This is a genomic window from Streptomyces sp. NPDC055966 (genome assembly GCF_042269865.1).
Lineage (GTDB): Bacteria > Actinomycetota > Actinomycetes > Streptomycetales > Streptomycetaceae > Streptomyces.
Window position 1 is genome coordinate 56,759 of record NZ_JBHJYK010000004.1, and the last position, 44,910, is coordinate 101,668.

The window sequence follows — 44,910 nt, forward strand, 5'->3', positions numbered from 1 at the left end:
GGAGGCCGAGGACGGGGACGTCGCCGTCGAGGACATCGACAGTGCCGACGGTGTCGAGGATCTTGAGGGGCTCCGGGACGAAAGTCCTCGGCTCGCGTGACCGACGCCGGTCCCAACACCCCACCGTGCGTGGGACGCTGGAACATGACGTTCCAATAGCGCACACATGCCATCGGCAACAACTGCCCGGGCATGTGACGGGAGTCACCGCATGAGTTTTCAAAAGGGCGGTACTTACCCCTGGCCTACAACAGGTCAATTTAATATGTGCAATTGCACCTGTCCCCGAGGTCGTGCACAGCGGTTCCGACAGCCCTCCCCAGACTCCGACAAGGCCGCTCACGGGACCGCCCCCGGAGTTCCGGCCAGCGCACAAAAAAGATCGCGCTGGACCCGGCGGAGTCCAGCGCGATCTACGACGCACCCTGTGTCGCTGCCAACAACGGTCTGTTCGGCTTGGGCGTGGGGTCTGTTGGGGCAGATCCCGCGTCGCTTGGAGCTACTGTTCCGGGCGCCTCGGCATGTTGGGGGACCTGCCGTTCTGCCCGGTTATGCAGTTGTTCAGGCCTCGCTGCGCTGCTGCGGGATGCCCGCGAGCAGAGCGCGGACCTCGGCCTCGCGGTAGCGGCGGTGCCCGCCGAGCGTACGGATCGAAGTGAGCTTGCCGGCCTTCGCCCACCGCGTGACCGTCTTGGGGTCGACACGGAACATGGTGGCGACCTCAGCCGGGGTCAGCAGCGGCTCGGCATCAGGGGTGCGAGCGGTCATGAGCGGCCTCCTCGGGAGAACCGAACCTTCTCGGTTCTTTCCTCTAAATTCTGCACCTTGACCCGCGTTGCCCGAAATGGTGGACGCGAGTCGAGTCGGTTATAGGACGAACGGCTTGTCCTCGGCACTACAACTACACCATCCGTCCAGCCGCGTCGGCCAAACCGATGGAATTGCCCTCCCAGGTGTTCATCAGCGACGGAAGCCGATGGACCATGCCATAGCGGACAGTCACGCCACTGTGACGATCAGTCACAGGACGATCAGGAGTCACCAGACCCCCCAAAGCGTGCAATGCGGAGAATCCACCCATAATGGAGCACAGTTGGGCGGAAGGAACCTTCCCCGGGCTCCTTGTCCTATTTTGGCATGAGGAGGGGCAAGAGACGCAAGGGCCCTGTACGTGCGGTCCATCACGCTTCAGTCATCCTTGACACAAACGCCCGGATCGGGACCAACGTCCCGTCACCTGGTCAAGTGCGGTAGACCGTATGCCGTTCGGGGGTGTTGTGGAGCGTGACGTGCGTCACCCATCCGGCTCCTCAGTTCGCGGAGCGCCGGTCCCGTACCGAGCGCCAGCGTTCCACGAGCCTCGCGTACGCCTCGCCGGCCGCCGTCCCGTCGCCCCGGCGCAGCGCCTCGATGCCGTCGGCCACGTCCGCCGCCGAGTGGTCGCCCTCCAGCTCGCCCGCCGGCAGGACGTGCACGAGGCCGCCGTAGTCCAGCTCCACCACCGAGCGCGGGTGGAACTCCTCCAGCCAGCGGCCGACGTCCACCAGGCCGTCGATCAGCGGGCCCTCCTCGACGGTGTCCTTCAGCGTGCGCAGGGCCCGCGCCACCCGGCGCCGGGACTGCACCATCGGCGTGCGGTAGCGCAGCAGCGGGGGCACGTCGGCGGTGCCCTTCTCGTAGCGCCGCTCCTCGTCGGAGACCAGCACGAACCAGTTCAGCGGCACCTGCCAGGTCGCGGTGCGGATCCACGGCCGGGCGTCGGGGTTGCGGGCGAGCCAGCGCTCGTAGTCCTGGGCGGCCTGGTGGCGCACCAGGGACGGCAGCACCGCGTCCAGCACCGGCGCGGGCAGTTCCTCCGCCAGCTCGCCGAGCGCCTGCCAGCCGCGCAGCCGGGTGCGCCAGGGACACACGCAGACCACCCCGTCGACCTCCAGCACGAAGGCGTCGCTGCTCTCGTGCACCGGCACCGCGACCGGCGGCGTGGGCAGCAAGTCGGCGAGGGAGCGCCGCAGTTCGTCCTGGTACGAGGGGCGGTCGGGGCGGCGGGCGTAGCGGGCCCAGTGGCCGCGCTCCGGCTCCGGGAAGGCGCCCAGCGGCTCGTACACGCGCAGGTACGCGGCATAGGGGACGACCACGGAGGACACCTTCGGCACGCCTGCTCCCTCCCCACCGGGCCCGGCTCGAAAACCGCTGCAAAACCACTGCAAATCGTCCCACGGACATGCGTGCACGAGAGGCCCGCGAGAGTGATCCTGAACACTGCGCAGATGGTGGTCGTGCCGAAGCTCTACGCTCAGGGCACGGCGCCCCGCCACCTGTACGGGGTTCCGCCCCACTCGCCGCTATGTACACAGGAGTCACCACAGTGACCGACGTAACCGGCGCGTCTGCTGATGTCCTGCACACCCTGTTCCACTCGGACCAGGGCGGCCATGAGCAGGTCGTGCTCTGCCAGGACCGCGCCAGCGGCCTCAAGGCCGTGATCGCCATCCACTCCACCGCCCTGGGCCCGGCCCTCGGCGGGACGCGCTTCTACCCCTACGCCACCGAGGCCGAGGCCGTCGCCGACGCCCTCAACCTCGCGCGCGGCATGTCGTACAAGAACGCCATGGCCGGCCTCGACCACGGCGGGGGCAAGGCCGTGATCATCGGCGACCCGGAGCGCGACAAGACCGAGGAGCTGCTCCTCGCCTACGGCCGCATGGTCGCCTCGCTCGGCGGGCGCTACGTCACCGCGTGCGACGTCGGCACGTACGTCGCCGACATGGACGTCGTGGCCCGCGAGTGCGCCTGGACCACCGGCCGCTCCCCCGAGAACGGCGGCGCCGGCGACTCCTCCGTGCTCACCGCCTTCGGCGTGTACCAGGGCATGCGCGCCTCCGCGCAGCACCTGTGGGGCGACCCCTCGCTGCGCGGACGCAAGGTCGGCGTCGCCGGCGTCGGCAAGGTCGGCCACCACCTGGTCCAGCACCTGCGGAACGAGGGCGCCGAGGTCGTGATCACGGACGTGCGCGCGGACGCCGTCCAGCGGATCCTCGACCAGTACCCCGAGGGCGTGTCGGCCGTCGCGGACACCGAGGAGCTGATCCGGGTGGAGGGGCTGGACGTCTACGCCCCCTGCGCCCTCGGCGGCGCCCTGAACGACGCCTCCGTCCCGGTGCTCACCGCGAAGGTGGTGTGCGGCGCGGCCAACAACCAGCTCGCGCACCCGGGTGTGGAGAAGGACCTCGCGGACCGCGGGATCCTCTACGCCCCGGACTACGTGGTGAACGCCGGCGGGGTCATCCAGGTCGCCGACGAGCTGCACGGGTTCGACTTCGACCGGTGCAGGGCGAAGGCGTCGAAGATCTTCGACACCACGCTGGCCATATTCGCACGTGCGAAGGCTGATGGCATTCCGCCGGCCGCGGCGGCCGACCGGATCGCCGAGCAGCGGATGGCCGAGGCCCGCGCGGGACACGTCGCACACTGACCCGTTCGCACACATGAGCGGTACCCGTCGGCGGGAACTTCGAGAGAACTCTCACTTCCCCCGGCGGGTCGTTCCCCGATAAGTGGTTAAAATCGCCACTGACCAGCGAGGACAGGGCGCCTCGAAGGTCCTGTGCACACGCGCGTGGTGCGGGCGACGTACCGTATGGGCGCGGGCTCAGGTACCGTGGAAGCCCTACGGACCGGCCTCTCTACTGAGAGTCCGTTCCAGATCATGAACGCGTGTCAGACTCTGGGGCCGTCGAGCCCCTGTCACCGAGGGGGTCGAGCCATGGGGCGCGGCCGGGCCAAGGCCAAGCAGACAAAGGTCGCCCGCCAGCTGAAGTACAACAGCGGTGGGACTGATCTGTCACGTCTGGCCAGTGAACTGGGCGCATCGACTTCGAGCCAGCCGCCGAACGGCGAGCCGTTCGAGGACGATGAGAACGACGAGGACGATCTCTACTCTCGTTACGCGGACCTCTACGAGGACGACGACGAGGAAGAGGACGACAAGGATCCTCACCAACAGCACCGTCGCGGCGCTTGACCTTGCAGTGACCAGTCCGGTCGGTGGCAGAGCCACCGACCGGTTTCTGTGCTGTCCGCACGGTCACCGCCCGCCGGATCCGGTCAGGATCAGGCGGAGTAGTCCCCGACCAGCTCGGCGCCGGTCGTCCTCGCGCCGCGCTCGGTGATCTCGCCGGCCACCCAGGCGTCGACCCCGCGGTCGGCCAGGGTCGCGAGGGCCACCTCGGTGGACTCCTGCGGGACGATCGCCATCATGCCGACGCCCATGTTGAGGGTCTTCTCCAGCTCCAGGCGCTCGACCTTGCCGGTGCGCCCGACGAGGTCGAAGATCGCGCCCGGGGTCCAGGTGGAGCGGTCGACCGTGGCGTGCAGGTGGTCCGGGATCACGCGGGCCAGGTTGGCCGCGAGACCGCCGCCGGTGATGTGCGAGAACGCGTGCACCTCGGTGGTGCGCAGCAGGGCCAGGCAGTCCAGCGAGTAGATCTTCGTGGGCTCCAGCAGCTCCTCGCCGAGGGTGCGGCCGAGCTCGGCGACCTCCGCCTCCAGGGCGAGACCGGCGCGGTCCAGCAGAACGTGGCGGACCAGGGAGTACCCGTTCGAGTGAAGCCCGGAGGACGCCATGGCGATCACCGCGTCACCCGTGCGGATGCGATCCGCGCCGAGCAGCCGGTCGGCCTCCACCACACCCGTACCGGCGCCGGCGACGTCGAAGTCGTCCTCGCCCAGCAGCCCCGGGTGTTCGGCCGTCTCGCCGCCCACCAGGGCGCACCCGGCGAGCACACAGCCCTCCGCGATGCCCTTCACGATGGCCGCGACGCGCTCGGGGTGGACCTTGCCGACGCAGATGTAGTCCGTCATGAACAGCGGCTCGGCACCGCACACCACGATGTCGTCCATGACCATGGCGACCAGGTCGTGGCCGATGGTGTCGTAGACGCCCAGCCGGCGCGCGATGTCGACCTTCGTGCCGACGCCGTCCGTGGCGGAGGCGAGCAGGGGGCGCTCGTAGCGCTTCAGGGCGGAGGCGTCGAAGAGGCCGGCGAAGCCGCCGAGGCCGCCGAGGACCTCGGGGCGCTGCGTCTTCTTCACCCACTCCTTCATCAGCTCGACGGCGCGGTCGCCCGCCTCGATGTCGACACCGGCAGCCGCGTAGGAAGCACCGGACTGGCTCTCAGACATTGCCTGGGATCTTTCGGGTTGATGACGGGGCTGATGACGGGCTTACGGACGACGGATCGCGTCGGCCGCGGCCGTGGCGGCGGGCCCGGCGGCCAGCTCGGTCTCCAGGAGCTGCTTGCCGAGCAGCTCGGGGTCCGGCAGCTCCATCGGGTACTCGCCGTCGAAGCAGGCGCGGCACAGGTTCGGCTTGGCGATGGTGGTCGCCTCGATCATGCCGTCGATGGAGATGTACGCGAGCGAGTCGGCGCCGAGGCTGGTGCCGATCTCCTCGATGGTCATCCCGTTGGCGATCAGCTCCGCGCGCGTGGCGAAGTCGATGCCGAAGAAGCAGGGCCACTTCACGGGCGGCGAGGAGATCCGGATGTGGACCTCGGCGGCGCCGGCCTCGCGGAGCATGCGGACCAGGGCGCGCTGGGTGTTGCCGCGCACGATCGAGTCGTCGACGACGACCAGTCGCTTGCCCTTGATGACTTCCTTCAGCGGGTTCAGCTTCAGGCGGATGCCCAGCTGGCGGATGGTCTGCGAGGGCTGGATGAAGGTCCGGCCGACGTAGGCGTTCTTCACCAGGCCGTTGCCGAAGGGGATGCCGGAGGCCTCCGCGTAGCCGACGGCGGCCGGGGTGCCGGACTCCGGGGTCGCTATGACGAGGTCGGCCTCGACGGGCGCTTCCTTGGCGAGCCGGCGTCCCATCTCCACGCGGGAGAGGTACACGTTCCGGCCGGCGATGTCCGTGTCCGGGCGGGCCAGGTACACGTACTCGAAGATACAGCCCTTGGGCTTTGCTTCCGCGAACCGTGAGGCGCGCAGACCGTTCTCGTCGATGGCGACGAACTCGCCCGGCTCGATCTCCCGCACGAAGCTCGCGCCGGTGATGTCGAGGGCGGCGGTCTCGGAGGCGACCACCCAGCCGCGCTCCAGCCGGCCGAGGACCAGCGGGCGGATGCCCTGCGGGTCGCGGGCGGCGTAGAGGGTGCCCTCGTCCATGAAGACGAGGGAGAAGGCACCGCGCACCTTCGGGAGCACCGCGTGCGCGGCCTCCTCGATGGTCAGCGGCTTGCCGTCCTCGTCGACCTGGGCGGCGAGCAGCGCCGTCAGCAGGTCGGTGTCGTTGGTGGCCGCGACCCGGGTGGAGCGGCTGTTGTTGTCGTTCGGCAGCTCGGCGACCATCTCGGCGAGCTGCGCCGTGTTGACCAGGTTGCCGTTGTGGCCGAGCGCGATGGAGCCGTGCGCGGTGGCACGGAACGTCGGCTGGGCGTTCTCCCACACGGACGCGCCGGTGGTCGAGTAGCGGGCGTGTCCGACCGCGATATGACCCTGGAGCGAACCGAGCGAGGTTTCGTCGAAGACCTGGGAGACGAGGCCCATGTCCTTGAAGACGAGGATCTGGGAGCCGTTGCTGACCGCGATTCCCGCGGATTCCTGACCCCGGTGCTGGAGGGCGTAGAGCCCGAAGTACGTGAGCTTTGCGACCTCTTCGCCCGGAGCCCAGACGCCGAAGACGCCGCAAGCGTCCTGGGGGCCCTTCTCGCCGGGAAGCAGATCGTGATTGAGTCGACCGTCACCACGTGGCACGGCACCGAGTGTAGGCGAGGTCGACCACTGGTCCGAATTGGGGATACGCGACCGTAACGGGTCACGGTGCACCTATCGCCTTGTCGGTTTTCTGATTTACGCAGGTCAGCGAGGGAACGTCGACCGCTTTTGCCGTATGCGCGAGTGAGGTGTCGCACATCATCCGAGGGCGTGACGGCTGAGGCGGATGAGGTCGCCGTTGCCGTCGGTGAGCGTGAGGCTCCCGTCGTCGGCCCTGGCGACCAGCGTGCCGGTGGTGAGCGCGCCGGCCAGGGCGCGCTCGAACTCCATGCGGTCCGGGGTGCAGGCCATCCGGGTCGTGCGCAGGCCGCCGAGGGTGATCCGGTCGCCCTGCACGGTGGCCCGGGCGCTGAACCGGTTGCAGCCGAGGTTGCCTGCCGCCCGGCCGTCCGCGTCGATGCGCAGGCGGGCGGCGGCGGGCGCGGACCGGGTCCTGCCGCCGACGGTGAGCGAGTCGACCCGCCAGTCGACCCCGGTGACCGGCTGCCGGGACATCGGCTGCCGAGACTGCCGGGACGTCGGCTGCTGGGAGCTCGGCTGCTGAGGGCCCGGCTGCTGGGAACTCACCGCACCACTGTCCGCCTTTCCGGCGCCGCAGGCCACCGTGAGCGGGACGAGCACGGCGGCGGCGGTCAGGATCATGCGCTGCTTGTACCGGTTCATGGCGATTCGACGCCGGACCGGTCGCGTCGGTTCCGCTACGACATCAGCGGCAGCAGACCCCCGATGTCCGCCCGCTCCCCGCTCGCGCTCACCGCGGCCTCCGCCAGGGCGTCCCGCCAGCCCACGCGGCCGGTGGCGAGACGGATCCAGGTCAGCGGGTCGGTCTCGACGACGTTCGGCGGGGTGCCACGGGTGTGCCGCGGACCCTCGACGCACTGCACGACGGCGTACGGCGGCACGCGCACCTCGGTGGAGCCGCCGGGCGCCTTCGCGGCGAGGGCGTCGGCGAGCAGCCGGGTGGCGGCGGCCAGGGCCTGGCGGTCGTACGGCACGTCCAGGCCGGGCACGGCGGCGTTGAGGTCGTCGGTGTGGACGACGAGTTCGACGGTGCGGGTGACGAGGTAGTCGTCCAGGGGCAGCGCGCCCGCGTTGGTCGCGAGCAGCCGGCTGCCGGGGTGTTCGGCGAGCAGCGTGCGCAGGGACGCGTCGACGTCGGCGAGATAGGCGTCGAGGTCGGGGTGTTCGGCGGCGAGGCCCCGGGTGAACGCGTCGATGGCGGGGGCACTGGCCGCGGTGGCGAAGGGCCACTGCACGACCGTCACGTCCTGCCGGGGCGGGGCCGGATGATCGAGGGCGCGGTGCACGGCGGTGACCGCCATGCCGATGTGCGCGATCAGGTCCCGTACGGTCCACCCGTCGAGCCGGGTGGGCAGGGCGAGTTGCCCGGGGTCGAGACCGCGGGCCGCCTCCCGCACGTGTCCGAGCTGGCCGAGGACGGCGGCGCGGGTCCTGGCGGAGTCGTAGGTGCGGGCGCGCTTCTGGGCGGGAGGCATGGCGGTGAGCCTATGCCGTGCCCGCCCACGATTCATTCACAATGTTTCTAGAGCACTTTTCTAGAATGACATTTCAGACGGCTCTAGGCTGGCCGCCATGACACCACGCTTCACCACCACGCCCCGGTTAGCCCGTCGGTCCGTGCTGAAGGCCGGACTGGGCATGGGCATCGCCCTGTCCGGCACGGGACTCGTCACCGCCGCTCCCGCCACGGCCGCTGCCGCCGGGCAGAACGGCACCCCGCTGTGCGACAACCCCGGTGACTCGGCGAGCGGGCAGGGACTCGGCTCCGGTGACCTGTGCATCCCGTACCACCGGGAACACGACGACACCTGGGGCTATGTCTTCGGCGACTCGTGGCGCGGCATCCAGCAGACCGGCGAGTACATCGGCTCCCCGGTGATCCTGAACCAGGACCGCTTCGACGCCTCCGGCGCCGCCCCGATCTCCTTCACCTGGGCCATGCCGACCGGCGGCCGGGCGGGCCAGCTGTTCGACTACACGCACCGCGCGGACAACGGGTACGGCTTCGAGATCAGCCGGATCCCCAACGACTGCATCGAGTTCGGCGGCCGCACCTACCTCCAGTACACCTCGGTCCACACCTGGGGCGGTCCGGACGACCCGCAGTGGGTGGACGGCCACGACGGCTCCCTGATGTCAGGGGTCGCCTACTCCGACGACTACGGCGTGACCTGGACCGACTACGACTACCACTGGGACGGCGACCACCGGGGCGTCAACCAGAACATGTACGGCATGTGGTCGTTCGCGGGCATCGACCCCGACGGCTGGCTGTACATCTACTCCAAGCGCTGGAACGGCACGCACAGGAACTCGGCCGACGGCGGGGCGATCCAGCTGTTCCGGTACCGCCCCGACGACTTCCGCGCGGGCCGCTTCGACCTGCAGCAGAACTGGGCCTACGTGAACGGCTCCTGGACCTGGACCGACGCCTCGACCCCGCCCTCGGTGATCCTCTCCGGCAACAACACCGGTGAGTTCTCGGTCAAGCGGATCGGCGACACGTACTGCATGAGCTACTTCGACGTGGTCCTGGGCACGATCTTCACGCGCAACGCGCCCCGCCCGGACGCCCCGTGGAGCGTGCCGGTCCCGCGGATCACCGGCTTGCAGGTGCCGAACCTCTACGGCGGCTACATCCACCCCGGCAGCGCGGGCGCGAACTCGCTGACGCTGATCGTGTCGCAGTGGAACGGCACGCAGAACGCCCCGCCCTACTGGGTGCGGCAGTTCGACGGCATCCCCGCGTGAGCATGCCCGTCCGGGCCCGGTCGCAGGGGAGCCGGGCCCGGACGGGCGACGCGGGGTCTACGCCAGCAGCGCCGGGATCGTCTCCTCGTGCGCCGTGCGCAGCTCGGCCAGCGACAGCTCGAACTCGCCCTGGATCTCCACCGATTCCCCGTCCACGACACCGATGCGCGTGGCCGGCAGCCCCCGGGCGCCGCACATGTCGTTGAAGCGGACCTCCTCCGAGCGCGGGACGGCCACGACGGCGCGGCCGGCCGACTCGGAGAACAGGAAGGTGAAGGCGTCCAGGCCGTCGGGTACGACCAGTCGCGCGCCCTTGCCGCCCAGCAGGGCGGACTCGACCACGGCCTGGACCAGACCGCCGTCGGACAGGTCGTGCGCGGAGTCGATCATGCCGTCGCGGGAGGCGGAGATCAGGATCTCGCCCAGCAGCCGCTCACGCTCCAGGTCGACCTGCGGGGGCAGACCGCCGAGGTGGTCGTGGACCACCTGGGACCAGGCCGAGCCGCCGAACTCCTCGCGGGTGTCGCCGAGGAGGTAGATCAGCTGGCCCTCCTCCTGGAAGGCGACCGGGGTGCGGCGGGCCACGTCGTCGATCACGCCGAGGACGGCGACGACCGGCGTCGGGTGGATGGCCGCCTCGCCCGTCTGGTTGTAGAGCGAGACGTTGCCGCCGGTCACGGGCGTGCCCAGCTGCTTGCAGCCGTCCGCCAGACCGCGCACGGCCTCCGCGAACTGCCACATCACCGCCGGGTCCTCGGGCGAGCCGAAGTTCAGGCAGTCGGAGACGGCCAGCGGCTTGGCACCCGTGGTGGCGACGTTCCGGTACGCCTCGGCCAGCGCCAGCTGCGCGCCCGTGTACGGGTCGAGCTTGGCGTAGCGGCCGTTGCCGTCGGTGGCGATGGCGACACCGAGGCCGCTCTCCTCGTCCACCCGGATCATGCCCGAGTCCTCGGGCTGGGCCAGCACCGTGTTGCCCTGCACGAAGTGGTCGTACTGCTGGGTGATCCACTTCTTGGAGGCCTGGTTCGGGGACGCGACCAGCTTCAGGACCTGGGCCTTCAGCTCGTCCGACGTGGCGGGCCGGGGCAGCTTGTTCGCGTCGTCGGCCTGGAGGGCGTCCTGCCAGTCCGGGCGGGCGTACGGGCGCTCGTAGACCGGGCCGTCGTGCGCGACCGTGCGCGGGTCGACGTCCACGATCTTGCCGCCGTGCCAGAAGATCTCCAGCCGGTCGCCGTCGGTCACCTCACCGATGACGGTGGCGATGACGTCCCACTTCTCGCAGATCTCCAGGAAGCGGTCGACCTTCTCCGGCTCGACCACCGCACACATGCGTTCCTGCGACTCGCTCATGAGGATCTCCTCGGGCGAGAGCGTCGAGTCGCGCAGCGGTACGTCGTCCAGGGTGACGGTCATGCCGCCGGAGCCGTTGGAGGCCAGCTCGGACGTGGCACAGGACAGGCCCGCCGCGCCGAGGTCCTGGATGCCGACGACCAGCTTCTCCCGGAAGGCCTCCAGGGTGCACTCGATGAGGAGCTTCTCCTGGAAGGGGTCGCCGACCTGGACGGCGGGACGCTTCGACGGCTTGGCGTCGTCGAAGGTCTCCGAGGCCAGGATCGAGGCGCCGCCGATGCCGTCGCCGCCGGTCCGGGCGCCGTACAGGATGACCTTGTTGCCCGCGCCGGAGGCCTTGGCGAGGTGGATGTCCTCGTGCCGCATCACGCCGATGGCACCGGCGTTGACCAGCGGGTTGCCCTGGTAGCAGGCGTCGAAGACGACCTCGCCGCCGATGTTGGGCAGGCCCAGGCAGTTGCCGTAGCCGCCGATGCCGGCGACGACACCCGGCAGGACGCGCTTGGTGTCGGGGTGGTCGGCCGCGCCGAAACGCAGCGGGTCGACCACGGCGACCGGGCGGGCGCCCATCGCGATGATGTCGCGCACGATGCCGCCGACACCCGTGGCCGCGCCCTGGTAGGGCTCGACGTAGGAGGGGTGGTTGTGCGACTCGACCTTGAAGGTGACCGCGTACCCCTGGCCGACGTCCACCACGCCCGCGTTCTCGCCGATGCCGACGAGCAGCGCGTCGCTCTCGGGCGCCTTCTCGCCGAACTGGCGCAGGTGGACCTTGGAGGACTTGTACGAGCAGTGCTCGGACCACATGACCGAGTACATGGCGAGCTCGGCGCCGGTCGGGCGGCGGCCGAGGATCTCCACCACCCGCTCGTACTCGTCCTTCTTCAGGCCGAGTTCGGCCCAGGGCAGCTCGACGTCGGGGGTCGCGGCCGCGTGCTCGACCGTGTCCAGAGGCGTCCGGCTCATGCGTTGACCAGCTTCTTGAGGATCGAGGTGAAGAAGGGGAGGCCGTCGGTGCGGCCCGTGCCGACGAGCGGCTCGACGGCGTGCTCCGGGTGCGGCATCAGGCCCACGACATTGCCGGCCTCGTTGGTGATGCCGGCGATGTCCCGCAGCGACCCGTTCGGGTTGAAGTCCACGTAGCGGAAGACGACCCGGCCCTCCGCCTCCAGCTTGTCGAGCGTGTACGCGTCGGCGACGTACCGGCCGTCCATGTTCTTCAGCGGGATGTGGATCTCCTGGCCCGCGCGGTAGTCGCCGGTCCAGGCGGTCTCCGCGTTCTCCACCCGCAGCTTCTGGTCGCGGCAGATGAAGTGGAGGTGGTCGTTGCCGAGCATCGCGCCCGGAAGGAGGTGGGCCTCGGTGAGGACCTGGAAGCCGTTGCAGATGCCGAGGACCGGCAGGCCGGCCTTCGCCTGTTCGATGACGGACTCCATCACCGGCGAGAACCGGGAGATGGCACCGGCCCGCAGATAGTCGCCGTAGGAGAAGCCGCCGGGCAGCACCACGGCGTCGACCTGGTGCAGGTCCTTGTCCTTGTGCCACAGGGCGACGGGCTCGGCGCCCGCGAGGCGGATCGCGCGCTGGGTGTCCCGGTCGTCCAGGCTGCCGGGGAAAGTGACGACGCCAATACGAGCGGTCACTTCGCCGCCTCCGCGACTTCCGCGGCCTCTTCCACCTTGACGGTGAAGTCCTCGATCACGGTGTTGGCGAGGAAGGATTCCGCAAGATCGTGGATGCGGGCGAGCGCGGCCTCGTCGACCGGCCCGTCAACTTCCAGTTCGAAACGCTTTCCCTGACGTACGTCCGAGATCCCTTCGAAACCCAGGCGCGGCAGCGCACGCTGGACCGCCTGGCCCTGGGGGTCGAGGATCTCCGGCTTGAGCATGACGTCGACGACGACGCGTGCCACTGGCACTCCCGGTGTGTGGTGCTGAGCAGGTTCCTTCAGACTACCCGCACAAAATTTCTACGCGAGTAGAGTTGGAGGAAAGTACGTGAGGCGCATCACGATCGGGTGTCGAAGCCGTGCGGTCGCGAAAAGTTCTGGGAAAGTTCCACAGTCCGCCCGGTCCGCCTATTGCACTGGGACACGCAGACGGATTTAGTCGGGCTTCACTTTGCATTGCCGGGCACTGTACAAATGAATTGGCAATAGCCGATACTCGGCATGTCATCGGCGTTGAGCTGTTATGACGTGCCGCACGAAGGGACCGATATTCGTGGCGCAAAAGGTCGTGGTCACGCTCTTTGACGACATCGACGGCTCGGAAGCGGCGGAAACGATCGCCTTCGGACTCGACGGCAAGTCGTACGAGATCGACCTCAACGCATCCAACGCCAAGAAACTGCGCAAGGCGCTCGCGCCCTACGTCGAGGCCGGCCGCAAGCGGTCACGGTCCGGCAAGGCGTACAAGCAGACGGAGGTCGCCCCCGACCCGGCGGCCGTCCGCGCCTGGGCCCAGGCCAACAAGATGGACGTACCGGCCCGCGGGCGCATCCCCAAGAAGGTGTACGAGGCCTTCAGCGCCGCGCAGTGAGCCCGCGAAGGGGCAGCCCCCAGGGTCCGTCAGCGGGCCCTGGGGGCTGTGCACTTGGGTGGCGGCGGGCCGCCGCGGGGGGCTCTGGGGAGCCGACTTGCGCAACCCCCCCGTTGATCAGCTAATGTCTGGAGCACGCCGAGGGGCGAGACCGAAAGGCCGGAACCCCGAGGATCTTGCGGGTGTAGTTCAGTAGTAGAACATCCCCCTTCCAGGGGGAAGGCGCAGTGTGCGATTCCTGTCACCCGCTCTGGCACCGGTCACGACCACTCTTGTGGATCAGGTAGGCTGGTGCTCGCACCGATCGGTGGGAGCCGGTCGGGGGCAGTGCGGACGTAGCTCAGTTGGTAGAGCGCAACCTTGCCAAGGTTGAGGTCGCGAGTTCGAGCCTCGTCGTCCGCTCGGGAATGAGACCCCGGTCCTTCTGGACCGGGGTCTTTTCGTTGCCCGCCGATCTGCCTTCTGACATTTGTCATGCGGGGTGATGACACCGCGCACTGCCGAACCGCTCCGGCCGCCGGGACGCTGAGGGCATGGACTACGACGAACACGAACACGTGATTGAGGTCGCCGATCTCACACGCGTCTACGGGGGCGGGTTCGAGGCCGTACGCGGAATCTCCTTCTCCGTGGCACGCGGGGAGATCTTCGCCCTGCTGGGGACCAACGGCGCGGGCAAGACCTCGACGGTCGAACTGCTGGAAGGACTCGCGGCACCCGCCGCGGGCCGGATCCGGATCCTCGGCCACGATCCCTACCGCGAACGGGCCGCCGTACGGCCGCGCACCGGGGTGATGCTCCAGGAGGGCGGCTTCCCGGCCGAGCTGACCGTCGCCGAGACCGCCCGCATGTGGGCCGGGTGCACGAGCGGGGCCCGGCCGGAGGCCGAGGTGCTGGCGCTGGTCGGGCTCACCGACAAGCACGCGGTGCGGGTCAAGCAGCTCTCCGGCGGTGAGCGCAGACGGCTGGACCTCGCGCTGGCGCTGCTCAACGACCCCGAGGTGCTCTTCCTCGACGAGCCGACGACCGGGCTCGACGCGGAAGGGCGCCGGGACACCTGGGAGTTGGTGCGCGCACTGCGCGACACGGGCACGACCGTGCTGCTCACCACGCACTACCTGGAGGAGGCCGAGGGCCTCGCCGACCGGCTCGCCATCCTGCACGAGGGCCGGATCGCCGTCTCCGGGACCCCGGCCGAGGTGACCGCCGGCCGGCCCTCCCGGATGTCCTTCGAGCTGCCCCAGGGCTACTTCCTCGGCGACCTGCCGCCGCTCGCCGAACTCGGCGTCAGCGGCCATGAGGTGGAGGGCAGGGTCGTACGGCTGCGGACGGCCGAACTCCAGCTGACGGCGACCCGGGTGCTGACCTGGGCCGAGCGGGCCGGGGTCGAACTGCGCGCCCTGGACGTGCGCTCCGCCTCGCTGGAGGAGGCGTTCCTCGGGATCGCGCGCGAGCAGACACAGGGACGGGCGCAGGCGCAGGCCCAGGGGGTGGCGGCATGAGCACGCTTCAGGTCACGGGCACACCGGCACGCGGGGCGTCCCGGACGACGGCCGTAGGGCGGCTGCGGGCGCTGGGCCGGGCGGAGCTGGCGCTGCTCGCCCGCAACCGGGGTGTCGTGTTCACGGCGCTGTCCGTGCCGCTGCTGCTGCCGTTCAGCGTGCGGCCGGCGCTCGACCACGTCGACCTGAAGAAGCAGGGCCTGACCGTCGGCACGACCATGCTGACGGCCGCGATCGGCTTCTCCTTCCTCTTCGCCGTCTACACCTCCCTGGTCAACGCCTACGTCGCCCGCCGCGAGGAACTCGTCCTCAAGCGGCTGCGCACCGGCGAGCTCTCCGACGCCGAGATCCTCGCCGGCACCGCGCTGCCCGCCGTCGGCATCGGGCTCGCCCAGGCGGTCGTGGTGTCCGCCGCGTGCGCCGCGCTGCTGCACACCGGCGCACCCAAGGCGCCGTACCTGCTGCTGCCGGGCGTGCTGGCCGGGTTCGTGATCAGTGCCGGGCTCGCCGCGCTCACCGCGGGCTTCACCCGGACCGTGGAGAGCGGGCAGGTCACCGCGCTGCCGCTGATGTTCGTGTCGATGCTCGGCTCCGGGATCACGTTCCCGACCGAGGTCATGCCGCAACGGCTCGCCTCCGTCTGCGAGTTGCTCCCGCTGTCCGCACCGATCCGGCTCGTCCGGGGCGGCTGGAGCGGCCAGTTGAGCGGGTACGAGGCCCTCGGCGCCCTGGGGACCGCGCTGGCCTGGGCGATCGTGGCGGTGTTTGCTGGACGCCGGTGGTTCCGCTGGGAGCCGCGGCGGTGAGGTACAAGGCGTGACGGGGGGATCCGGGGATGAGAGGGCCACGCGGCTGGTGGCGGGGCAAGAGCCGACCGCAGCAGGTGGAGACGTACACACGCTGGTCGTTCTACTTCTTCTCCGTCGTGGAGATCACCGGCATGAGCGGGCCCCTGAGCGGGAAGATCCCGCCGTGGCTCGCGGGCTGGCTGCTCGCGATGATCGTCGGGCACGCGGTGGTGACCACGGTGACCTCCGCCAAGGCCCTGGACTGGACCCGCGGCCGTCGGGCCCGGCCGGTGCGGGCCCTGTGGGCGCTGGGCACCGTCACCGTCGTCCTGGCGGTGACCGTCCTCGCGGTGCACCAGTACGGGCCGGTCGGCCGGGGCACCGGACAGGCCGTCGGCACGGTCTACGGCGGTCTGATGTCCTGGGGCGGGGGCCTGCTGACGCTCGGCGTCCGCGGCCGACGGCAGATGCTCGCGATCGTCTCCGGCTTCGCCGTCGGCGCCGGAGTGCTGTCCCTGCCGCTGGGCGTCGCCTGGCCCATCGCGGTGGTCACGGCGTTCCTGGTGTTCCTGTCCGCCGGATTCCTCGCCGTCACCTGCCTCTTCTCCGTGTGGCTGCTCGACTCCGTGTACGAGCTGGACGAGGCCCGCGAGACCCGGGCCCGGCTCGCCGTCGCCGAGGAGCGGCTGCGGTTCGGGCGGGACCTGCACGACGTCCTCGGGCGGAATCTGTCCGTGATCTCGCTGAAGAGCGAGCTGGCCGTCCAGCTCGCCCGGCGCGGACGGCCGGAGGCGGTGGAGCAGATGATCGAGGTGCAGCGCGTCGCGCAGGAGTCCCAGCGCGAGGTGCGGGCCGTCGTCCGCGGCTATCGCGAGGCCGACCTCGGCGCCGAACTGGTGGGCGCACAGGGCGTGTTGGCGGCCGCCGGGATCGACTGCGAGGTCGGCGACCGGACCGCGGGGCTGCCCGCCGAGGTGCAGTCGGTGCTCGGCTGGGTGGTGCGCGAGGCGACCACCAACGTGCTGCGGCACGGCGATGCGCGCCGGTGCGAGGTGGGGCTGCGGGTGCGGGAGCGGCGTGTGGTGCTGACGGTGGAGAACGACGGAGTGGCCGGAACCCCTCACGGGGGTGGGGGTTCCGGTCTCGCCGGGCTGCGCGAGCGGCTGGCCGCCGTCGGCGGCACGCTCCGGGCCGGGCGCGTCGGCGAGGACCGGTTCCGGCTGGCGGCCGAGGTGCCGCTGACACAGGAGACGAGAGAAGTGAGCGGAGTCACGTTGTGAGCAGTCCGGTACGGCTGTTGCTCGCCGACGACGAGCATCTGATCCGGGGCGCCCTGGCCGCGCTGCTGTCGCTGGAGGACGATCTCCTCGTCGTCGCGGAGGCGGCGACCGGACCCGAGGCCCTCGCCATGGCCCGGGCCCACACGCCCGACGTGGCCGTACTGGATCTCCAGATGCCGGGCGCCGACGGTGTGAGGGTCGCCACATCCCTGCGCGCCGAACTGCCCGGCTGCCAGGTGCTGATCGTCACCGGCCACGGCCGCCCCGGCCATCTGAAACGGGCGCTCGCGGCCGGTGTGCGCGGGTTCGTCCCGAAGACCGTCAGCGCCCAGCGGCTCGCCGAGATCATCCGCACCGTGCACGCCGGAAACCGCTACGTGGACCCGGAGTTGGCCGCCGACGCGATCTCCGCCGGGGACTCCCCGCTGACCGCGCGGGAGGCCGAGGTGCTGGAGCTGGCGGCCGACGGGGCGCCGGTCGCGGAGATCGCCGAGCGGGCCGCGCTGTCCCCCGGGACCGTGCGGAACTACCTCTCCTCGGCCGTCACCAAGCTCGGCGCCGAGAACCGTCATGCGGCAGTGCGTCTCGCACGCGAGCGAGGTTGGGTATAGTTGCTCTCGCGCCACGACGCACTGCGGACGTAGCTCAGTTGGTAGAGCGCAACCTTGCCAAGGTTGAGGTCGCGAGTTCGAGCCTCGTCGTCCGCTCCATGAAGAAGGCCCCCGGTTCTCCGGGGGCCTTTTCGCGTGACGGCCGTTACGACCAGGTGTGACCCGTCAGCCGCTCGTACGCCTCCACGTACTTCTGCCGGGTCCGCTCGACGACCTCGGCCGGCAGCGGCGGCGGGGGCTGCTCGCTCCTGCGGTCCCAGCCGGACTCCGCCGAGGTCAGCCAGTCGCGCACGAACTGCTTGTCGTACGACGGCTGGGCACGGCCCGGCTGCCAGGTGTCGGCCGGCCAGAAGCGGGAGGAGTCCGGGGTGAGGACCTCGTCGGCGAGGACCAGGGTGTCGCCGTCGAAGCCGAACTCGAACTTGGTGTCGGCCAGGATGATCCCGCGGTCGCGGGCGATATCCCGGGCGCGGGAGTACACGGCGAGGGTGGCCTGGCGCAGCTGGGCCGCGGTCTCGGCGCCGACCTGACGGGCGACCTCCTCGTAGGAGACGTTCTCGTCGTGCTCGCCGACCTCGGCCTTGGCGGCCGGGGTGAAGATCGGGGCCGGCAGTTCCGAGCCGTCGACAAGGCCCTCGGGCAGGGCGAGGCCGCAGACCGTACGGGACTCGTCGTACTCCAGCAGGCCCGAGCCGGTGAGGTAGCCGCGCGCCACGCACTCGACCGGGACCATCTTCAGCTGCTTGCAGACCAGCGTGCGGCCCGCCCAGTCGGCCGGGGCGCCCGCGGGCAGCTCGGTGCTGAGGACGTGGTGGGGGGCGAGGTCGCGGAGCTGGTCGAACCACCACAGGGAGAGCTGGGTGAGGACGCGGCCCTTGTCGGGGATCTCGGTGGGCAGCACCCAGTCGTAGGCGGACATGCGGTCACTGGCGACCATCACGAGGTCGCCCGCCTCGTTCTGGTACAGCTCGCGCACCTTGCCGGTGTGCAGGTGCACCAGGCCCGGAACCTGAATCGGCTCGGGCTTTTCTACGAATCCGGACACGGTTCCTCCCCGTGGTTCTGTCCAAGTGCCTCGATTCTCCCGTATGGGGTGGTCCACCGCGTTCGGGGGGTCGGTCGCGGGGTCGGCATGCCGGTCGGCCGGGTCAGTCGCGTTTGCAGATGCGGTCCAGAAGGTTCGCCGTGGCGCGCTGGATGCGGGGGTCCACATGGCCGGGGCGGTCCAGGGCCGGGGACCAGGCGAAGGTGCCGGAGGCGAAGACCCAGGCGCCGGAGGGGGCGCGGTACAGGGAGGTCTCCTGGTGGCGCAGGGCGCCGTCGTTGTCGGTGTAGGGGGAGTGGGCGAGCAGGATGCGCTCGTCGCACTCGGGCAGCGGGGTGCGCGGGAAGTACCGGTCGGCCTCGCCGGCGACCAGGCCGTCGATCTCGTCCCCCTCGTGCGCGCCGGTCGCCTCCCACAGCCAGTGCCCGGCGTTGCGGACGACCAGCGGGGCGGGCTCGGGCACCCGGCCCGCGTACTGGATGCCGACGAGCTGCTGCTCGGGCCGGTCGATCTCCCGCCACAGCACCGGTTTTCCGGGGCCCTTGCGCTTGCGGCAGGTCAGCAGCCGGTCCGGGTCGCCGGACGGGGACGGGCCCAACTCGACCTGCCAGTACATGGTGTTGGCGGACAGGAAGACCAGCGAGGTGCCCCGGTCCCGGGCGTCCTCGACGGCCCGGCGCATCGCCGCCGACCAGTACTCGTCGTGGCCCGGGAAGACCAGGCCCCGGTAGCGGGTGGGGTCGACGCGGCCGGCGTGCAGATCGCGGGCGTCTGCGTAGGCGAGGTCGTAGCCGTAGCGCTCGGCCCAGCGGATGAAGTCGTAGGCGTGGCCGACGTGGAGCGGGAGACCGGCGCCCGCGAAGGGGCGGTCGAAGGAGACCGTGGTCGCCGCGTCGGCCTCGCCGAGGAGGCGGCCCTTCTCGTCCCAGGCGTGGTACAGGCTCGCGCCGGTGTGGCCGTCCTCCGGGTAGAGGTTGTACGCCTGCCAGGTGATGTCCGGCAGCAGCAGGAGCAGGTCGGCGGGGTGGTCGTCGCGGACCGTGAACGGCACGTGGGAGCGGTAGCCGTCGGCGGTGGTCAGGACGGCCACATAGGCGCCGATGTGCCAGTGGACGGGCACCTGGAGGCGCCAGGAGAGCCACCAGTGGTGGCAGGAGACCGTGCGGTCGGCGGTCAGCGGGGCGGGCTGGACGATGCCGGACAGCCGGGGGCTGGTGGTGATCTTGGCGGCGCCGTCGCCGCCGTAGTGGCCGATCCGGTAGATGTCGACGCTGAACTCCTGGGGCGGGTCGACCGTGATGCGGAAGTCGATCGCCTCGCCGGGCGCGACCGCGCCGGTGGAGGTGAAGCCCTTGATCTGACGGTGCACGTCGTCGGCGGAGCGCGGGCCGCCGGGGGAGGTGCGCGGCGCGGGGACGCGCGCGGCCCCCGTGGTGTGCTGCTGGGTGGTGGCGTCGACGTACCAGGGCACGACGTGACCTGTGTCGTCGAAGTACGTCTCACTGCCGCGCAGCCAGGGCACCGGGCCCTGGCCGAACGGGTCCGTGACGGCGTGCGCGAGCGCTCCGGACTCCCAGCGACGAATATGGTCCGAGGCCATGATCGCTCCCCTCCCTCAGGTCCCCCGTGTCGGCCCTGTCTCGGTGGTGCTCGCTGTGCTCGGTGTGCTCGATCGTGCTCAGTGGAGCTCGCTGTGCTCGGCCGTGCTGTCGTATGTCGCACGCCTTTGCCAGGTGCGTGGTCGCTCCCAGCACATCACATAACGCACGCGCTCGGTCACTGGTCGTCGCGAATTGACCTGAAGTGGAAGTCAGCGCTCCCATTGGACGCCCGTCGGACGAGGTCCGTCAGACGAGCCGTACGGGCTTTTCCGGACGTATTCCGGTCGCGGCCAGCCAGTCGCGCAGCGGGCCCGGGTCCCCCTCCTCGATGAGGCTGAGCACCTTGGGCGTGAGATCGGCGGCCCGCTCGCCGTCCAGCAGCAGGGAGGGGCCGTCCAGCCAGTCCAGGGCCGGGGCCGCGCCGGCGGTGTCGACGGCCGCGCAGCACACCATCGCCGTGACGTGGTCGGCGAGGAGGTCGCGGCCGCTGCGCGGGGGCTGGAGCGGGAAGAGCGGCAGGGCGCCGTCGTCCCACAGCGCGCTCTCCGGGCTGCCGCCCGCGGGGCTCGCCCCGCTCGGCGCGACGGCCTCCTCCCGGGCCAGCTCCGCGCTCAGCCGGGCGGCGAGGGCGGCGCTGCGCTCCGTGCCGCCCTCGGCGTCGTCGGCCTCCGGAAGCTCGTCGGCCGCGCGGGGAGCGGCCCGGTGGGGCAGCGCGTCGGCGGGCTCGGCGAGGTGGTCCAGAACGCGGGCCAGGGTGGGGCCGCAGGGGCCGGGAGCCGCGGGGTCGACCGGGGGGCGCACGCCGAGCGAGTCCAGGACGCGGTGCAGCCGGGCCGCCTCGGCGCGCCAGGTGCGGTCCACGACCTCCTCCGGATACGCCTGCCAGTCCACCGGCGCCCAGTCGGGGCCGGTCTCGGCGGGACCGCCGTGGAACAGACGGGCGGCGAGCAGCGAGGCGGCCTCGTCCACCGTGCCGGGCTCCTCCAGCAGGTCGCAGGCGGGGCGCTCGCCGAGCCGGGAGGCGAAGCCCTCGGCCAGCCGGTCGCGCCGGGACAGCTCGGTGAGCGCCGCGACCACGCCCGCGTCCAGCCGGGCGGGCCAGCGGCCCATGCGCCAGGCGGGCAGCGCGACCCGGGTCAGCAGCCGGTCCCAGCCCGCGTAGGCGAGGCCGACCTGCTCCTGGGCGACGATCCTGAGGCCGTAGTCGACCGCCTGGGCGCGCTCGGCCGCGGCTGCCGCGACCCCGCGCTCCATCTGCGTCGCGTGCTCCCGGCAGCCGCTCAGCAGCAGCCGGGCCACCCAGCCGAGCGCCGCGCACGCCGGCCGGGCCAGCGGGCCGCGGCCGGGCGCCGAGGCGACCGCGAGCGCCGCGTCCAGCCCGCGTACGAAGCGGCGGGCGGCCGCTATGTCGGGGTGCGCCGAAGGGCCCGTACCGGCGACGACGGGGGCGAGGACCGCGCGCAGCTCGCCGACACGCATCCACCACAGGAACGGGGAGCCGATCACGAGGACCGGCGCGACCGGCGTACGACGCTGGGGCGGGGAGCCGGGGGGTCCGCCTATCTCGTCGGGCGCCGAGCGGGCCGGCGGGCCGTGCGCCGCGTGCGTGCGGTCCTCCAGCCAGCTGTCGCAGTCCGGGGTGAGCGCGACGGCCGAGGGGGCCGGCACGTCCAGCCGGTCGGCGAGGTCGCGCACCAGCCGGTACAGGTCCGGGGCGGACGTCTCCGGGATCGCCACCGTGGGCGTCATGGCGGGGCGTGCGCGGGCCACGACCAGGGCGATGCCGGCGGCGGCCACCAGCACCAGCAGGGCGAGCGCGCTCACCGCCACCCGGGCGGCGTCCCAGCCGGGGCCGACCAGGTGGCCCGTGGAGCCGCCGGTCAGCAGGATCACCGCGGCGCCCGCGGGCAGCAGGGCCGCGGCCAGTGCCCGGCCCCGGACCCGCAGGACCGCGAGGGCCCGGGAGCGCGCGGCCTCCGCGCCCACTTCCACACCGATTCCGCTCACGTGCCGACCTCACCCCCTCGCTGCCGTTGCCGTGCTTGCCTGGTGGTGCTCACTCCCCCACTGTGGCACCCGCCACTGACATCGCAATGCCGGTGGGCCATGTGCCGGAACGCTTGCGCGGCACCCTAGTTGGGGCCTCGGCCCCCGTCAGCCGTATAGACGATTGCTCACTCGATGGAATGGCTTTGGTCAGAGGTGGGTGACAGACAGCAAAGATCAGGCCCCGGATCGTGGATCCGGGGCCCGGGTGGGTCCTGCGGGCGAACGGGCGGACGGCCGACCAGGTCAGGCGCGGGCCGCCGCGGCTTCGCGCGCCGCCTTCGCGGCGATGTCGGTGCGGTGCTGGGAGCCGTCCAGCCCGATCCGGCCCACCGCCCGGTACGCGCGCTCGCGCGCCTCGGACAGGTCCTCGCCGACTGCCGTGACGGACAGCACGCGCCCGCCCGCGCTCACGACGGCGTCGCCGTCCCGCCTGGTCCCGGCGTGCAGCACGTACGCGTGCGGGGCGTCCTCGGCGGCCACCTCGGCCAGGCCGGTGATCGGGTCGCCGGTGCGGGGCGTGCCCGGGTAGTTGTGCGAGGCGACGACGACGGTCACGGCGGCGTCCTCGCTCCAGCGCAGCGGCGCCAGATCGGCGAGTGTGCCGTTCGCGGCGGCGAGCAGGACACCGGCCAGCGGCGTCTTCAGCCGGGCCAGCACGACCTGGGTCTCCGGGTCGCCGAAACGGGCGTTGAACTCGATGACCCGGACGCCGCGGCTCGTGATCGCGAGCCCGGCGTAGAGCAGACCGGAGAACGGCGTGCCGCGGCGGCGCAGTTCGTCCACGGTCGGCTGCAGGACCGTCTCCAGCACCTCCTCGACCAGCTTCGGGTCGGCCCACGGCAGCGGCGAGTACGCGCCCATGCCGCCGGTGTTGGGGCCCTCGTCGCCGTCGAGCGCGCGCTTGAAGTCCTGGGCGGGCTGGAGCGGTACGACGGTCTCGCCGTCGGTGATCGCGAAGAGGGAGACCTCGGGGCCGTCGAGGAACTCCTCGATGACGACCTGCTCGCAGCCGGCGGCGTGCGCCGTCGCCTGCTCGACGTCCTCGGTGACGACGACGCCCTTGCCGGCGGCCAGGCCGTCGTCCTTGACGACGTAGGGGGCGCCGAAGGCGTCGAGGGCCTCGGCGACCTCCTCGGCGGTCGTGCAGACGTAGGAGCGGGCGGTCGGCACCCCGGCCGCCGCCATGACGTCCTTGGCGAAGGCCTTGGACCCCTCCAGCCGCGCGGCCTCCTTCGAGGGGCCGAAGACGGGGATGCCCGCCTCCCGGACGGCGTCGGCGACCCCGGCGACCAGCGGGGCCTCCGGGCCGACGACGACCAGCTCGGCGCCGAGGCGCGCGGCCAGCGCGGCCACCGCCTTGCCGTCGAGCGCGTCGACCGCGTGCAGCTCGGCGACCTCGGCGATGCCGGCGTTGCCGGGGGCGCAGTGCAGCGCGGTGACGTCGGGGTCGAGGGACAGGGAGTGGCACAGGGCGTGTTCGCGGGCGCCGCTGCCGATGACGAGGACCTTCACGGGGGTCAGCCTAATGGCAAGGTTGCCGAAGACCGGGGGCCGGGTTTGCTGGAGTTTCCTCCAAATAGACCCCGAGGAGACCCGGGGAACGATCCCCAGGACACTCCCGATGGCACTCCCGAGGACGCGCTACTCGAACGAGGTACGCCCGTGGGCCGGCCGCCGGGCTACTCGTTCGAGAACTCCTCCACCACCGTCGCCCCCAGCTCCCGCACGATCAGTTCGTGGCCGGAGAGGGCCGACTCGTCCAGGTCGGGGTCGTCGTCCTCCGGGATGTCGTCCTCGGGCGCGACGGGGGGCGGCTCGGGGGCGGGCGTGGGCCGCGAGGCCGGGGCGGGTGCCGCCGGAGCGGCCGCGGGGCCGGAGGGCGGGGACGCGGGGGCCTGCGGGGCGGACTGGGGCGCCGCGGGGCGGGGCGCGGCCGGGGCGCCGTAGCCCCCGCCGGAGCCGCCCGGGGCCGGGGGCGCGGAGCCGCCGGAGGGGTCGATGACCGCGTCGATCTTCCACTGCACGTTGAACTGCTCGGCCAGCGCCTGCCGCAGCACGTCCTCGCTGCCGCTGCCGGAGAAGTTGTCCCGCGCGCCCGCGTTGACGAAGCCGAGCTGGAGCGTCGTGCCGTCGAAGCCGACCACCTGGGCGTTCTGGCTGAGCAGGATCCAGGTGAAGCGGCGGCGGTTCTTGACGGCCTCCAGGATGTTCGGCCACAGGACGCGGGGGTCGAGGCCGCCCGCGGTGGCGGGTGCGGGGGCGGGAGCCGGTGCTGCCGTGGCCGTCGGCGCGGGGGCCGGGGCCGTGGGCGCCTGGTGCTGCGGCTGCGCGGGCGCGCTGCCGGGGGCCGGGGCCTGCTGTCCCTGGCCACCGGCCGGGGCGGCCGTGGGCCAGCCACCGGGACGCCGGCCGCCACCGGCCGGGGCGGCCGTGGGCCAGGCGCCGGCGGCGGGCGCAGGGGAGGCCGGGGGCTGCGCCGGAGCCTGGGCGACGGCAGGCTCGGGGGCAGGGGTGGGGGTGGGCTCAGGCGCGGGTGCGGGCTGGGGGGCGGTCGGGGCGGGAGCGGGGGCCGGTGCTGCCGGAGCCCCCGGCGCGCGGACGGCGGCACGGGCCGCGGCGGGACCGCCGCCCGACGGGACCGGCGGCATCGGCGCGACCGGCGCACCGCCGCCCTGGCCGTGGGCCTCGGGGCCGGGGACGTACCCCATGGCGGGCGCGCCGGCACCGCCCGAGAAGTTGACACCGCGTTCGAGGCGGTCGAGGCGGGCCATCACCGAGCGCTCGTCGCCGTAGGCGGCGGGGAGCAGCACGCGCGCGCAGATCAGTTCCAGCTGGAGGCGGGGCGAGGTGGCGCCGCGCATCTCGGTCAGGCCCTCGTTGACCAGGTCGGCGGCGCGGCTCAGCTCGGCGGCGCCGAACGTGGAGGCCTGCGCCTGCATCCGCTCCAGGACGTCGGCCGGGGCGTCGAAGAGCCCCTTGTCCACCGCGTCCGGAACGGCGGCGAGGATCACGAGATCCCGCAGCCGCTCCAGCAGGTCTGCGACGAAACGGCGCGGGTCGTTGCCGCCCTCGATGACGCGGTCGACGACCTCGAAGGCCGCGGCCCCGTCCCCGGTGGCGAAGGCCTCGACGACGGAGTCGAGCAACGAGCCGTCGGTGTAGCCGAGGAGGGAGGTGGCCATGGCATACGTCACACCTTCCTCTCCCGCACCGGCGAGGAGCTGGTCCATGACGGACATGGAGTCACGCACGGACCCGGCGCCGGCGCGCACGACCAGCGGCAGCACGCCCTCCTCGACGGGGATGTCCTCCCGCCCGCACACCTCGCCGAGGTAGTCCCGCAGCGTGCCGGGCGGAACAAGCCGGAAGGGGTAGTGGTGCGTACGCGACCGGATGGTCCCGATGACCTTCTCGGGCTCGGTGGTCGCGAAGATGAACTTGAGATGCTCCGGCGGCTCCTCGACGACCTTCAGCAGCGCGTTGAAGCCTGCCGACGTGACCATGTGGGCCTCGTCGATGATGTAGATCTTGTAGCGGCTGCTCGCGGGCCCGAAGAAGGCTTTTTCCCGCAGCTCACGGGCGTCGTCCACACCGCCGTGGGACGCGGCGTCGATCTCGATGACGTCGATGGAGCCCGGGCCGTTGCGCGCGAGGTCCCGGCACGACTGGCACTCGCCGCACGGGGTGGGGGTGGGGCCCTGCTCGCAGTTCAGGCAGCGGGCGAGGATGCGCGCGCTGGTGGTCTTCCCGCAACCGCGCGGCCCGCTGAACAGGTACGCGTGATTGACCCGGTTGTTCCGCAGCGCCTGCTGCAACGGGTCGGTGACATGCTCCTGCCCGATGACCTCGGCAAAGGTCTCCGGGCGATAGCGGCGGTACAGCGCGAGAGACGACACGCATACGAGGTTATAGGCGCCCACTGACAACCCGGGAAAACAAGGGCCCCCCACGCACCCGCCAGAGCCGACCTACCCTTGCTGCCTTCCGGCCCTGGGGGAGTTCAGTCAGATAGCGCCACGTGAGGGGCTGCGCCCCACAGTACCCGATCGCGGACCGCGTTCAGTACCCGATCACCGCCCGGGGTCACTCCCGATCCGGGCCTGCGGGAACGGGTTCGCGAGCACTCCCCTCGGTCATGTAATGTTTCCGGCGGAGGATTCGCCTAGAGGCCTAGGGCGCACGCTTGGAAAGCGTGTTGGGGGCAACCCCTCACGAGTTCGAATCTCGTATCCTCCGCCTCAGCCCGACAGGGCAGTTGAAGGCCCCGACCGGTTCGCCGGTCGGGGCCTTTCGCGTTTCCGGGTCCGAGGTCCGATACGGGCAGGAGCGGGCGTGAGCCGGTCGGCATGTGAGGTGGAGCACAGTGGCGTGCGGCGCGAGCGGCGGCCCGAGTTCCTGGGTGCTGTCTACCGCGCCACCCGCACCGGTGCCGACACCGTCACCTGGTCCACGTCCGAGACGCGCACCGTCGCCTTCATCGTCCAGGTGCCCGGGAGGGGGAGGGTGAAGGAGTCGGCTGCCCAGTAGCCGCCGCGGTCGGTGACCCTGGTGTCCAGGGGGCCGATGCGCCGGGCGGGGAGGGTGAGGGTGATGCGGAGTTCGGGGACGGTGGACAGGCCGCCGTCGGGGCCGTAGACGACCGCCTGGACGGAGCAGGTGCCGACCCGGCCGGGGTCCAGGGTGATCTGGACCTTGCCCCGGCCGCCCGGGGTGCCGACGTCGAAGGGGATCGTCGTCACCGATGCCGTCGGGATGCCCGCGTCCGCCGTGCCGGTCGCCGTCGCCTGCGCCGCCTCCGTCGCCGTGCGGCCGGGGACGGTGCTGGTCAGGAGGGTCGTCAGGGCCAGGACCACCGCGGCCACGGCGGCCTCCACCAGTACCGAGCGGCGCAGGTGGTGGAGGGGGAGGGACGGGGGCGGAGCGGGGGTGGGGGCGGGAGGGGACGGTTGCTCGGGGAGTGGGGGGCCCGTCGCCGGTTCGGGGATGCGGGCCGGGGTTGTCGTCCGTACCTGCGGCCGGGTCCGGGCCCCTGCCGTGCGGGTCGTCCAGGCGCGGGAGCAGGCCGCCGCCAGGAGCAGGGCGGCCACCGCGGCCAGTTTGGCCAGCAGGGTGCGGCCGTACGCCGTGTCCGTCAGGGCCTGCCAGGAACCGAGGCCCCGCCAGGACTGGTACACGCCGGTCACCGCGAGGACCGTCACCGAGGCGAGGGCCAGGCGGGAGAAGCGGGCCGGGACCGAGAGCGGGAGCGCCGGGGTGCGGGACAGGGTGCGCAGGAGCGCGGCCAGGCCGCCCAGCCAGGTGCCCATGGCCAGCAGATGGAGGGTGGCGGAGGTGATCGCCAGCGGGACCTGGATGCCCGCCGCGGCGTGTTCGGCCGCCGCCCAGGTCAGGGCCAGGGGGACGGACACGGCCGCGGCCACCGCCAGTGTCGCGCGGCGGGGCAGACGGGTGCGGCGGGCTCGCAGCACCAGCACCACCGTGGCGGCCAGCAGCAGCAACGCCAGCCGGGCGAGGAGGAGTTCGCCGGGGCGGGTGGTCGCCGTACGGGCGAGGGCGGTGAGGGAGAGTGCCTGCGTCGGGGGCGCGCCCTCCTCGTACGGTGCGCGCAGGACGAACAGGGCCGCCGTGGACGCGATGAGGGTCCAGGCCGCCGCCAGGACGGGGGTGCGCAGCGGGGCCGCCTTCGGCGGGCGGCAGTACGCCACGAACGCGGCCGTGCCGAGGAGGAGGGCCAGGGAGAGGTAGGCGAGGTAGCGCGCGATGTTGTACAGGGCCGCCGTCGCCGGGTTCTCCGTGGTGTCGGGGGCCGTGCTCGCGGCCGTCGCCGTGCGGGTGCCGACCGAGAAGGTCAGCGCGCCGGACACCGGGTGGCTGTCCGCCGAGACCACCCGCCAGGCGACCGTGTAGGTGCCCTGGGCGAGCCTGGCGGGCAGCGGGACGCGGGCGGTGTCCGGGCGGCCGGGGGCGTGGCCGGCGGCGCCCGTGCGCACGCGGTGGTTGGCGGGGTCGTAGACCCGGAACGAGTCGGTGAGCAGGCCGACCGACTCGGTGAACGTCAGGGTCACCTGACGGGGGGCCGTACGCAGGACGGTGCCGTCGGCGGGGTCCGTCGCGCGCACGGCCGCGTGGGCCGCGGCCGGGGCCGCCGCGCCGAGGAGGAGCAGGAGCAGACCGGTGCAGAGCAGGGCCAGGCGGCGCGGCCAACAGCTCGGCCGGGCGCCGTTCGGCCGACGGTTCAGCCGTCCGCCCGGCCCTCGGTGTCGGTCGCGCAGCTGCACCTGGTCCCCTCCGTCGGCCCGCCGTGTTCCCCGTGGGTCATGTTCCCTATAGGTACGGAGGGTTCGGCTCCGTTGCTCACCACGTCTGGCGGGCCGAGACGCCGCCGTCCACGACCAGGTCGTGCCCGGTGATCCAGCTCGCGAGCGGCGAGGCCAGGAACACACAGGCGTCGGCCACGTCCTCGGGGCGGCCCAGGCGGCCGGTGGGGGCGGCGGCGAGCCAGCGGCGCACGCCGTCCGGCCAGGCGTCGGCCAGGCCCTCCCGGTCGATCAGGCCCGGCGAGACCGTGTTGACGCGGATGCCGTCCGGACCGTACTCCAGGGCCGCCGCGCGGGCGTGCATGACCACCGCCGCCTTGGCCGCGCTGTAGTGGGCGTGGCCGGGGGCGGGGCGGTCGGCCTCGATGGAGGCGATGTGGGTGACGGTGCCGCCGCCGTGCGCGCGCATGTGGGCCGCGGCGGCCTGGGTGCAGGCGAAGACGCTGGTGAGGTCGGTGTCGACGACCGCGCGCCAGTCGGCCGCCGTCATCCCGGGCAGGGGCTGCACGGGCTGGACGGCCGCGTTGTTGACGAGCGCGGTGAGGCGGCCGCCGGACCATCGCGTCGTCTCCCCGATCAGGCGGTGGCAGGCCTCCTCGTCCGTCAGGTCCGCCCGCAGGACGACGGCCTCGCCGCCCGACTCCCGGATGCGGTCGGCGACTTCACCGGCCGCCGCCACCGCCGTACGGCAGTGCAGGGCCACCGCCGCGCCCCGCTCGGCGAAGCGCAGGGCGATGGCGCGGCCGATGCCGCCGCCCGCGCCGGTCACCAGCGCCGTCTGTCCTTCGAGGAGGGTGTGCGTGGTCATGGGCGGGACAGTTCCGTGATGCGGGCGGCCTCGGCGGGGTAACGCGCCGTCAGGGCCGCCGCGTCGCCGTGTTCGTAGTCCGCCTCGGTGAATCCTGGGGCCATCGTGGTGCCGAAGAGCGTCCAGGCGCCGCCCGGGGCGACCCGTCCGCCCATCCAGGTGCCGGCGGGCACGGTCAGCTGGACGTGCTGGCCGGACAGCGGGGCGGGGCCGAGGACGGCGGTGCGGGCGGTGCCGTCGGGGGCGAGGAGCAGGAGGCGGAGCGGGTCGCCGAGGTAGAAGTGCCAGATCTCGTCGGTCGGCAGGCGGTGCAGGGCGGAGTAGTCGTCCGCGGTGAGCAGGGCGACGATGGCGGAGCCCGCCGGGCGGCCGTCCGGGCGGACGGGTCCCGCCCAGGTACGCCGGTACAGGCCGCCTTCGCGGGGGATGGGTTCGAGTCCGTAGTGGGCGATCAGCTCTTCGGGCGTCGTCACGGGGAGAAGGCTAGGGGGTGCACCGTCCGTTCCGGGACGGCGAGTTGGGCCCGCTCCGTTCGCCTCGTTCGTCTCGCCCGTCTCGTTCGTCCCGCACCCATCTCGTTCGTCTCGTTCAAGGAGGCGCGTTGCGCAGAGCCCTCACGGCGACTCCGGCGGCGACGGACGACGGCCGGGGCGGGGCACCCCCGGCTGCGGCCCGCGCGCGGCCGGGCGATCATCGAGCCATGGACGTCACCCTGCACCTCGCCCAGGACCCCGAGGCCGATGCGCTGCTCGGTCGCTCCCCGCTCGCCGCGCTGGTGGGCATGCTGCTCGACCAGCAGGTTCCGATGGAGTGGGCGTTCAAGGGCCCGCGCACCATCGCCGACCGGCTCGGCGCCGGGGGCGAGGGAGACCTCGACGCGCACGAGATCGCCGCGATGAACCCCGAGGACTTCGCCGCGCTGCTCTCCGACAAGCCGGCGGTGCACCGCTACCCCGGCTCGATGGCCAAGCGGATCCAGCAGCTGTGCCAGTACCTCGCCGAGCACTACGACGGGGACGCCGAGGCCGTCTGGCGGGACGTGCCGACCGGTGCCGAGCTGCTGAAACGGCTGGAGGCGCTGCCCGGGTTCGGCAAACAGAAGGCCCAGATCTTCCTCGCGCTGCTCGGCAAGCAGCTCGGCGTCACGCCCCCGGGATGGCGGGAGGCGGCCGGCGCGTACGGCGAACCGAAGGCCTACCGCTCCGTCGCCGACATCACGGGCCCCGAGTCACTGGCCAAGGTGCGGGCGCACAAGCAGGAGATGAAGGCGGCGGCGAAGGCCTCCGGCACGTAGGCCCGTTCACCCGACCGGCCCTCCCTGATGGCACGCCCGGCCCCGCCGGTCACAGCATGAACCATGACCGAGGCACCGAGCAGTGGCTCCGACCAGGGCCCTGGGTACGACGACCGGAACGTCCACGCGGCCCGGCAGGCGGGCGGGGCGGCGGGCAGGCGGCACGAGCCCGAGCCGCCGTTCGAAGGCCCGCTGCACGCCCTGTCCCGGGCCGCCTGGCAGGTGGTCCTGGTCACCGGGATCGCCTCGCTGATCCTCGGGATCCTGGTCCTGGTCTGGCCCGGCCCCTCGCTGCGCGCGGCCGGCGTCCTCTTCGGCCTCTACCTCCTCATCAGCGGCATCTTCCAGCTGGGCGCCGCGTTCGGCACGCACATGGCGACCTCGCTGCGCGTGCTGGCCTTCATCAGCGGTGCCCTGTCGATCCTGCTCGGCCTGCTCAGTTTCCGCGGGCCCATGCAGTCGATCCTGCTGCTCGCCCTGTGGATCGGCATCGGCTGGCTGATCCGCGGCATCACCCAGACCCTGGCCGCCGCCTCCGACCCGCGCACCCCCGCCCGGGGCTGGCAGGTCTTCCTCGGGATCCTCACCTTCATCGCCGGCATCGTGCTCATCGACTCGCCGTTCCACTCGGTCGCCGTCCTGACCCTCGTCGGCGGCATCTGGCTGGTCGCGGTCGGGATCACGGAGATCATCACCGCGTTCGGCATCCGCGGCCGGGCCAAGCGGATCCCGAAGACCGCCTGAGCGTCAGACCGTCTGAGCCGTCGTCCCGGCCCGTCGCCCCGTTGCGTCAACACGATGCCCCTCTCCTCCCCCGACCGGGCGGATCTGCGGCCCCCGGTGCTGCACACACCGCCCGCGCCGGGGAGAAACCTGTCGTGAGCAGGACCTCGCGCCGCCCGCGCAGCCGTACCTGGCTGCGGGTGCTCGTGCTGCTCCTCGCCCTGTGGGTGCCGGTCGCGCACGCGCAGGCCCACGCGGCCCCCGTCTGCGCCGTCTCGGCCGACACCTCCGAGCACCACGACGGCCACGACGTCACCGACGCCCTCGACGGCCTCGACCTCCTCCTGCGGCCGGCCGCCCGTGCCGTCCACCGGGCCGACGCTCCCGAGTGCCCCGCGCCCCTGCCCGGCCCGGCCGCGCCGGCGCGCCGCCCGTGCCCCGCCGCGCTCCGGGCGCCGTACGCGACACCCCTGCTGCGCACGGTGGTCCTGCGCTGCTGACAGACCCGCGTCCCCACACCACGCAAGGTCAGTCGGCTCGACGCAAGGAGCACAGCCATGCCCCAGGATCCGTACGCCGTCCTGCGCGCCCTGCTGCGCGCGGAGGCGAGGCGCGCCGCGGCGCGCAAGCCGGACGAGAACCGTCCGGAACCGCAGCGGAAGCCCGAGGAACGGGACCGCTGAACGCACCGGCCCGGCGGGGCCGCCGTCTCCGCCGGGCCGTGCCGAACAGGGAGCGGGTGATCTCACGGCCCGGCCGCGTGCCCACGGAGCGGGCCGGCGACCTCCCGGGGCACAGGCGCGGGCGCGGGCGGCGCCTCGGGCCGCGGCGGCGGTCGGCTTCTCGTGCGCCGACTCGCGGTCCACAGCCTGTGCACAACGCTCGTGGAGCGCGCGGCGCTTGCGTGGACGGCGTGGTCCCGCGGTCACTCAACGCAGGCCCCGTTCCCGGTACCAGCCCATTTGCCCGTTTCACTCCATCTTTTCAGGGCTTTCAAAAGGGCGCACTCAGCCGCCATGGCTGCGCCCGGAACGTCTGGGCCGGTAGGCTTTCCGTGTGATCTTCAAGCGCATCGGAAACGGCCGGCCGTACCCCGACCACGGCCGGGAAAGCACCCGGCAGTGGGCGGACGTCGCGCCGCGCCCGGTCCGCCTCGATCAGCTCGTGACCACCAAGCAGCAGCTCGATCTGGAGACCCTGCTGGCGGAGGACTCGACGTTCTACGGCGACCTCTTCGCGCACGTCGTGAAGTGGCAGGGCGACCTCTATCTGGAGGACGGCCTGCACCGCGCGGTCCGCGCCGCCCTCCAGCAGCGCCAGGTGCTGCACGCGCGCGTGCTCGAACTCGACTGACCCGGCCCGGCACGGCCGTTGACCCTTTCGGGTTCCGCTGAGCGGGATCGACTGATCATCTAATAGGCATCGCCGCTCGGGCGCACTACGCTGCGCCCATGAGCATGCTGACTCCCCCTGGCATGGGCGGCCAGTACCGGATCACGGGGGACAAATACCCTCGGATGCGTCCGCCGCGGCGCCGCGCCCGGCTCGTGGCCGCCGTGGTCGCGTCCGCCTGCGCGCTCGGCCTGATCGCGTGGGGCACCCTGCAGCTCATCGACGTCTTCTCCGGCGGCACCAAGAAGACCACGGCGACCGGTGCGAAGACCGCCTGCCGGCCCGGGGCCGCCGCCACGGCGACGCCGGCCGCACAGCCGAAGACCCTGCCCAAGCCGGGCCAGATCACCGTGAACGTCTACAACGCCACCGCCCGCGGCGGGCTCGCCAAGGCCACCGCCGACGAACTCAAGAAGCGCGGCTTCAAGATCGGTGACGTGGGCAACGCCAGCAAGGACTACGACAAGAAGGTCAAGGGCACCGGCGTACTCCTCGGCCCCGCCGCCGCCCAGGACAGCTCCCTGCCGGTGCTGGCCACCGAACTGGCCGGCGCCGAGCGCCGCACCGACGCCGGCCGCAAGGGCGCCGACCTGGACCTCATCCTGGGCGACGGCTTCACGGCACTGGCGAAGCCCGCGGACGCCCAGCAGGCGTTGACGGCCCTGACGGCGCCGCAGTCGGCGGCGACGTCGAAGAAGGGGTGCTGAAAAGCGCCCCGCAGGGCTGCCGGAGCTACTCCGCCGCGCCGTACAGCCGGTCTCCCGCGTCGCCCAGCCCCGGCACGATGTAGCCGTGCTCGTTGAGGTGGTCGTCCACCGCCGCCGTCACGACCGTCACCGGCGTGCCCGCCAGCTCGCGCTCCATCACCGCGACGCCCTCGGGCGCGGCGAGCAGCACCACGGCGGTCACATCGTCCGCACCGCGCCTGATCAGCTCCTGGATCGCCGCGACGAGCGTGCCGCCCGTGGCCAGCATCGGGTCCAGGACGTACACCTGGCGGCCCGAGAGGTCCTCCGGCATGCGCGAGGCGTACGTGGAGGCCTGGAGGGTCTGCTCGTTGCGGATCATGCCCAGGAAGCCCACCTCGGCGGTCGGCAGCAGCCGGACCATGCCGTCCAGCATGCCGAGACCGGCGCGCAGGATCGGCACGACCAGCGGGCGGGGGCGGGCGAGCTTGACGCCCGTGGTCCGCGCGACCGGGGTGTCGATGTCGACGGCCTCGGTGCGCACGTCCCGCGTGGCCTCGTAGGCCAGCAGGGTGACCAGTTCATCGGCCAGCCGGCGGAAGGTCGCGGAGTCGGTGCGCCGGTCGCGCAGCGTGGTGAGCTTGTGAGCGACCAGGGGGTGGTCGACGACGTGGAGACGCATGCCCCTAACGGTACCTGCGACCGAACCCCCTCCGGCCCTGGCGTCGAAGGGGCCGTACGGGGGAAAGTGGGAGGGACGGAACCGGGGTGGTGCGACGTGCCTGACCTGCCTGACCTTCCTGAGGACGCGCCCGGGGACACCGGCGGCACCGGGGACCGTGGCGAGCCCCCGATACGCGCCGCCGGCGTCCCCGGGTCCGACGCCGAACGGCGCCGCCGACGCGCCGAGTTCCTGCGTGATCTCGCCGAGGCCCGCGAGCTGCGCGCCCGGGTCCAGCCGCGGCGCGCCAAGGCCGCCCGCATGCGCCACGCACAGCGCATGCGGACATTCCGCTGGTAGGCCGTCCGTGGTCCGCCGTACCCGCACAGGGTGGAACCGCCCGCGAGGAGGAGGCATCAGGAGCGGGGCCCGGTGAGAAAGTTCTCGGTGAGGAAGATCCACGTCCACGGCGGTGTTTGCGTGGTGGGCGTGCGTGAGCGCTGGGAAAAGCCGCGTACGATCCGCAAGGCGGCTGCGAGACACAGGGAGCCGAAGACGTCCCCTGAACGTCTTGTTTCTGCCACGATTCCGAGTGGGTGGGGCTCGGAGCCCAGCTCTCTCCACCCACATACCTCCGCCGGGGGGACCCCCAACCGGCACACCTATGACCAGTGGGAGAGTCACGGTGTACTTCGCCGCACTGCTCGCGCGCACCGAAGACGGGTGGGAAGCGAGCGACACGGAGCTCGACAATGTGGAGACCCTGTCGGATCTGGCCGACCTGGCCCGGGAAGCCTCTCCCGACGACGACACGGTGCTCGTCCTGATCGAGCAGGAGGACGCCTGGTTCGGCGTCGTCCGCATCGACGGCGAGGACGACCCTCGCATCTACGTCTCGGACGCCGCCGCCGCCCAGCGCAGCGCGTACGGCGAGCTGCTGCTCACCGACGAACTGCTCGGCCGGGAGCCCGGCTCGGACGACGGCCCCGACCTGGACTCCCTGGACCTCGACGGCACGGAGGACGGCGAGTCGGAGGAGGATGACGACGACGACGCTGCCGGCGGCGGCGCCGACGCCGTCCCGCACAGCCCGGTGGGCGACAGCCGGATCCTCGACGACCTGGGCATCGGCGAGAAGGAGCTGCGCATCCTGGACGCCGAGGACGCGCTGGGCTCGATCGCCGAGGCCCTGGGCGCCGCCGAGGTCCTGGAGACCGTCCGCTGACCACCGAGAACTCCGAGAGTCCGGCAGCCGTGGCGGACCCGGTACGCGACCGCTGGCGGGCCGCGATGCGGCTCGCCCTGGACGAGGCCGAGCGGGCCGTCCGGGGCGGCGACGTCCCCGTCGGCGCCGTCGTCCTGTCCCCGGACGGTACGACGGTGCTCGGCGCCGGGCACAACGAGCGCGAGGCCACCGGTGATCCCACGGCCCACGCGGAGGTCCTCGCGATCCGGCGGGCCGCGGCACGGCTCGGGGAGTGGCGGCTGACCGGCTGCACGCTCGTGGTCACGCTGGAGCCGTGCACGATGTGCGCCGGCGCGCTCGTCCAGTCCCGCGTCGACCGGGTCGTCTACGGCGCCCGGGACGACAAGGCGGGCGCGGCGGGCTCGCTGTGGGACGTGGTCCGCGACCGGCGGCTCAACCACCGGCCCGAGGTGATCGAGGGCGTCCTCGCGACGGAGTGCGCCCAGCTGCTCACGGAGTTTTTCCGGGACCGCTGAATACCGATTTCGAACCATGCCCCGCCGTGCTGTAGGGTCTCCCTCGGTAGCGTGTCCGAGCGGCCGAAGGAGCTCGCCTCGAAAGCGAGTGTGGCGCAAGTCACCGAGGGTTCAAATCCCTCCGCTACCGCTTCGAAGAAGGGCCCTGTCGTGAGACGGGGCCCTTCTCGTCGTACGGATCCGGTCTACGGACCCCGCACGTGCGCGCCGCTCGCGCGGGCCGGCAAAGGGCCCCCGGCGGCGGGCCGTTGGTCCTCGAACGAGGCGTGAAGGTTACACTCGCGGCCGGCAACAGGGGCCCACAGGGACAGGCACAGGGGAGGCCGCGGTGGCGGTGAACGCCAAGAAGATCGCCGTGTACGCGCTCGTGGTCTTCGCGCTGTACGTGATCATCACTGACCCGCCCAAGGCGGCGCACTACGTCCAGATAGTCTTCGAGGGCATATCGGACGCCGCCAAGTCCGTGGGCGACTTCATGACGTGGCTCGCCAACGGGGGAAAGAGCTGAGGTACATCGCATGATCCGGCACCTGGTCCTCTTCAAGCTCAACGAGGGCGTCGAGCGCGACGATCCGCGGGTCGTCGCCGGTGTGGAGGCCTTCAGGGCCCTGGGCGACCAGATCGAGGAGCTGCGGTTCTGGGAGTGCGCCTGGAACATCACCGACCGGCCCATCGCCTACGACTTCGCGATCAACTCGGCCGTCGAGGACACCGCCGCCCTCCAGCGCTACCTGGAGCACCCGGCCCATCAGGCGGGCGTCGCCCTGTGGCGCGAGTTCGCCACGTGGGTGATCGCCGACTACGCGTTCTGATCCCCGCTCCACCCGAGCCCTCCGCCGGACCGGCGGGGGGCTTTCGTGTGTCGCACGCCCCAACTTGTCGAAATTTGAACACAACACGGCGTTATGCGGTGCTTGCACACAGTGCACATGTCTTGTGATGCTATGACCGCTTTTGACCGATGATTGAGCGACGAAGAGGTGGCGTTGACCGTGTCGGCCAGTACTGCGCCACCCCAGGAGGAGGAGGCACCCCCTGCGCCCGATCCCGTGCCCGTACCCCCCGAGAAGCGGCGCAGCGCCGACACCCGAGCCCTCACCCAGGTGCTCTTCGCCGAACTGAAGCAGCTCGCTCCGGGCACGCCGGAGCACAACCGGGTGCGCGGGGCGCTGATCGAGGCGAACCTCCCGCTCGTGCGCTACGCGGCCGCGCGCTTTCGCTCCCGCAACGAGCCGATGGAGGACGTCGTCCAGGTCGGCACCATCGGCCTGATCAACGCCATCGACCGCTTCGACCCGGACCGGGGCGTGCAGTTCCCGACCTTCGCGATGCCGACCGTCGTCGGCGAGATCAAACGGTACTTCCGGGACAACGTCCGCACGGTCCACGTACCGCGCCGGCTGCACGAGCTGTGGGTGCAGGTCAACAGCGCGACCGAGGATCTCACCACGCTCTTCGGCCGCTCCCCGTCCACCGCCGAGATCGCCGAGCGGCTGCGGATCAGCGAGGACGAGGTGCTGAGCTGCATCGAGGCGGGACGGTCGTACCACGCCACCTCGCTGGAGGCCGCGCAGGAGGGCGACGGACTGCCCGGTCTGCTCGACCGGATCGGCTACGAGGACCCGGCTCTCGACGGCGTGGAACACCGCGACCTGGTCCGGCATCTGCTCGTCCAACTCCCCGAGCGCGAGCAGCGCATCCTCCTCCTGCGCTACTACAGCAACCTCACCCAGTCGCAGATCAGCGCGGAGCTGGGCGTCTCCCAGATGCACGTCTCGCGGCTCCTCGCCCGCAGCTTCCAGCGGCTGCGCTCCGCGAATCGCATCGACGCCTAAGGGCTCCGCGCGTAAGGGCTCGCGCTTAAGGGCTCGCGCTTAAGGGGCTTGCGCCTAAGGGCACGATAAGAATCGGTACGGACCGAAGCGTGGGGGGCGTTCGGTCGATGCATAGCGGGCGCACGGAAGCACGCCTCAAGCGGTTCTGCATCGCATACCCGAGCGAGCGGTAACCGTCGCGGGCGAATCGCTCACCTGGGCCGATGCCGCCAGTTGGGGCCCGAAATAGCGTCAGACCCCTTCTCTCCAGGGCCGATTCGGATCTTTCATGTCGACATGTCACTACAGCGTGTTGCCGACATGTGACATTCTGCGGGAGACGCGTTTGCCGGGCCCTCGGCTCCGGTATTCAGGTGAAGGCTGCGTTGCTCGAAAGACGGCGCCGCCACGACCGTCCCGCGACCCAAAGGGGGTGGCATGTCCGCAGACCAGGGCAACTCCAAGGTGCTGACGCCCGCGCCGAGCGAGGCAGCGCCCAAGGAGCTCGACGCTCTCGACGTCCTCGACGGAATCGAGGCCGTCACGGCCCTCGACGCCGTGCCGTCCCCGCCTGCCCAGGAGGCCGCGCCCGTCCCGGTCCTGCCGGCCACCGGGGACATCGACACCCGCACCCTGTCCCGCTCGCTGTTCCTGCGGCTCGCCGCCCTCGGCGAGGACAGCCCCGAGCGGGCCTACGTCCGGGACACCCTGATCGAGCTGAACCTGCCGCTGGTCCGCTACGCGGCCGCGCGCTTCCGCTCCCGCAACGAGCCGATGGAGGACATCGTCCAGGTCGGCACCATCGGCCTGATCAAGGCGATCGACCGTTTCGACTGCGAACGGGGCGTGGAGTTCCCGACCTTCGCGATGCCGACGGTGGTCGGCGAGATCAAGCGGTTCTTCCGGGACACCTCGTGGTCGGTGCGTGTCCCGCGCCGCCTCCAGGAGCTGCGCCTCGCCCTCACCAAGGCGAGCGACGAACTCTCCCAGAAGCTGGACCGCTCCCCGACGGTGACGGAACTGGCCGCCGTGCTCGGCGTCTCCGAGGAGGACGTCGTCGACGGCCTCGCGGTGGGCAACGCCTACACCGCCTCCTCCCTCGACTCCCCGGCCCCCGAGGACGACGGCGGCGAGGGCTCGCTGGCCGACCGCCTCGGCTACGAGGACACGGCCCTGGAGGGCGTGGAGTACCGCGAGTCCCTGAAGCCCCTGCTGGCCAAACTCCCGCCTCGCGAGCGCCGGATCATCATGCTCCGCTTCTTCGCCAACATGACGCAGTCCCAGATCGGCGAGGAGGTCGGCATCTCCCAGATGCACGTCTCCCGGCTGCTGACGCGGACGCTGGCGCAGTTGCGGGAAGGGCTGATCTCGGACTGAGAACCGACTGAGGGTTCATTTCTGACGGTTCGTCAGCGACACTGGCCCGATGCTGCGCGCGACAGGGCCGGACGACACCGCTCCAACAACCCGTGCGACATGGACGCGTGGCCGCCGAGGCGCCGTTACGGCAGCATCGGCGGCCGTCGTCGTCCTGGGCGGGGTGCTCGCCGCGTGCGCGGACCGGGGCCCGGGCGGCGGTTACGTCGCGGTCGGCGCGGTGGGCGGTCCGGACCGGGCCGGTACGGCGGCGGCCACCCCGACGGGCTCGGTCTCGCTGACCCCGCTCGACGGCAACTCGCCTACGGGCCCGCCCGGTTCACCGCGCCGGAGCGCCGCGTCAGCCGCTCCCGGTGCTTCCGGCTCCCCCGGCAGCCCGGGGCAGAGCACACCGGCGCCGGCCACATCCGGTCCCTCCGACGGCGCGGGCGGCCCGTCCGGCACGACGCCCACGCCTCCCGAACCGTCCGCCTCCGGCACCTCCCCCACCCCAACTCCCGGCGCCGGCACGACCGCCGGCCCGGCCGAGCTCTCCTGGGGCAAGCCGGCGACGAAGGACACCGATCAGCGCTGGTGCCAGAAGGTGACCGTCGAGTTCCGCAACTCGGGCGGCACGGCGGTGCGTTCGGGGTCGGTGACGTTCGGGACGCACGTCATCGGCGCGCTCGGCATCGACTGGGGGACGATCGACTCGGCGGCCGGCCTCCCGGTGCCGATCGCGCCGGGCGCGCGGGTGAAGCCCGTCTGGACGGTGTGCGTCGACGCCTGGCGCGTGCCGCTCGGCATGCACATCGAGACGCGGGACGTCTCCGTCCAGTGGAAGTGATCCCGGCGTAGAGAACTACTTGAGCGCCAGCCAGGCCACGCCCGCCACCACGGCGATCGCGACGATGACGCCGATGATCAGGCCGACGCGCGGACCGCCGGAGGAGGAGGTCGCGGCCGTCTGCGCCTGACGCCCCTGGGGGGCCTCGTCGACGAACGCGCGGAACATCTGGGTGCTGCCGGCGGGGTCGTAGTTGCCCTCGGGGCCCTGGGTGTTAGCCATGGCCCGAGACCTTAGCGAAGACGGCCCCGGCCGCCCAAGTGGGGTCCACCACGGCCCCACCGGGACAGAGGGGGGCACGCCACCCACCCCCACCTGCATATTTACGTTTGCAATACATGCCTTTGCCAAGTTTTTGCGCCGCCGGACCCCGATTTGTTTGCCTGCAGCAACCAAACACCCCTATGGTTGCCCCAAGCAACGAATACGGGAGGTGTGATGGCCGAGCAGGCGCAGTTCGAAGAGCTGGCGCGTCAGCTCAGTGCCGTCGGAGCCGTGAAACGGGACCTGGGACGGATCCTTCCGCCCGACTGCCCGACCGGCTCGGCCGCCGTGCTGACCCTGCTGGGGCGCCACGGCGACATGCGCATGAGCAAGCTCGCGGAGCTGCTCTCCGTGGACATGTCGGTCACCAGCCGGCATGTCGCGCACGTCGCGGCGCGCGGCTGGATCGAACGGCTGCCGGACCCCGCGGACAAGCGCTCGCGGATCCTGCGCCTGACGCCCGCGGGGCTGGCACAGCTCGACGAGCTGTCCCGGCGCACCACGCACCTGCTCGCGGAGCGGCTCGCCGACTGGACCGACGAAGAGGTCGCCCAGCTCATCCGGCTGATGACCCGCCTGCGCGACTCGTTCGGCGACTGCCGGTCCGCCTCCTCGGCGTGCCGCATCCCCGCCCCCGTACTCGAAAAGACCACCCGTACACCCGCAAGCACGTAAGAAAAGGAAGCCCATGGCAACGACCACACCAGCCGGTGTGCGGGCTCATGCCAAGCACGGGGGAGGCTCCTCGGCCGAGCACGCCCCGATGACGCACCGGCAGATCATGGAGGCGCTGTCCGGCCTGCTCCTGGGCCTGTTCGCCGCCATCCTCTCCTCGACGATCGTCACCAACGCACTGCCGACGATCATCAAGAGCATCGGCGGCGGCCAGTCCGCCTACACCTGGGTCGTCACGGCGGCACTGCTCGCCATGACCGCCTCCGTGCCGCTGTGGGGCAAGCTCGCCGACCTGGTCAGCAAGAAGGCCCTCGTCCAGATATCCCTGGTCATCTACGTCATAGGCTCGGTCGTCGCCGGTCTCGCGCAGAACCCGGCGATGCTGATCAGCGCGCGTGTCATCCAGGGCCTCGGCGCCGGCGGTCTGTCCGCCCTGGTGCAGGTCATCATGGCCGCGATGATCTCCCCGCGCGAGCGCGGCCGGTACTCCGGCTACACCGGAGCCACCTTCGCCCTCGCCACCGTCGGCGGCCCGCTGCTCGGCGGCGTCATCACCGACACCTCCTGGCTCGGCTGGCGCTACTGCCTGTTCGTCGGCATCCCCTTCGCGCTGATCGCGCTGGTCGTGCTGCAGAAGACGCTGCACCTGCCGGTCGCCAGGCGGAAGGTCAAGGTCGACTGGACCGGCGCCTTCTTCATCACCGCGGCCGCCTCGCTGCTGCTGGTCTGGGTCACCTTCGCCAACGACAAGTACGCCTGGCTGTCCTGGCAGACGTACACGATGGTGGGCGGCACGATCGTGCTCGCGCTGCTGTTCGTGTTCACCGAGACCAAGGCCGCCGAGCCGATCATCCCGCTGCGCTTCTTCCGCAACCGCACGATCACGCTGGCGTCGCTGGCCTCCCTGTTCGTCGGTATCGGCATGTACGCGGGCACCGTGTTCTTCTCGCAGTACTTCCAGCTGGCCCGCGACAAGTCGCCGACGATGTCCGGCGTCATGACCATCCCGATGATCGGCGGCCTGTTCGTCGCGTCCATGGTCTCCGGCCGCTTCATCACCAGCACCGGCCGCTGGAAGGGCTGGCTGGTCGGCGGCGGTGTCTCCCTCACCGCGGGCCTCGCCCTGCTCGGTCTGATGCGCTACGACACCCCGTACTGGGAGCTGTCGATCTACATGGCGCTGCTCGGCATCGGCGTCGGCACGATGATGCAGAACCTGGTGCTGTCCACGCAGAACCAGGTCGCCCCGCACGAGCTGGGCGCCGCCTCCTCCGTGGTGAGCTTCTTCCGCTCCCTCGGCGGTGCGGTCGGCGTCGGCGTGCTCGGCTCGGTCATGTCCGAGCGGATCACCCACCACGCCAAGGACACCATCACCGAGCTGAGCCCGAAGGCGCAGGAGGCGGCGGCCAAGGCCGTCGGCAGCGGTCAGCTGCCCGACATGAACGCCCTGCCGGCCCCGGTGCGCACCTGGCTGGAGGGCGCCTACGGCCACGGCATCGCGGACGTCTTCCTCTACGCGGCCCCGTTCGCGCTGATCGCGCTCATCACGGTGCTGTTCATCAAGGAGGTCCCGCTGCGGACGTCCGGCGCGCTGGCCCAGGCGGCGCAGGAGAAGAGCGGGGCGGCCGCGGAAGCCGCCGCCCCCGTGGAGAGCGTTGTGACCACTGTGGAGAACACCGTGCAGGAGCCCGCACAGCAGAAGGTGCCCAGCTGGGCCACGCCCGTCGTGTCGGACACCTCCGCCGCTTCCCCGGCTGTCGCCGCGGCCGCCGCGCCGGTGGCGACCGCCGTCGCGCTCGCCGAGCCCGGCTCGGGCGGCAGTGGCGGCACCCCGGTGCACGGCTTCGTCCGCGGCGCCGAGAGCGCCCCGGTCCCGCAGGCCGCGGTCACCCTGATCTCGCTGACCGGCCGCCAGCTGGGCCGCGCGGTCGCCCAGGGCGACGGCTCCTACTCCGTCGACGCCCCGGGCACGGGTTCGTACGTCCTCATCGCCTCCGCCGACGGCTACCAGCCGCAGGCCTCCACCATCGTGGTGGGCGGCGAGCCGCTGTCGTACGACATCCTGCTCAGCGGCACCAGCGGGCTGACCGGTGTGGTCCGGGCCGCGGGCAGCGCGCTGCCGGTCAAGGACGCGATGGTGATCGTCACCGACGTCCGCGGTGACCTGCTGGCCACCGCCGCCACCGGCGAGCAGGGCCAGTTCGCCTTCGCCGACCTGGTGCCGGGCACGGTCACGCTGGCCGTCAACGCGAGCGGCTTCCGGCCGCGCGCCCTGCCGGTCGAGGTCGGCACCACCGGGCTCACCCGGATCGAGATCGACCTGGACGCCGGTGCCCGGCTCCAGGGTGTCGTCCGGGCCCCGCACGGCCCGCTGGCCGACGCCCGGGTGACCCTGGTCGACCAGGCCGGCAACGTGGTCGGCACCTCCACCACCGGTACGGACGGGGCGTACGCCTTCACCGACCTGGACAGCGGCGAGTACACCGTCATCGCGACGGGCTACCCGCCGGTGGCGACGGCTCTGACCGTCGCCGGCTCCGGGGTCGACGGGCACCAGATCGAACTCGCTCACCCCGGCGAGTAGTTCCACCCCGGCCCGTGGCGCACGTACGGTCGTACCCGTCGTGCGTGTGCCACGGGCCGGTTCGCTTGAGACCGATGAGCAAGGCTTTGCAGGGAGAAAACGGGATGGGACTGACCGCGAAGATCCGTACGCGGGACGGGTGGGCCGTGTCGCACGCGGTCGTCACGGTGACCGACATGACCGGTTCGCAGGTGCTGCGCGCCGAGACGGATGCCGAGGGGGCCGTGCGGGACACCACCGAGCTGGCGCCGGGGGCGTACACCGTGATCGTGACCGCCGTGGGCTACGCGCCCGCGGCCTCCTCGGCGATCGTCACCGCGAGCGGCCGCGCCGAGGTCGGCACGGTCACACTGGCCCGGCAGGGCGGCACCGAACTGCCGCCGCCCGGCCCCTGGACGATCGACCCGGTGCACTCCTCCGTCGCCGCGGTCGCCCAGCACCTGGGCATCTCCAGCGTGCACGGCCGGTTCGCGGAGTTCGGCGGCACGATCGAGATCGCGCCCGACGACATCGCCAAGTCCCGGGTGGAGGCCGTGATCAAGGCCGCGTCCGTCGACACCGGCAACGGCATGCGCGACACGCACCTGAAGTCCGCGGACTTCCTGGACGTGGAGCAGCACCCGGAGATCACCTACCGCTCCACCGGCCTGTCGCCGGCCGGCTCCGACCGCTGGACGGTGCACGGCGAGCTGTCCATGCACGGCATCGTGCGGCCGGTCGACCTGGACCTGGCCTACCTCGGCACCGGCGCCGACCCCTGGGGCGGCACGCGCGCCGCGTTCCGCGCGACGGCGGAGCTGCGCCGCGAGGACTTCGCCATGAACTACAACCAGGTCCTCCAGGCCGGCATCGCCGCGATCGGCACGACGCTGAAGGTCGAGCTGGACATCCAGGCGGTCCAGGGGGATTCACTGCCCCAGGCGTAGGCACAGCAGGGTCAGCCACAACCGCCGTTGCTGCCCCTAGGCTGGCGTGCCATGGCACCGAACATCGCGACCAACACCCGTGTATCGCTCGCCGAGCTGCTGGACTTCGTACGCCCCCGCCATCGCGCGCTGCTCATCACGCGCCGCGCCGACGGCGGGCCGCAGGCCTCCCCGCTGACCTGTGGGGTCGACGACGCGGGACGGATCGTCGTCTCCACCTATCCCGAGCGCGCCAAGACCCGCAACGCCAAGCGCGACCACCGGGTCAGCCTGCTCGTCCTGAGCGACGAGTGGAACGGCCCCTGGGTCCAGATCGACGGCACCGCCGAGGTCCTCGACACCCCCGACTCCGTGGAACCGCTCGTCGAGTACTACCGCAACATCGCCGGCGAACACCCCGACTGGGACGAATACCGCGAGGCGATGCTGAGGCAGGGCAAGTCCCTCATCCGCGTCACCCCCGACCGCTGGGGCCCGGTGGCGACCGGAGGGTTTCCGGCGCGGCTGGCCGACGACCGATAGACACCGC

General features: G+C 71.9%; 46 protein-coding genes, 5 tRNA genes and 1 other RNA gene (1 of these 52 running past the window's edge). 32 read left to right on the plus strand and 20 right to left on the minus strand.

Translation table 11 applies throughout. The features are described from left to right. Window positions 1-100: the end of a DUF6274 family protein gene (locus ACFC8N_RS09945; RefSeq protein ID WP_356029934.1), read on the plus strand. The gene continues 143 nt to the left of window position 1, outside the view; only the last 100 of its 243 coding nucleotides appear in the window; the start codon falls outside the window, past its left edge; its stop codon occupies window positions 98-100. Window positions 101-561: 461 nt separating this feature from the next. On the opposite strand, the gene bldC is transcribed toward ACFC8N_RS09945, so the two are convergent. Next, on the minus strand, window positions 562-768 hold the full coding sequence (gene bldC, locus ACFC8N_RS09950) for a developmental transcriptional regulator BldC (RefSeq protein ID WP_003949541.1): 207 nt from the start codon (window positions 766-768) through the stop codon (window positions 562-564). 542 nt (window positions 769-1,310) lie between these two features. Continuing rightward, window positions 1,311-2,153, minus strand: a complete 843-nt coding sequence (locus tag ACFC8N_RS09955) for a hypothetical protein (protein ID WP_376287804.1) — start codon at window positions 2,151-2,153, stop codon at window positions 1,311-1,313. 191 nt (window positions 2,154-2,344) lie between these two features. Here ACFC8N_RS09955 and ACFC8N_RS09960 point away from each other — a divergent pair, with 191 nt between their 5' ends. Further along, entirely contained in the window at window positions 2,345-3,472 is a 1,128-nt protein-coding gene (locus ACFC8N_RS09960; protein ID WP_376287806.1) for a Leu/Phe/Val dehydrogenase, read from the plus strand. A gap of 291 nt (window positions 3,473-3,763) precedes the next feature. Beyond that, window positions 3,764-4,021 (plus strand): DUF3073 domain-containing protein, encoded by a 258-nt coding sequence (locus tag ACFC8N_RS09965; protein WP_023548946.1) that lies wholly within the window; start codon window positions 3,764-3,766, stop codon window positions 4,019-4,021. An 89-nt stretch (window positions 4,022-4,110) separates the two neighbouring features. Here ACFC8N_RS09965 and purM read toward each other — a convergent pair whose 3' ends face one another. The 4 genes from purM to ACFC8N_RS09985 form a co-directional block, all read right to left on the minus strand. Continuing rightward, on the minus strand, window positions 4,111-5,181 hold the full coding sequence (gene purM, locus ACFC8N_RS09970; protein WP_356029931.1) for a phosphoribosylformylglycinamidine cyclo-ligase: 1,071 nt from the start codon (window positions 5,179-5,181) through the stop codon (window positions 4,111-4,113). A gap of 42 nt (window positions 5,182-5,223) precedes the next feature. After that, entirely contained in the window at window positions 5,224-6,753 is a 1,530-nt protein-coding gene (gene purF, locus ACFC8N_RS09975) for an amidophosphoribosyltransferase (protein ID WP_356029930.1), read from the minus strand. Window positions 6,754-6,912: 159 nt separating this feature from the next. Then, the gene (locus ACFC8N_RS09980; protein ID WP_376287809.1) at window positions 6,913-7,437 is read right to left on the minus strand and encodes an META domain-containing protein; all 525 of its coding nucleotides are present in this window, start codon (window positions 7,435-7,437) and stop codon (window positions 6,913-6,915) included. 35 nt (window positions 7,438-7,472) lie between these two features. Continuing rightward, window positions 7,473-8,270 (minus strand): sterol carrier family protein, encoded by a 798-nt coding sequence (locus ACFC8N_RS09985; protein ID WP_356029928.1) that lies wholly within the window; start codon window positions 8,268-8,270, stop codon window positions 7,473-7,475. Window positions 8,271-8,412: 142 nt separating this feature from the next. Here ACFC8N_RS09985 and ACFC8N_RS09990 point away from each other — a divergent pair, with 142 nt between their 5' ends. After that, window positions 8,413-9,546 carry a DUF4185 domain-containing protein gene (locus tag ACFC8N_RS09990; protein WP_376287811.1) on the plus strand — a complete coding sequence of 378 codons (1,134 nt, stop codon included), beginning with the start codon at window positions 8,413-8,415 and terminating at the stop codon, window positions 9,544-9,546. 57 nt (window positions 9,547-9,603) lie between these two features. Here the strand turns inward: ACFC8N_RS09990 and purL are convergent, their stop codons facing one another. The 3 genes from purL to purS are packed head-to-tail and all read right to left on the minus strand — an operon-like array spanning window position 9,604 to window position 12,808. Beyond that, window positions 9,604-11,862 carry a phosphoribosylformylglycinamidine synthase subunit PurL gene (purL, locus tag ACFC8N_RS09995; protein ID WP_356029926.1) on the minus strand — a complete coding sequence of 753 codons (2,259 nt, stop codon included), beginning with the start codon at window positions 11,860-11,862 and terminating at the stop codon, window positions 9,604-9,606. After that, entirely contained in the window at window positions 11,859-12,539 is a 681-nt protein-coding gene (gene purQ, locus ACFC8N_RS10000; protein WP_356029925.1) for a phosphoribosylformylglycinamidine synthase subunit PurQ, read from the minus strand. Before purQ ends, purL begins: the two co-directional genes overlap by 4 nt. Continuing rightward, entirely contained in the window at window positions 12,536-12,808 is a 273-nt protein-coding gene (gene purS, locus ACFC8N_RS10005) for a phosphoribosylformylglycinamidine synthase subunit PurS (RefSeq protein ID WP_067056252.1), read from the minus strand. The genes purQ and purS overlap by 4 nt, the downstream gene beginning before the upstream one ends. A 310-nt stretch (window positions 12,809-13,118) precedes the next feature. Between purS and ACFC8N_RS10010 the strand changes: the two genes are divergently transcribed. The 8 genes from ACFC8N_RS10010 to ACFC8N_RS10045 all read left to right on the plus strand — a co-directional run bounded on the left by ACFC8N_RS10010 (window position 13,119) and on the right by ACFC8N_RS10045 (window position 17,716). Continuing rightward, window positions 13,119-13,436 (plus strand): Lsr2 family protein, encoded by a 318-nt coding sequence (locus tag ACFC8N_RS10010; protein WP_067056255.1) that lies wholly within the window; start codon window positions 13,119-13,121, stop codon window positions 13,434-13,436. A 178-nt stretch (window positions 13,437-13,614) separates the two neighbouring features. After that, a tRNA-Gly gene (locus ACFC8N_RS10015) sits at window positions 13,615-13,686 on the plus strand. 79 nt (window positions 13,687-13,765) lie between these two features. Further along, a tRNA-Gly gene (locus ACFC8N_RS10020) sits at window positions 13,766-13,838 on the plus strand. A gap of 131 nt (window positions 13,839-13,969) precedes the next feature. After that, a complete protein-coding gene (locus ACFC8N_RS10025; protein ID WP_356029924.1) occupies window positions 13,970-14,938 on the plus strand; it encodes an ABC transporter ATP-binding protein in 969 nt (322 codons plus the stop codon). Further along, complete coding sequence (locus ACFC8N_RS10030) at window positions 14,935-15,744, plus strand: ABC transporter permease (protein ID WP_376287813.1); 810 nt, start codon at window positions 14,935-14,937, stop codon at window positions 15,742-15,744. Before ACFC8N_RS10025 ends, ACFC8N_RS10030 begins: the two co-directional genes overlap by 4 nt. Before the next feature lie 29 nt (window positions 15,745-15,773). Beyond that, entirely contained in the window at window positions 15,774-17,006 is a 1,233-nt protein-coding gene (locus ACFC8N_RS10035; protein WP_362823042.1) for a histidine kinase, read from the plus strand. Next, window positions 17,003-17,617, plus strand: coding sequence for a response regulator transcription factor (locus tag ACFC8N_RS10040; protein ID WP_356029921.1), 615 nt, complete (start codon window positions 17,003-17,005; stop codon window positions 17,615-17,617). The genes ACFC8N_RS10035 and ACFC8N_RS10040 overlap by 4 nt, the downstream gene beginning before the upstream one ends. 23 nt (window positions 17,618-17,640) lie before the next feature. After that, window positions 17,641-17,716: transfer RNA gene (locus tag ACFC8N_RS10045), tRNA-Gly, on the plus strand. Window positions 17,717-17,762: 46 nt separating this feature from the next. On the opposite strand, the gene ACFC8N_RS10050 is transcribed toward ACFC8N_RS10045, so the two are convergent. The 6 genes from ACFC8N_RS10050 to ffs form a co-directional block, all read right to left on the minus strand. Next, a complete protein-coding gene (locus ACFC8N_RS10050) occupies window positions 17,763-18,662 on the minus strand; it encodes a phosphoribosylaminoimidazolesuccinocarboxamide synthase (RefSeq protein ID WP_356029920.1) in 900 nt (299 codons plus the stop codon). A gap of 103 nt (window positions 18,663-18,765) precedes the next feature. Further along, window positions 18,766-20,262 carry a N,N-dimethylformamidase beta subunit family domain-containing protein gene (locus tag ACFC8N_RS10055; protein ID WP_356029919.1) on the minus strand — a complete coding sequence of 499 codons (1,497 nt, stop codon included), beginning with the start codon at window positions 20,260-20,262 and terminating at the stop codon, window positions 18,766-18,768. Between the two features lie 247 nt (window positions 20,263-20,509). After that, window positions 20,510-22,270, minus strand: a complete 1,761-nt coding sequence (locus tag ACFC8N_RS10060; RefSeq protein ID WP_356029918.1) for a hypothetical protein — start codon at window positions 22,268-22,270, stop codon at window positions 20,510-20,512. A 285-nt stretch (window positions 22,271-22,555) separates the two neighbouring features. Further along, the gene (gene purD, locus ACFC8N_RS10065) at window positions 22,556-23,824 is read right to left on the minus strand and encodes a phosphoribosylamine--glycine ligase (protein ID WP_376287817.1); all 1,269 of its coding nucleotides are present in this window, start codon (window positions 23,822-23,824) and stop codon (window positions 22,556-22,558) included. Window positions 23,825-23,991: 167 nt separating this feature from the next. After that, window positions 23,992-26,208, minus strand: coding sequence for a DNA polymerase III subunit gamma and tau (locus ACFC8N_RS10070; protein WP_376287819.1), 2,217 nt, complete (start codon window positions 26,206-26,208; stop codon window positions 23,992-23,994). Window positions 26,209-26,246: 38 nt separating this feature from the next. Further along, an RNA gene (ffs, locus tag ACFC8N_RS10075) (signal recognition particle sRNA small type) lies at window positions 26,247-26,343 on the minus strand. A 120-nt stretch (window positions 26,344-26,463) separates the two neighbouring features. Here ffs and ACFC8N_RS10080 point away from each other — a divergent pair. Next, a tRNA-Ser gene (locus tag ACFC8N_RS10080) sits at window positions 26,464-26,548 on the plus strand. A gap of 170 nt (window positions 26,549-26,718) precedes the next feature. Here the strand turns inward: ACFC8N_RS10080 and ACFC8N_RS10085 are convergent. The 3 genes from ACFC8N_RS10085 to ACFC8N_RS10095 form a co-directional block, all read right to left on the minus strand. After that, the gene (locus ACFC8N_RS10085; RefSeq protein WP_376288035.1) at window positions 26,719-28,497 is read right to left on the minus strand and encodes a copper resistance protein CopC; all 1,779 of its coding nucleotides are present in this window, start codon (window positions 28,495-28,497) and stop codon (window positions 26,719-26,721) included. Window positions 28,498-28,666: 169 nt separating this feature from the next. Next, window positions 28,667-29,437: an SDR family NAD(P)-dependent oxidoreductase gene (locus tag ACFC8N_RS10090; RefSeq protein ID WP_376287821.1), complete on the minus strand. Its 771-nt coding sequence runs from the start codon at window positions 29,435-29,437 to the stop codon at window positions 28,667-28,669. Then, window positions 29,434-29,910, minus strand: a complete 477-nt coding sequence (locus ACFC8N_RS10095; protein ID WP_356029910.1) for a cupin domain-containing protein — start codon at window positions 29,908-29,910, stop codon at window positions 29,434-29,436. The genes ACFC8N_RS10090 and ACFC8N_RS10095 overlap by 4 nt, the downstream gene beginning before the upstream one ends. Before the next feature lie 227 nt (window positions 29,911-30,137). Between ACFC8N_RS10095 and ACFC8N_RS10100 the strand changes: the two genes are divergently transcribed. The 6 genes from ACFC8N_RS10100 (at window position 30,138) to ACFC8N_RS10125 (ending at window position 33,553) form a co-directional block, all read left to right on the plus strand. After that, complete coding sequence (locus tag ACFC8N_RS10100) at window positions 30,138-30,731, plus strand: HhH-GPD-type base excision DNA repair protein (protein ID WP_356029969.1); 594 nt, start codon at window positions 30,138-30,140, stop codon at window positions 30,729-30,731. A gap of 63 nt (window positions 30,732-30,794) precedes the next feature. After that, the gene (locus tag ACFC8N_RS10105; protein WP_356029909.1) at window positions 30,795-31,475 is read left to right on the plus strand and encodes an HdeD family acid-resistance protein; all 681 of its coding nucleotides are present in this window, start codon (window positions 30,795-30,797) and stop codon (window positions 31,473-31,475) included. 134 nt (window positions 31,476-31,609) lie between these two features. Next, window positions 31,610-31,954 (plus strand): hypothetical protein, encoded by a 345-nt coding sequence (locus ACFC8N_RS10110; protein WP_356029908.1) that lies wholly within the window; start codon window positions 31,610-31,612, stop codon window positions 31,952-31,954. Between the two features lie 57 nt (window positions 31,955-32,011). Continuing rightward, window positions 32,012-32,137 (plus strand): hypothetical protein, encoded by a 126-nt coding sequence (locus ACFC8N_RS10115; protein WP_356029907.1) that lies wholly within the window; start codon window positions 32,012-32,014, stop codon window positions 32,135-32,137. A gap of 373 nt (window positions 32,138-32,510) precedes the next feature. Then, entirely contained in the window at window positions 32,511-32,807 is a 297-nt protein-coding gene (locus tag ACFC8N_RS10120; protein ID WP_004943146.1) for a type II toxin-antitoxin system VapB family antitoxin, read from the plus strand. Between the two features lie 98 nt (window positions 32,808-32,905). After that, complete coding sequence (locus ACFC8N_RS10125; protein WP_376287824.1) at window positions 32,906-33,553, plus strand: LytR C-terminal domain-containing protein; 648 nt, start codon at window positions 32,906-32,908, stop codon at window positions 33,551-33,553. 25 nt (window positions 33,554-33,578) lie between these two features. Here ACFC8N_RS10125 and upp read toward each other — a convergent pair whose 3' ends face one another. Then, complete coding sequence (gene upp, locus ACFC8N_RS10130) at window positions 33,579-34,214, minus strand: uracil phosphoribosyltransferase (RefSeq protein WP_356029905.1); 636 nt, start codon at window positions 34,212-34,214, stop codon at window positions 33,579-33,581. A 96-nt stretch (window positions 34,215-34,310) separates the two neighbouring features. On the opposite strand from upp, the gene ACFC8N_RS10135 reads away from it, so the two are divergent. The 9 genes from ACFC8N_RS10135 (at window position 34,311) to ACFC8N_RS10175 (ending at window position 39,932) form a co-directional block, all read left to right on the plus strand. Continuing rightward, on the plus strand, window positions 34,311-34,553 hold the full coding sequence (locus ACFC8N_RS10135; protein WP_356029904.1) for a hypothetical protein: 243 nt from the start codon (window positions 34,311-34,313) through the stop codon (window positions 34,551-34,553). 325 nt (window positions 34,554-34,878) lie between these two features. After that, window positions 34,879-35,418 (plus strand): hypothetical protein, encoded by a 540-nt coding sequence (locus ACFC8N_RS10140; RefSeq protein WP_356029968.1) that lies wholly within the window; start codon window positions 34,879-34,881, stop codon window positions 35,416-35,418. A gap of 65 nt (window positions 35,419-35,483) precedes the next feature. After that, on the plus strand, window positions 35,484-35,915 hold the full coding sequence (tadA, locus tag ACFC8N_RS10145) for a tRNA adenosine(34) deaminase TadA (protein WP_362823061.1): 432 nt from the start codon (window positions 35,484-35,486) through the stop codon (window positions 35,913-35,915). Window positions 35,916-35,960: 45 nt separating this feature from the next. Continuing rightward, window positions 35,961-36,045, plus strand: a tRNA-Ser gene (locus tag ACFC8N_RS10150). Between the two features lie 198 nt (window positions 36,046-36,243). Then, entirely contained in the window at window positions 36,244-36,423 is a 180-nt protein-coding gene (locus tag ACFC8N_RS10155; RefSeq protein WP_071377271.1) for a hypothetical protein, read from the plus strand. Between the two features lie 10 nt (window positions 36,424-36,433). Then, entirely contained in the window at window positions 36,434-36,727 is a 294-nt protein-coding gene (locus ACFC8N_RS10160; protein ID WP_356029903.1) for a Dabb family protein, read from the plus strand. 174 nt (window positions 36,728-36,901) lie between these two features. Continuing rightward, window positions 36,902-37,750: an RNA polymerase sigma factor SigF gene (locus ACFC8N_RS10165; protein ID WP_356029966.1), complete on the plus strand. Its 849-nt coding sequence runs from the start codon at window positions 36,902-36,904 to the stop codon at window positions 37,748-37,750. Between the two features lie 417 nt (window positions 37,751-38,167). After that, window positions 38,168-39,106 (plus strand): RNA polymerase sigma factor SigF, encoded by a 939-nt coding sequence (locus ACFC8N_RS10170; RefSeq protein WP_376287827.1) that lies wholly within the window; start codon window positions 38,168-38,170, stop codon window positions 39,104-39,106. Window positions 39,107-39,155: 49 nt separating this feature from the next. Beyond that, complete coding sequence (locus tag ACFC8N_RS10175; RefSeq protein WP_376287829.1) at window positions 39,156-39,932, plus strand: hypothetical protein; 777 nt, start codon at window positions 39,156-39,158, stop codon at window positions 39,930-39,932. 15 nt (window positions 39,933-39,947) lie between these two features. Here ACFC8N_RS10175 and ACFC8N_RS10180 read toward each other — a convergent pair whose 3' ends face one another. Next, window positions 39,948-40,154: a hypothetical protein gene (locus tag ACFC8N_RS10180; RefSeq protein ID WP_356029900.1), complete on the minus strand. Its 207-nt coding sequence runs from the start codon at window positions 40,152-40,154 to the stop codon at window positions 39,948-39,950. A 216-nt stretch (window positions 40,155-40,370) separates the two neighbouring features. Between ACFC8N_RS10180 and ACFC8N_RS10185 the strand changes: the two genes are divergently transcribed. From ACFC8N_RS10185 to ACFC8N_RS10200, 4 genes are all read left to right on the plus strand, one after another. Beyond that, window positions 40,371-40,871 (plus strand): MarR family transcriptional regulator, encoded by a 501-nt coding sequence (locus tag ACFC8N_RS10185; protein WP_356029899.1) that lies wholly within the window; start codon window positions 40,371-40,373, stop codon window positions 40,869-40,871. Window positions 40,872-40,884: 13 nt separating this feature from the next. Further along, window positions 40,885-43,455 carry an MFS transporter gene (locus ACFC8N_RS10190; RefSeq protein WP_356029898.1) on the plus strand — a complete coding sequence of 857 codons (2,571 nt, stop codon included), beginning with the start codon at window positions 40,885-40,887 and terminating at the stop codon, window positions 43,453-43,455. Between the two features lie 104 nt (window positions 43,456-43,559). After that, complete coding sequence (locus tag ACFC8N_RS10195; protein WP_356029897.1) at window positions 43,560-44,381, plus strand: YceI family protein; 822 nt, start codon at window positions 43,560-43,562, stop codon at window positions 44,379-44,381. A 51-nt stretch (window positions 44,382-44,432) separates the two neighbouring features. Beyond that, a complete protein-coding gene (locus ACFC8N_RS10200; RefSeq protein WP_376287832.1) occupies window positions 44,433-44,903 on the plus strand; it encodes a PPOX class F420-dependent oxidoreductase in 471 nt (156 codons plus the stop codon). Window positions 44,904-44,910: the final 7 nt, after the last annotated feature.

Coding starts and splice junctions, on each gene's coding strand:
- ACFC8N_RS09980 (WP_376287809.1), bottom strand. CDS start 7,437: ATGAACCGGTACAAGCAGCGCATGATCCTGACCGCCGCCGCCGTGCTC.
- tadA (WP_362823061.1), top strand. CDS start 35,484: ATGCGGCTCGCCCTGGACGAGGCCGAGCGGGCCGTCCGGGGCGGCGAC.
- ACFC8N_RS09985 (WP_356029928.1), bottom strand. CDS start 8,270: ATGCCTCCCGCCCAGAAGCGCGCCCGCACCTACGACTCCGCCAGGACC.
- purM (WP_356029931.1), bottom strand. CDS start 5,181: ATGTCTGAGAGCCAGTCCGGTGCTTCCTACGCGGCTGCCGGTGTCGAC.
- ACFC8N_RS10115 (WP_356029907.1), top strand. CDS start 32,012: ATGCCCCAGGATCCGTACGCCGTCCTGCGCGCCCTGCTGCGCGCGGAG.
- ACFC8N_RS10125 (WP_376287824.1), top strand. CDS start 32,906: ATGAGCATGCTGACTCCCCCTGGCATGGGCGGCCAGTACCGGATCACG.
- ACFC8N_RS10105 (WP_356029909.1), top strand. CDS start 30,795: ATGACCGAGGCACCGAGCAGTGGCTCCGACCAGGGCCCTGGGTACGAC.
- ACFC8N_RS10025 (WP_356029924.1), top strand. CDS start 13,970: ATGGACTACGACGAACACGAACACGTGATTGAGGTCGCCGATCTCACA.
- purL (WP_356029926.1), bottom strand. CDS start 11,862: ATGAGCCGGACGCCTCTGGACACGGTCGAGCACGCGGCCGCGACCCCC.
- ACFC8N_RS09965 (WP_023548946.1), top strand. CDS start 3,764: ATGGGGCGCGGCCGGGCCAAGGCCAAGCAGACAAAGGTCGCCCGCCAG.
- ACFC8N_RS10055 (WP_356029919.1), bottom strand. CDS start 20,262: ATGGCCTCGGACCATATTCGTCGCTGGGAGTCCGGAGCGCTCGCGCAC.
- ACFC8N_RS10195 (WP_356029897.1), top strand. CDS start 43,560: ATGGGACTGACCGCGAAGATCCGTACGCGGGACGGGTGGGCCGTGTCG.
- ACFC8N_RS09960 (WP_376287806.1), top strand. CDS start 2,345: ATGTACACAGGAGTCACCACAGTGACCGACGTAACCGGCGCGTCTGCT.
- ACFC8N_RS10035 (WP_362823042.1), top strand. CDS start 15,774: ATGAGAGGGCCACGCGGCTGGTGGCGGGGCAAGAGCCGACCGCAGCAG.
- ACFC8N_RS10185 (WP_356029899.1), top strand. CDS start 40,371: ATGGCCGAGCAGGCGCAGTTCGAAGAGCTGGCGCGTCAGCTCAGTGCC.
- ACFC8N_RS10030 (WP_376287813.1), top strand. CDS start 14,935: ATGAGCACGCTTCAGGTCACGGGCACACCGGCACGCGGGGCGTCCCGG.
- ACFC8N_RS10170 (WP_376287827.1), top strand. CDS start 38,168: ATGTCCGCAGACCAGGGCAACTCCAAGGTGCTGACGCCCGCGCCGAGC.
- ACFC8N_RS10160 (WP_356029903.1), top strand. CDS start 36,434: ATGATCCGGCACCTGGTCCTCTTCAAGCTCAACGAGGGCGTCGAGCGC.
- bldC (WP_003949541.1), bottom strand. CDS start 768: ATGACCGCTCGCACCCCTGATGCCGAGCCGCTGCTGACCCCGGCTGAG.
- ACFC8N_RS10190 (WP_356029898.1), top strand. CDS start 40,885: ATGGCAACGACCACACCAGCCGGTGTGCGGGCTCATGCCAAGCACGGG.
- ACFC8N_RS10180 (WP_356029900.1), bottom strand. CDS start 40,154: ATGGCTAACACCCAGGGCCCCGAGGGCAACTACGACCCCGCCGGCAGC.
- ACFC8N_RS10100 (WP_356029969.1), top strand. CDS start 30,138: ATGGACGTCACCCTGCACCTCGCCCAGGACCCCGAGGCCGATGCGCTG.
- ACFC8N_RS10200 (WP_376287832.1), top strand. CDS start 44,433: ATGGCACCGAACATCGCGACCAACACCCGTGTATCGCTCGCCGAGCTG.
- ACFC8N_RS10090 (WP_376287821.1), bottom strand. CDS start 29,437: ATGACCACGCACACCCTCCTCGAAGGACAGACGGCGCTGGTGACCGGC.
- upp (WP_356029905.1), bottom strand. CDS start 34,214: ATGCGTCTCCACGTCGTCGACCACCCCCTGGTCGCTCACAAGCTCACC.
- ACFC8N_RS10175 (WP_376287829.1), top strand. CDS start 39,156: ATGCTGCGCGCGACAGGGCCGGACGACACCGCTCCAACAACCCGTGCG.